Genomic DNA, 53,873 nt, shown 5'->3' with positions numbered 1-53,873 from the left:
GGCTTGCCGATTATTGCTATGTTAAAACCTTTGTTAAAGGTGTAGGACTTTTTGAGGTGTCGCCTACTTTATACCTTACCGTATTTGTTACAAAAGAATATATCTATGACCGCAAAGACGATAAAAAAATTGGCATGACTGACCGAATGAATTTATTTGCTTACTCTTTAGGCGAAAATAAAGGCAATATCCCTGCTTTTTATGACAATATTATAAAAGCAACTTTAAGCCGAATTAGGCGAACAAAAATTACTTATGTTGAAAATGACATTGGCTTTACTGTTAGAGGCAGAATAGGTCGAGAATTTACAAAAATCAAATATAAGCCGTCTGATGTAATTTATGTTGCAACGGCTGCAAAAATTAAAAAACTATGTCCGACCGCTGCGGAAAGAATTGTTAAAAAGCCTGCGTATGCTTACGAAGTCATGGGTCATTGGCGAAAACTTGATGATAATTCCGTAGGCAAAGATAGACAAGGCTTGCGTGGAGTGGCTGGCTATACTTGGGTTATACCTCATAAACGAGGCGAGGGCGAATTATTTAAGAAATCAAGAATAATAAAAGGGGACAAAAATGAAAGTTGATATTATTTTTTATGATAGAAAAACACAAAAAGAAACAGGCAAAAAAGAATTTGGCATATTATCGGCTTTCTTTTATGCTCGTTATATTCTGAAAGATAAAAAAATAATTGAAAAATTATATTCTTTCATAAAATATAGAATATCTTTATGGATAAATGGTTATTCTGTTTCAGAGGGACATTGTACGGTTTGGACTAATGATAGAAGAAAGGGCTAAAATGCGAGTATTGGTGGCTTGCGAGGAAAGTCAATGGGGCAATTACAATATAGAATAGGAGCGAAACATGGCACAACCAAAGAAAATAATAAGAGATATTTTAATAACATATTCAGACGGCTCTCAAGAGTTATTTCAGAGCCACAAAGAACCGATGATAGTTATTGCGGAAAACCGCTTTAATGGATTATCGCAATTTTATGAAAAATATTATAAAATGGTTATGGCGATTAAAGATGATAAAAATATAAATGCTTTGTGTGAATTGCAACAAGGAAATTAAGCAAATGAAAAAAATACTAATTTTTGGGCGTTCGCCTTTTATAAATAAAATTGATTTTAATAAAATTGATTATAGGCAGTATGATGTTTTATGTATAAATAATCTTGTTCCTCAATGTAAGACAGTTAATTATATGGTATCAGTTGATGAGCCTGTAAAGTTTTTAGAAACAAAAAATTGTGAATGGGTTAGTATAAATACCGGTTGGGAATTTAAAAACGAGGGTTATATTATTAAAGAGAAATGTTTATGTTGGCGACATTTTTCTTCAAGTGCTGCCGTATCTTTTGCTATACTACGAGGCTACAAAGAAATCTTGCTTGCCGGAATTGATTTAATTGGAGGTACAATTTTTAAACATTATGACGGTAGCATGACTTCTAAAATAATGAGTTTTCAAATCTGCAACGAGGAGAGAGAATTTATCAAAGAAATCTGCCAAAAAAATTCAGTTGAAATTTTTACGCTTAATAAAGAAAATGACTGGTTACAATTTAAAGATATAGGAGTGATAAAACATGGTAGTAAGGAAAATTAAAGATATGGACGAAAATCAGGAGCAGGCGTTAATTGTTTCTTGGTGCTTACAAAATGATTTAATTCCGGTTGCAGTCCCTAACGGATTTAATCTTGGGGGCAGTATTCAAGTTATGCGAATGTATGGGCTACCTACCAGTCAAATTAAAACACAAAATGCTATTCAAATGAGGCTGCTTAAAAAAGAGGGGTTACATGTCGGTTTTCCTGATATGATGATTTTTGGCAGAAGAAATGCCTACGGAAACGGCGATGTGTTGTTTCTTGAAAACAAAGTTAAGAACAACAAACCGAGCAAATATCAAATAGCATGCCATGAGTGGTTGCGTTCTCTTGGTTATACTGTTGAAGTAAGTACGGACGCAAAAGACGCTATTCAGAAAATTAGAAATTATTTTGATGAAGTTGTAAGACAAATTGAAAACGAAGAATATATCAAAGAACGCAAGAAAATTGCAGAACAGGACAAGGAAAATGCAAAGCGAAAAGGCGATGTTAGACAAAATACTTGCAATAAATGATGAATTAAATATGATGTATAGACATCTTGCAAAATATAGTTTGATTTATCAAAAGCGTTTACATAGCCTGTCAGACTGCTGGACTTTTAAGAGCGATAAAGTTAAGGCTAAAATAGATAAATTAAAGTGGCATATCTACGGCTATGAATGCTTTTACAAACAATTAGTATGGTGTCTTGCTGGAGGGCTTTATGAAAAAAGGACAAAAGAAACCTGAACTGTATCAAGGTTGCTTACGGAAAATGAAATATAAAACATATCATGCCGCAGAAATTGGGGCAAAAGAAAAGGGCGAAAAGTATAATTGTGAATATAAAATTTATTGGTGTAAATATTGTAATTGCTTTCATTTAGCAACAATAAAAGAAAAATAAAAAATTTTTCAAAAGAGTGCAATAATTATCAAAATTTATGATATAATAAAATTATACAGAAAAAGATTATAAAAATAGTTAGTACAAAATTTAAAAAGGAGCGAAATCATGGGCAACTTAACAAACTGGTTTATACCGGAAAAAACATCAAAAGCAGTGTGGGAGGGTGTATATCCTGTCGTAATTACTGCTGCAAAATTATTTCAAAAGGAAAAAGAAACTGACGACAACAAAACGGTAATGCGTGATGTTGTAGAATTGACATTTAAAACTTTAAGTAAAGTAAAATTTCCTGATAATACAGAGGATAATATTATTGTATCTCAACAATATTATTTTGATGTTCAAATGCACCAAAACGCCCTTAACGGACTTGCAAGAGCGTTTGGCATTGAAAAAATGGACGATACCTCTGACTTTGAGGGCAAAGTAGGTATTATTGGTATTACAAATAGAGATTTCCAAGCAAATGACGGAACTCAAAAAACCGTTCCTCAATTTGGCTGGGGTTTATTCTCTTATGCTCCAATGTCTGATAAATTTCAAATTGAATACATTGCAAGCACAATACAAGGTAAACCTACTGATGACCAATACAAAGAGTGGTTTAAAGAAAAATTGGCTCAATATCGCCAGCCAAAATAGTAATAACAAGCGTGTATTAGTAAATCGGAGGACTTTAACAATGGTTAAAGAATTGGAAGAACGTCAAACCGAACAAAATATAGATTTAGGTTTTAACTCATTTTGCGAGAAAACCAAAATTAAGAACATAAACGATTTTATGAAAGTAGGCTATATTTCTACTCAATACAACGCTTTAATGAGTAGGGGGGGGCTTTTACCTGATAATGTGGCTCTCTCTATTGTGGCTCAATTCCTTGCTGATTACAAGGCAGCCGGACACATGGACATACTCAACAGACAAGACGATTTCGTATTTAATTAACAACGAGCAGCAGCAGGGGTATTTCGCTTGCCCCGAAACCCCTGTGTTAGTCTGCAAGGTCAAAATAGAAAAGGTCAAAATGATAAAGATTTCAGATTTAAGACGAATAAAAAGATTATGCTTTGATAAAATTGCCGCAAATGGTACGGCTCGCAGAGATTTGGCAGTACAAATAAAACCGTTAAACGATGAACTTTATACGGTCATAATGTCAAACGGCGTTGATTACGCAAGGCTTGTGGCTGATTTTATACAACCAGCAGAAACGGAAGAAATAAATATTGCTTGGACTGAATTTGCGAGAATTTGTGATTTTTTTGACAAAACAATAACAATTACAAATAAAAACGGAATGTATGAAATTAAAGAGGGCAAGACAAAATTCAAATGTGCAATATCAAGGTCAGAGGCAAATAATAATTGCCACTTTAAGTTTGATTTTGATAGTGCAATTAAAATTTCAATGGACGACTGCTTTGTTTTAATTGACCGAAAAATGCAAATGAATAAATTTGCTCTTGGCGAAAACATGCTAATGTCAACGGACGGTAATTTTGCCACAATAAACTATTTGAAACAAGATTTTGGTACAGATATTCGTTTATTTACCGAGAAATTTCCGAGTGGAATGTGGTATTTTAATCCAAAACAAAGAATTATTGTAAGTGAAGATAAAAAAGTCGCTTGTAGTTTTAGCCAAGCAACAGGAGGATTTCCTTTTGAGGCGGTCAAAAAACTTGTAAAACAACCTCTTTCTAATTGGGTTGAAGTGGACGCAAAACAATTAAAAGAAGTCGCAGACAAATGTTCAAAAATTGATGATAAAATAATTTTACAATTTGCAGAAAATGAGGTTATCGTATCTGCTAATAATAGAGAACAAGCCCTTGATTTTGCCGTACCTATTCCGGCAGAATATAACCATAAATCTACAAGGCTTGATATAAGGTTTTTAGATAAATATTTAACTGAATTTTATCGTTGTATAGATGAAAGCGGAAAATTGAAAATATTTTTTGACGATAATCAAAGTACATACATGACAAGGTGTGAAAGCAAAAACTTGAGCATATTTGGAATGAGTTTAATGCCTCCGCACTTAATGAATAAAGGAGCGTAATAATGTCAGAATGTGAAGAACTTAATACATTAAAGGAAAAATTAGGCGAATTAAAAGAAACTGTTGCGGAAATGACCGATACAATAAGCAGCATACTTGCTGTTGCAACTGAAATCGAGGAGCGTATTAACGACCTTGAAAGTGATAAAAAAGACGCAGAAGAAAAGGCTCAAACATTAGAAGATAACCAAAACGAGCAGAATGATGTCAGAGAAGTTGTTAAGGAACTTGTCGAAAAGGCAGAAAACTGGGATTATGGATTAAAAGGCTGGCGTACTCTTGAAACTAAACAAGATTTAATCAATTATCTTAAAAAGGAAGTTTTGGAGGCTTAAATTGGTTGAACAAGTTATCAAATGTGGGGACGCTTTGACGCTATTAAAAGAATATCCTGACGAGTATTTTGACTGCATAATTACCGACCCTCCGTATAAATTAGGGACAAGCAGCGTCAAGGTAAACGCTGACGGCACTATAAACGATAAAAAGCGTAATCGCTGGGTTAAGAAAAATGCAGACGAGGATAATCAAGCATTAGTAAAGACAGGGCAGATGATACAAAACATTCCAAAATTTGAGGAATGGTTGCCGGAAGTCTATCGTGTGCTTAAAAAGGGTTGCCATGCCTACATTATGATAAACGGCAGAAATTTTGCAGAATTGCAAATTAAGGCTGAAAAAGTTGGTTTTAAATTCCAAAACGACCTTACTTGGTTAAAACAAAATTCTACGCCAAACAAGTTTTATATGAAATCTACCGAAAGAATTTTAATGCTACGCAAAGGGAAAGAGCGTTATATAAACGACATGGGGGCGAGTGATGTTTTCTATGTTAAAAATCCTGTCGGCAAGAAAATTCATATAACCGAAAAGCCAGCAGAACTTTTTAGGCAGATGATAGTACAAAGCACAAATATTGGCGATAAGGTGCTTGACTGCTTTGGCGGTGGCGGTGCAATAGTTGTGGCTTGCAAAGAAACATCAAGAGAGGGACACATGATAGAGTTACTGCCAAAAAATTGCGAAATTGCTCGCAAAAGATTATTAGAAACCGAAATAGATTACGTTCAAGGAGGCTTATTTTGTCAAGAATAAAACTTAAAAAATCTGAATACCCAAGTAAAATTGGCTGTTTGATAACAAATTGCCTGACAATGTGCGATAAGGCAAGGTATCAAGGCGGATATAAAAATTGTGCAAATTTAACTTGGAAAACTGAAAATATGGAAAAATACGACATAGAATTAGATAGATATGGAAATATAAAATCCGTTTATGAGATAAAAGAATAATGGCAATACAATTAAGAGATTATCAACAAGACGCAGGCAAACGCATTACGCAAGCAATTATGGAGGGGAAACATCGCATATTGTTTAATATGGCTACCGGAGCAGGCAAAACAGTATCTATGAGCGATTTTGCAAAAAGAGTAGCAGAGAGAGGTTTTAAGACTTTAATTATAGTTGATAGAACTGAATTGTTAGGACAAACGATACGCTTTGCAGATAAGGACTTTCCTTTTGGCTATCTAACGGCTGATAGTTTTCGCCCCCAAGATATAACCGTTGCTATGTTGCAAACTTTAAGAGCAAGACTTAAATCGGAGTTGTATCAAGAATGGCTATCAGAATTTGATTTTATATTTTTTGACGAAATACATCAATACTATAATGGAACTGCCTTTGAGCGTATTTGCGATTTTAAAAAGGATAGTTGTGTAGTTATAGGTGTAACGGCAACCCCATGGGATAATAAAGGTTATTTATTAAGTGGTTTTGAAGAATTTATAAATGGAGCAGATATTATAACTCTTATTGAAAAGGGTTATCTTGTTAAGCCGGAACATTATACCATTGACCTTTTTGACTTTTCAAAAGTGCGTGTAACAAGTACAGGCGATTACGATACAGGGGCAATAGATGACATAGTTGTTGATACGGATAAAGTTGATAAAGTTCTTGAGGGCTGGCTAACCCATGCTAAACATAAAAAGACTATCGTATTTTGTTCTACTGTTGCCTCTGCGGAACATTACGCAAAATTTTTCAGGTTAAATGGCGTTAAGGCTGCCCATGTTTCTGCTCAAAATAGCGATACTGAAAGAGCAAATATTTTGGCAAAATTTAAAACAGGGGAAATTGAGTGTCTTTTTAATGTCGGTTTATTGGTAGCAGGGTTTGATGAACCAAGTATTGAATGTGTTATGTTCTTAAATCCGACAAAAATTTTACGCAGATATATTCAATGTGCTGGGCGTGGTTTGAGGCTCTGCCCTGAAATTGGCAAGACAAAATGTATTTTTCTTGATTTTGTCGGTAATTCGTTCCGACATCTTGAAGTGGACGCAATAAGGTCATATATAAATCCACCTGAAAAAGAGGTTGTTTGCGATGAAATTGAGTGTCCTGTTTGCGGTTTTGTCTTTCCGGTATCAGAGGGTGAGTGTCCCGAATGTGGTTTTAAGTTAGATTTTAATATTGACGGCGAGGGTGGCGGCAGACCGCCAAAGCCTAAAAAGGAATTTGAAAAACTGATTAAATTAAAATCTATGCAAAAAGAATTGCATGACACAATATATGAATTTGCAGGATTACCATGCCTTGTCCGAATTGAAGATACAGGCGAAAAAACTACAAAAGGTACACCAATTAGAAAATGGTGTTATGGTGTAAGAGAGGACGGCTCATTCGTATTCAAAGGCGACCCTGATTTTACACATGAAAAATACCCATACCCAATGATTAGAACGGCAAAAAAGACAAACTGCTGGTATGTTTTTCATACGATTTGTATTAAGTTTGACCCAAAACAAGGGGCTTTGAGGTATTATGGTCGTAAATTGCGTAAGGCTAAAAAGTTTTTAGAACAAATCAAAAACCCTAATAATAGAGCGTTTGTGGATTTATACAAAATTATGGATAACTAATTTTTAAAAGAGTGCAATAATTATCAAAATTTATGATATAATATTAGTATAAACAAAAATAAGGAGCGTTAAAATGTCAGAAGATGAAAACAAATTACTGCCGCAAGTACCTGTTTTAAGCGAATATGAGGTCGTTAAAACTGAACTTGAGGCAAAAATTAAGAAACTTAACTCAATTACTGAATTGACCGAAGAAAATAAGAAAGAGGTTAAGACAGGAATTGCAGAAATTAACAAGGTTAAAGAGCGTATTAGTCGCTATCGTATTGACGAAACTAATAGGTTTTTGGAGTATATTCAGCCTTATGTTGATAAGTGTAAAGAACTTGAAAAATTGTGCGATACAGGGCTTGCGGACATTAAGCAAAAAGTTAAGGATTTGGAAAATGCCGAAAAGGCTCTTAAAAAGGAAACTGTATCAAAAGCGTTTGAGTTGTTTATGGCAACAAAAGATTATTCAAATTTTCTTAAATTTGAAATGTTTTTTGACGAAAAAATGTGTAATAAAAGTGTATCTCTTAATGTTATTCAAAATCAACTTGAAACTTGGTATAGTCAACGCAAGTCAGATATTGATTTTATTAAAAAGCAAACCGATGACTGCGATAAAGTTACATCAATTTACTTAAAGAATGGTTTAAATTTAACGCAGGCTATTGAAACATATCAAAGCCAAATCAAAAGTGAGGCTGAAATTGCCGCTATTATGGCAAGCGATGTGGCTGCTGCGACTGAAACCTTTGAGAAGAAAATTGATATTGTTGTTACAATTAAGCAACTGCCAAAATCAAAAGGGGCTGCATTAGAGCAATTTTTGAACTCTCTTGGCGTTGAATTTACTGTTGAGGTGGTTAAGTAATGAAAAAATCAGAAATCTTAAAAAATTATTCTAACAAAACAGGCATAAGTTACAAACATCAAGATTTGTTTGTGGGTGATGTCTATGAGGGCGAATTAGGGGTAAGAGGTATTGTTATCTCAAAAATCCTTGAGGACGGTAGCACAAAATATTATTTTAAGAAAACAAATAATTGCGAGCATGCCTTGCCCGAATGTCGTGCCGGAATGAACAATGGAACTTTTATAGCCAATGTTGTGCAAGACGAGGAACTTATGAAAACCTTTATTGACGCTGGCATTATTATTGATGATGATAACGAAACTGAAAATAAGGAAACTGAAACTATGGCAAAAGAAGAAACTAAAGCGGCAGAGCAACCAAAAGAAGTGCCTACTCTTCCTGTTGCTCCTGCTAAAGAAGAAAAGCCCAAAAAAGCAACCAAAAAGGCTGAAACAAAATCAGAAGTAAAGGAAGAACCTAAAACGGCTGAAACCAAACCTAAAAATATTCTTGAGAAAATCAGTGCCGTTCGTGCTGCTTGGACGAAAGAAGATATTGACAAACAGGGTAAAGGTCGTGCTGGTGGCGGTGCAAAATATGATTATTACAAACCGCAACAGATTATTGATTTCTGCTTAAAGCATGAACTTGAAAATCGTTTGTATTCAAGATTTACAGTTATGGAAGATAGATGTTATTATGAAGTAATCAATATGGATAATATACAAGAAAGTGAAATTGTATCTTGTCCATTTGATGTACCACGCAAAATGGCTGCCAGCGAGGCACAACAAGTTGGTGCTGCTATGACATATTACAATAGACGCTTGGCTATGATGATGTATAAAATAGAGGACAATAGTAGGGAAAGCGTGGAAGTTATGGAGGACGCAGATTATACAAATACTGCTCCGACAATTCCAGCCCCTCCGACTATTCCTGTACCACCGACACCAAGCGTTGAAACGCAGTTACCACCGACACCACCGACAAACATTCAAGCAGAGGTCAATAGCAAGCCTGTGAGCGAGCCAAAAGTTCAAGATGATAAAACTGTACCGCCAGCGTCAGAAAATGCGAAATCTGACATCGTGGCTGGGGAAACTGAACAAAAAGGCGATGTAATGCCGCCGCCTCCTCCGGTAGTTGAACAACCAAAAACTGCAAGTGTACCTCCTACACCACCGACTGCAACACCTCCAGTGCAACCTACACCACCTGTTGCAGAGCAACCAAAAGCAGAAGTTAAAAAGGGCAGCATACAGGACTTGTATTAGTATGATTAAGGTTGAATTTAGTACAAAAGAAGAATGGCTTGAGGCAAGAAAAAGTTGCCTAACAGGCACAACGGTTGGGGAGCATATTGGCATTGTTAGCCCTTATGCTCCGAAAACCCCTCAAGAAATGGAAAAAAGCCCTGCGGTTATTTTTGGCAAGAATTGCGAAACATCAATTTTAACGATATTTAAGAACTTGCCTGAAATTGCAAAACAAACACTTGTAGAACCTACTATAATGCACACATTATGGTATTCTGATTATGACCCAAGAATTGCCGGAAGTTTTGACGCTCTTGCTTGGGAAAAAGGAATGGAGGGTTTTTGTGAATGTAAATCAACTGGAGCAGGACTTTATGACCTTAAAAATAGGGTAATACCTGATACAACTTGGTTGCAAATTTTGCACTATTTTACAATAAATCCAAATTTTCAATTTTGTTATTTGGTTGTTTGCGACTATCCTCAATTTGGTAATCGCAGCGTAAAAATAGACTGGTTGCGTATTTCTCGTCAAGAGGTGCAAGATAGGATAACAAATTTACAAGGTTGGCATGCTTATTTATTAGCAAAAGGAGTGAGATAATGGGAACTGAAAAAGGCGTAAAACTTGATAACGGAAAAATTAGGCTGGGCTTGGTGCTTGGCGGTTTTGCAAAAGGTTTAAAAGAGGTCGGTTGTATCGGCACTTTTGGAGCAAACAAATATTGTGATAACGGCTGGCAGACTGTTGATAATGGGGTAAAACGATATACTGACGCTCTTTTTAGACATCTTTTTGCTTGGCTTGAGGGCGATGAAATTGACGCCGAAAGCGGTTATAGACACTTGGCACATGCTGCTTGGAATTGTCTTGCCCTTTTAACCTTGACACACATGCCCAAATTTTTATTGCCAAAATCTCAATGGGGTTGTGATGACATAAGTAAATTTGAACAAAGCAAAGATATGATTTGGAAAGAGTTACAAGAGCGAAATAACAGGGCTATAAGCAGTCTTGGGAAAGATAAATAAAAATCATGGCAAAAACAATAGTCGGCATAATTTATAAGGCTGAAAATATACATACAGGCGAATGCTATATAGGGCAAACGAAAAAAGATTTAGCAAGACGGATTTACGACCATGAATATGAGGCTTTTAACCGGAAAGCAACTGACAAATTCCATTCTGCTTTAAGAGAATGGGGGCGTAAGGCTTTTAATTGGTCAATAATTGACGAATGCAATAACTACACAAAGTTATCAAAATTAGAAAAGAAATATATTAAGCGGTATGACGCTATTGATAATGGTTACAATACACAAATTCGCTTTGACGCTAATGCAATAAATCGTATAAATGAAACAAACTATGTCAATAATTTTCTCAAGAGAGTGCAATAATTATCAAAACTTGTGATATAATAAAATAGTAAGGACGGAAAAATGGAAAAGCAATACATAGATGTTACAAACATTGAGGAAAATCCAAAACTTTTTCTCAAAATATATAAAGCGAGTTATTGCGTAAATCGTAAGTATAAAGACAATTATCAAGGTTACGATACTGTAAAAAGACTTACTCCACAACAACTTGCTAATCAAGCATTAAAAGACGCCAAAAAGGGAGCAGCCTATGCACAATTTTTGGTTAAACCCGAAAATGCAATTTTATTAGTTTGTCGCAAAGAGGGCTTAACACGTAGGCAATTAGCGGAACTAATAGGCGTTAGAGTATCAAGGCTTGAAAACTGTTTGAGCAGGGATACTGTTTCAAAAGGTATAAAAGCATTATTGCAAGAAAGATTTAACTACGTATAAAGGGACAAAAAATGGAAATTGATTTTGAAACCGACCCGATAACCGAGCAAGAAGTTATATCATTATTAGGAAAGAATTACAAAGTACAAGGCGATGAATTAGTTTGGGCTTGCCCTGCTTGTAGAGGCATGGGAGGCGATAGAGCCGCAGACAACCTTAAATTTAACCGCTCAAAACATATTTTGAAATGCTTTGCTTGCGATTATGGTCAAGAAATAACGAGCATAATTGCTCGCAGGCGATTTGAGGCACAACAGGGAAATGGCGAGGATTTCTCTGCTCAAACATCGCCTATATATACACCGCCACCACCAAGCATGCCAAGACAGGAAAAACCAAAAGAAAAAGAAATACCTCAAGACAAATTAGACGAGTATTACTGGGACTGCGGTGTAATGTTATTCAGACACAAGGATATTCTGCGAAAAATGTTTGAAAAACATAGTATCATGCCTAAAACCGCTCTTGAGTGCAATATAGGTTATGACGAGAAAAAGGACATGCTTGTTTTTCCAAGCAGAGCGATAGGCAAAGACCCTACACAAAGTATGTTTCCTTATTGCGAGGCAAACGGAGCGGAATACAGAGAATATACAGGCGAAAAGAGAATAAGACGCATAAGTGGCTATGATAGCCGTATTTGCCTTGTTACCGGAAACAATTTTGCTATGCGTGGAATTATTTGCGAGGGTTATAAAGACGCTTATAATCTTTATCAACTTATGAAAATTACCCAGCCTGAAATAATTAGCCATACTGCTATTTTTACAGTGCAAAACGGCACAAATAGTATAAATACCGACTGTTGCTTGCAAAAAGTAAACTGGCGTAGATTTGAAAGCATAGGACTTTGCATGGACAACGATAAGGCAGGGGACGAGGCAACTGAATTAGCATTAGGTTTGTTTGACTGCATGGAAGATTTGCGACCGCAGTTAATAGCAGGGTATAATGACATTCAGAAACGATTTGAAAAAGAATTTGCCCCTCAAGTTGATATTGAAAAGGCATTACAAGCGTCTTGGATAGATGAAATGGCAGCAAGCGAATTATGCTGCGAAATGCAAGTACCGTTTTAAGAAAAAGGATTTAACAAATGAAAAAATCAGACACACGAAAAGTTAAATTATGTCCTAATTGCGGAAGTATTTTAATGTGGTCGTTCGCCATTAGAGGTTGCGAATATGTATGTGTTCCTTGTGGCGAGGGTTTTCCCCTGTTTAACGATTTCGAGGATAAAATTATTTCGCAAGATGAATACAACGCATTGAGAGAAAAATACAAAGACGATTTAGGTAAAATAGGTTTACAAACCGCAAAAGCAGGCGGTGGCAAGTGTAATACTTGCGGAACTGCCTTTAATTGCGAAAATTGCAAAAGGCTTGAAAAACATAAATTACAATATTTTGGAAAGGGTACGGTTAGAAATGTTGACGGTCGCATTAGTTAAGATTTTAGAAACAATTTTTGATTTAATAGCAGTATTTTGTATAGTTACGCTTTTTTCAGACTATTTACGCTGGAAACGCAAAAGAGAAATTATTATGGTAGATATGGCTGCTTTATTTGATATTGTGCCAATTCTAAAAAGAGGCATGATGTGGGTAGAAAATAACCCAAATAATAATTTGAATGATTATTTACAAGCCCACCTATCAGAATGTTTGCCATTTCCGACTGATTTATTAAAGGCTATCAGGTATCAAAATGCCGGATATACGCTTGTTTTTTATACTGAAATGCCAAATTGCACTCGCCCACAACTTGCAAAACTTTTGAATAATTGGCACTTAAGAGGCGATTTATGTCTTAATTTCAATGACGATTTTGGCGACCCAGCACAATTCAGAGAACTTTGTATTTATGAATTACAAAAACATAGTAAAAAAGGGTCAAAAGTTAAAGGTATTATCGACACTTATCGCAGAGTAAATACAAATGCTGATAAATATTATGCACAAAAGGGAATTAAAGTATGTTAATATGTATAAGGAGCAAACATAATGCAAGAACAGACACCCATAAAACTGACGCCGGAACAAGAAAAAGCCTACAAGGCAAGAATGAAGTACATTGAAAAGCACTCGGTTAAAAATCCGAATAACCCAAAGTACGAAATGGTTATTTTGGAAAAAGACGGCTCGCTAACATTGACAGGCGGCAGCGAAAAGACAGGTATTGCGATTATAAATCGTGATACTATAAAACACCAAGACATGCCGTATTGGCGAGTTATTAAGGCTAATTTTGATTTTTATAAAAAGAAAAACCGAAAATACTACAATTTAATCGTAGAGTTTTTGCAAGAACGCAAAAAATGGGACGATATTCAGATGTGCTTTAAGTGTCTTAATCATTTTGGCGAAGTATTGGAAAAGCAGGATATTGATAGGCTATTGTTCAAACTAAACCGCAAAAATCTTGATACTTATAATGCACTTATGCAAAATGTTGAACAAATCTTAAAATCAGCAGAATTGTTTGGCTTTGCTGTTGTCAAAAATGAGGACGGCAGCGAAACATCGGCAGAGCAACGGTTAAAAATTATTGCTGACAAAGTTAGAGAGGCGAGGGCTTTGATTACACAACAATATGAGGTAAACAAAAATGAGCAAAGCGACCGAAATCTTTAAACTACAAAGAGCCGTTTTTGGCGATGATTTGTGTTTAATTTACAACAAAAATCGTACTGTCATGGGTCAATATCCTACAACAAAAGACGACTTGAAAATTTTGCAGGGCGAATATAAAACATACTTTTGGGGTAAGCACAACAATAATACAGGCAAGACGGAATTTATTAAGCATTGCACACAAGATGAAATAGATAAAATTGAGTGGTAATATGGGACGACCAATTCAAAATATTTATAAGTGTAACAATTACACTAAAAACTATAACTTAAATAAAACTTGCAAAAATTGCAAAAGATGTGTAATATATTATGACGAGTATCGTTATGACTATGAAGAAACCTTACTGCAAAAAGAGAAACGAAATATTGCCGATAGGTAAAAATATGCCGGAAGATTATTGCGTTGACTGCGAATATTTTGACAACGGCGACTGCTTTGCTGCTGATTTACCTACAAAATATGTGGGGGACATTATTCATATTGTCAAGCCGACTGCTAAAATTTTAAAATTTGAAAAAAGAGAGAAAAAGGATAGTTGAACATTTACCTTATTGGATTATTAAATTGATTAAAACTCCCCAGCGAAATTAAAAAGTTTGGGGACTTTTTATGTCTTTAGGTATATTTTATCATTAGACTATATAACCCCTCTTAAAACGCCTCCTAATAGCCTTAAAATGAAAGTGCCACCAAAGGCAGCACTCCGAGCGTTTTTTCAAAATGAAAAAGATTTAACGACTTAATTATACATCAAGCATGTAAAATAAGTCAATTATAATAAGTCAGAAACCGTCTGTAATATAGATTTTATGTACTTATCGCCATTAAAACCTTTTCGTCTTATACCTTTAAATTGAGTTAGGTAATCAGCCATAGCCTTTAAGTTAATAAAATCTCTTAAGGGTTTATTGCCTCTTGCATTGTTTTTACGCTTACTTGCTAAAACAAGGTTTGATAGGTCGGTCGTGCCTCCTTGCTCTCTGCAAAGCAAATGTTCAAGACTGCAATTATCTTTAGTGAGCCTGTCGCCATAAAAACCCCTTTTAACTTGCGGTAATTTACCCTTTTTATATAAGGTTTTAAGTACGGAATTGTAGCCACCAAAAGTAGGTTGTGGCTTAATAGGCTCTGTTCTCATAGGCGTTTCCTCTCTTATGTAATCAAAATATCTTTAAACAACCTGTCTATATCGGGCATAGGTTTGACGGCTTTTGCAACCCAGCCAATATTCAAATATACAGCACTACCCATTGTATTTGCCATAAAGTTGTTTACTCCGGTTGCTTTCAACATTTCCTTAAATAGTCGGTTGTTTTCAGAAAAACTGACATCTATCGTTTCGATATATTCTTGTGGAATATCATCACAAACATAAACCGAAACATCGGTATTTCCGTTATATCTGCCAGCCTTTTTAAGTGTTTCAAGAAATCGGCATTCTCTCTCGGTCGCTTTTTCATTCAGATAAAGCAAGCCTCTCTCAATTAAGTCTTGCTCGGTTAAATTAGATATAAGTAGTTTGTGAGTGGCACAACCTATATCATGAATGTGGCTGGCTCTGACATCAACAAAAGTATTATTTATAAAAGTAATATTGTCGGTAAAGGTATAACGAGGTGCAAATATTACGCCTGCATGTGTTGCAAAAACCTCATTATCCTCAAGAATGAACTTGTTACCGTCCCCTATTTGTTGCAAACGGCTTTTATAGGTTAAGGGTTTAATCACATTTAACACTTGCTAAAGCCTCCATAAATAAAGTATCAATTTTGTTACGAATGTATCCGTCAAAAATAAATACAAGCCATTTTGGCAGGCGTTCTCTTATGTAATCATACGCTTTCTCTTTCATTCCAATAATGCTCGTTTTCTTGCCTCTGATTAGTTTAATCAGGAGTGTTTTAACTTGTGCCTTTAATTTTGCTGATAAAATCATTTCTTTGCCCTCTCTTGCTTTCGCATTTGTATTTTTAACTCGCCTCCGCATTTTTGGCAAGTTGTACCAAAACTATTAAATTTTTCGCCCTCTTTTTGTGGTTTTTGAATTTCACCGCATTTTTTACAAACAAAATCAAACATGTTCTACAAAACTCTCTCTTTCATTAAACAGGCAGAAAAATCCTTTTGAATTTTTGCCCCATTGAGTAGTACACTTGGTTTCAATAGCCCAAATGGTAACTATATCACCCTTTTTATACTGTCCGACAATTTTTGCGTCCATTCCTGCATGTTCTCTAATATTTAAAGCAGAGGCGATAACTCTAACCTTTGCAGGCAGGTTATCGCCGACATTTTGTAGTTGAAGTTCAGCAGGTACAAAAAGTAAAGGAATAATATTATCAGGATTATTTCTATATAGAGCCAATTTATCAGAGCGAATAAAATCAGAGCAAAGGTGTCCGTTGCCGTCTGCGACTTCAATATGTCCGTAAGGGTGGGTAGGTTGTTTATTCCAAATCACAAGCGACCCAGCAGGCAAATTTGTAGTATCTTTAGACTGTTTAAGAAAACGCCATAAATTAGACATTTTAACTTTTGAAATCCATGTCCAAGCATTGCCACGATATTGCTTTGCAACTTGTTCCCCCATGACCATAGAGAGAGCGTCCCCAACGGCTAATGCACATTTACCTTGCGATTTTGTGCCTCCCATTTTGCTTGCCACCTTGTAGGCAGCCTCCCCGAATGCTTTGCCAAATTCTTTCATTATTTGCTCCCTATATTATTATCAAAGTCTTTTTTGTATTTTCTAAAGTCTTTGAAATCTTTTTTATCAAAACTATCCATATATTTTGCAGCAATATCAAGAGCCTTGTTAGCCGCTTTTATTGCTTTTGATGAATTTTTGCACGACTTATTGACTGTCGTTTCCGACTGTCTTTCAATGGCAGTATTTTGTGTTTCTGCAAATTGTGCAAGCATATCGCACAATGACTTAATCGCTGCTGCTATCGTCCCCAACATCGTCATCGCCTCCTATATGGCTATGTCTATTAAGTAATTTTTCCACATTATCTAAAAACCATTCTGCAAGCAAATCAAACAGACGAGAACCAAGATAACCGGAAGTAATACCAACTGCGATTAAAAATTCGCTGCTATCCGTTTTTTGCAGAACAATAAAACATACAATTATTGCAACTAAAACAGAGGTAACGACCATGCTTGTATAGGATTTAAGGTTGTATTTACTGCTATGCGTATTAAGATATTTGGCAGTTCCACCGAGTAAACCTAAAAAGCCGAATATTAAAAAGTGTATTAAGTCCTCTATCTTAAAGTTCATAGTAATTGTCCCTCTCTTTACTTTTGCATTTTGTGTAAATATGGCGAACAACCATGCAATTTACAAAAATATAAGGAATTAAAAATACAAAGAAAAATACCAAGTGAGCCATAGTACGCCATTGATTTGAGTGATATAAATAGATATTCATAAGATAGCAAATAGCCAGCCAAAAAGGCGTCCATTTATATACTTCAAGTGCTTTTCTATGTATTTTCATATATTACGCTCCTGTTCTTCTTGCCCCTTGGCAATTTTATACTCGGTGTATAATTTTTCTTGAACTTTACCAAGATAACCAACAAGAGCCTTAAAAGCCTCTTTATCCATACTAACTATTTTTTCAGGATTTTCAGTAGCGTCCCAAATAGCAATAGGATAGATAAGTTCAGGGAACATTTCGCCCTTTTGTAGAAAATCAATATATACACCGTCCTCGCCTTGAGCGTTTTTAACCCAAAGGGGCTTGTATTTATTGCCGTTTTCAGGGTAGATAACAGGCTTATCGAGAGCGGCTTTATAGTTCAAATATGCGTCAGAATTATAATTTTCCCCCGATATTTCTTGTCCGATTAAGAATATGTTGTATTCATCATCGGTCAAAAATGCCTCGTCATAACTATATTTAATGTTTTTTATTTCTTCATTTTGAGGGTCAACGACTTCCTCACTTTTAAAACTTTTTCTAATATACCAACCATTAAGTGCTTTTTCCACTCTTTCAGGTTTATCGTTAATCTTTTCTGCTCTTTTGAATGTTATCGCCATTTTGTTCCCCTTTTTCTTTAATCTTATCACTATTTTGCTTTTTCTGCAAATTTAACGATTTGGAATGTTTGCTAATTACCGATTTGCAGGCTTTTATGCTGATTTTCTTTGCAATATATTTTTCTCTGATTAGCCATGTATTTGAGTGTTTGAAATAACCCATATACGAAAGGACTTGGCATGCGTCATACCAAGTCAATTTTTCTTTTTTCTCTAATTTTGAGGCTTTTCGTGTTGCTTTATACATAATAGGTTTTCTCAATATTGTTTTATCTCGGTAGAACTTAAAGCCTATAAAATCAAGAGGTCTGCCCTTGCGTTTGCCGTTTTTGTCTATATAATCAAATCTGAATATTTGCCAATTACCTTTTATATCCAAGTCTAATGTTTTTAAAAACTCTCTAATTTTCTCAAGACAACACTTTAACTCTTTTTTATTCTTGCCAAACATAATCATATCGTCCATATATCGAACATAACAACGAATGTGCAAGTCCTCTTTTATAAAGTGGTCAAGGTCTTGTAAATACCAATTTGCAAACCATTGAGAAGTATAATATCCTATTGGCAAACCTATATCAACATCTTGTCCCTCAAAAGATACGATGTTAGACTGCAAAATTGTGTTTAAGAGCCACAACATACGCTCGTCTTTGATTTTATTAGCAAATTTTTGTTTCAGAATATTTATGTTTATACTTTGGAAAAAATGATGAATGTCTAATTTTAAGACATATTTTATATTTGATTTATTCCATTTACAATTTTTAGGTGGATTTGAAATGTTGTTTTTCCTTATATATTTTTCTATATATTTTTGCCCCAGCGTAGCCCCTCTGTCCGGTATAGAGCCACAAGAATATTCGTACATACCCTTGTAGAATATTGGCTGCATAACTTGAATAACTGCATGATGAATAACTTGTTCATAACAAAAGTCAGGGCGTATAATAAGCCTTTTCTTTTGCGTTATTCCGTCATTTATAACTTCTGCTCTATGTTTACGAGGTTTCCAAGTTTGTTCAAGTAATTGTTTTGTAATCTTTTTAATATGTTTATCGGGGTTAAGAAATACATCATATACATCGTCCCTATCCCTTTTTCGCAGTGAGGAGCGAGTTATGGCTTTTGCAAGATTTCCGTATTCAATGACTTTTTCAAATTGATGTTTATAAGTCCTCACATTGCCCTCTGTTTTTCTTGTAGCCTCGCAGATTTTCGTTGCCTACTAACCCACGCCTTTGTCAGCCTAATTTTTACCAAGTGGTAAGGAATATGGAATACATTTGAAAGTTATATATAACGAAACGATATATATACGATTTTATATGTTCATAAGGATATTTCTACAAGATAGGGACGACCCGATGTTCCAGTTCGCATTCGAGGGGGCATTGTTCAAATTCGTAGCGAAAGCCCCGACTATCAAGCCATTGTTGCAATTACTGCCGACATGAGCCGCTGCCGTACTCCAAATCCCTGAAATCTTATAAAGTTGTCAAGATACGAACAAAAATATAGTATCACATGTCCGTATCTTTTGCAACTTTTATATCTGAAACGCTTGTGTGGTGCGGTTTTCGTTTCAGGGGGACTTGTCCCCCTGCTCCCCCTATTGTAAAGGTGGTTTACAAGAAAGGGACGACCCGAGGCTCCAGTACGCATCCGAGGGGGCATCGTCCAAAGTCGTAGCGAAAGCCCCGACCAGCAAGCCATTGCGGCAAGCACCGCCGACAAGAGCCGCTGCCGTTATGCCGTTATTAAACCACATACCGTCTGTGTAGTATGTTGAAGATGAGCCGTTCATTTGTGTAGGGAAAAATCCGTAAGGAGCGACAAGCGACCCCGCCGAAATGTAGCCTCCACTTGTACCTGACGGTGTTAAACCAAGAGAAATATAGCCACTGCCTGACATATTGTATTCATCAACAGTTGAACCGTCAGCAGTTCCTCTTGTTAATTTAATCATTTGAACGCCATTGACCATAATCCAGCCAACAATTCTTTTCCATAAATTACCATAAAAGTTTTCAATACCGAATACTTTAACTGTTTCAGAGGCAGTTGTACCATAGAATAATCCGTTAGCGTTTCTTGCTCCTGATGACTTTAAGTGGCTTGCTTGTGAGCCACCTGTATAGTGTCCGTTTCCGAATATTGTTTGAGTATCAGTTGATTTTCCGATTAAAACAAGCAAATCTCTAACAAGCAGATAGTCTGCAAGCGTTCCGTTAGTCCAGTAAGTACCGTTTGCACTCGCCCAAAGAATTTCGTTTGTCATCGTGCTGTTATTGTAAGGGGCACGACCTGACAAAGAGCGTAATTGGTTAGATACATTACTTGCGTCATAAGCAGACATAAACATTTCAGGAATTAGGTCGCCGTCTTTGTTAATGTGCGTATAACATTTCCAAGCGTCATTAATTTGCCTATTAGCAAACCAATAATAGTCCTTGTAGCCGTCAGTTTCATAATAACGCCAAACTTGGGGAAATCCAACCATAACATTACCAGCATAAGATGTATTTGTTATGTCTGACGCAGTTCCGTCTTTCTTTTGTGCGTAATTATCAGGATTTAACTCATAGTCAACAGTTCCGTCATATTTTAACATTACTGGACGAGGCATGAAAAACGCATTTTCCCAGTCGTCATATATAAAGCGAGAAAGAGTGTAATTCATATATGCAGACTTAAAGTTTTCGTTATGACCTACATAATGTACTCTTGTCGCAGGGTTGCTGTCAGCCGTATCAATGTAATAACCATAAATTGTCGTTCCAAAAAGGTTTCTTGGGTCAAGGTTTACAACCCCATTTACTGATACAGGGAAAGCCCTGTAATAATATTCAACAGTTGTACTTGGAACATTATCAACCAAAGCAGTATTGTTATATGCGTCTTTTGTTGTATTCTCTGCAACTACAACACCGTCCTCTGTACTTTGTGGATATGCTCCTGCTTTTCTGACAATAATCGTTTTAGCCCAAGTACACAAAATATGGTTGTCAATTATTGTGTCTGCTGGGTCTTGCCAGTTTAATGAATAATTAGAGCCGTCAGAACTTCTTTCAACTCTTAAATTGTAACAAGCAGATGTAGGAATGCCCTCGTTGCCACTTCCGGTGGTGCCACCACCACCGCCGCTACTTGAGCCTCCTCCTGCCGTTTGACTAATTCTGCCATAATCTATCACGCTAAAGTCCTCCCCTGTATAATTTAAAGTAAATCGGGCTATTGTGCAATATCTTTCAAATTGATTTGCAATAGCCAGCATTGAACTATCCAAAGCAGGGTCAGCCGCAGCCGCACTTGCTAAATCATCATATTGCGTGTCGCCTGTAACATACAAATAGTTTGTTGTGTATGGAGTTGTGCCAGCAGTAGGCAAACCAACGAGCCATACGTTCATAAATTTTCCGCTTTCAAGAGCCGTCAATGTGTAATCATTGTTATACATTGGAGCGTTTGTCGCAGCATTTACAGGCACGATTTCAGCCTGACCGCCCTCACAAGCGAGGACATTTTCTGCGGTTGCTCTTGCTTGCATATATATTGACCCTGTACTTGTTGTAGCAAGGGTTTGAGAAAAGTTTGCCAAACCTATTTTTGCTTGGTTTATAACTGGGTATCTTTGTTGCGGTGTATCTGTAACAACATTTGAAATCTGACCACCGCTTAATACGACCATTCCTGTCGTAGCGTTCAAATATTCAATAACGCTTTCAGATGTGCCACCAAGTCCCCAAGTTTGAATTGCAAATTTATTACCGTCAGCCAAAATAACAATTTCGCAAATATGATGAACAAAATCACTTTGCACTGTCGGATAGCCTGTTGACCACTCTAACGCTTGCGTCTGCGTATTATAATATAAATAATGTTTTCCAACATCGGTAGGCATATCATCTGCAATAAAATTTGATAAAGCAGGCACTAAAACGCCTCCGAGATAAAACACGCCCCCTACGCCCATGACTGTACCAGCCGACCAGTCAATAGTTATTGTAGGAGCAGTCGCCCAACCTGTATCAGTATTAAAAGCCCCAGCCGTTACCGATAATCTGCCGTTACTATCAAGTGTAATAAGGTTGTTTTCATCTGTACTTACAATTCCTTTGATAAGGTTTTGTAATGTAATTCTTGCACCGTCCCCTTGAGCAATATTGTTAATGCCTAACAAATATTGACTTAACTGCATTTCCGTCAATTCGTGGAAAGAGTTGATAGGAGTTGTCTGCGTAATGTTTCCTATTGGTGTGTTCATTGACATTGTAAAGTCCTCCCCTTATGTTGTATAATACATCTTTTTAGTATAATCTGCAAGTAATTTTGCTGGTAAAGTCCTCGCCTTGTACTTCTTCTATGTTACTGATAACCATACTTAAAATTTCAGTAACCCCAGCCATAAACAAATCGCCTGTATAGTAAATTTCAGCACCGTCAATATCATAAAATCCATGACCTCTCAAATTTGATGTATTCGTATCAATAGGTGTTTTGAAAAGAATTTTTGAAACGGTTGCCGTATTTGGGACTAATTCATAAGTGTTTACATTAAAACCCTCACCCGATATATCAACCGAGCGTATTGTAGCCGTCATGCCCTCTGATACTGGAAAAGGTAGCGATGACTTAAATCCGATTATTTGCGAGCGGTCAGCATTATATAAAAGTTCCTCAATAGAACCGGAACAGCCCTCATTTAATCGTGTATAGTCTGCAACAAGCACCCTATCAAGTATTTCCAAGTCTAAAACTTCTCTTGCAATATTAAAAGTTGCTGTTGTGTTCTTTTCGTTCTCTATCTCTAATTCATACGCAATTCTGCGTTTAACATTATCGGCATTTTTAATATATTGCAGTTCTCTCTTTTCAGGTTTATAATATTGGTCGTCTTTACCCTCCTCCGGCTGCCAATGGCATGCTCCGTCATACCAATAACCTGTTATTTCGTCCTCTGACCAAGTTTCTTCGTTAATAAAAGAACAACGCAAAGCCATAAGACGATTTAAGCGACCTCTTTTGCGAACAATGCTCAAATCCCAACTGTTTTCAGCATTGATTAGAGTTTTAATAGGTCGTCCGTCCTCATTTGTATCAACTCTTAAAACCGCCTTGCCCCATTTGTTAGGTATGAAATATAGTTGATTATTGCTTGCAATTTCATTGATAACGGTTTCATATTTTATCTCGCCTGTAACTATCCCATCGCATTTACACCCATGAGCCTCACACCATTCTCTTGCTTTTTTAAATGAAACAAGGTCAATTTGGTCAGGCGACATAGGGTCAGGGTTGCTTGCTTGGTCGGTAAGCAGATAATATATAATGTCAACAGGATTTCTGCTTTGCTCAAGCCCTCCTGTCTTTAAGTTTGTGATATATGGAAAAACAATAGCCCCTAATTCGTCCACTTCTCCGTCTAATTGTGTTGTAGCATTAAAAGTACATGCAATTTGAGAAACATAAGGCAAAATACTACTATCTACAACCGGAATACCCGATTTAAGCCTCCAAACGATTTCAGAAATATAAATAGAGCCAACCCAGTAATCATCTTTTGTAAATACAATAGGCATTACTTTTACTTGATATTGTCCTGCCGTTGCAAATTGAATACCTACGCACTCGTAGAAATTATCATCAGCATTATTTATATCGTCAGGAGTTTTAAAAGTAAAGTTATTGCCATTTCTTGTAATACGACTGCTTAAATTGCCTATATTTCCGTCAATATCTCTTGTATAAATCCTTGCAATATTACTTTCATTCATTCCATGCCATTGTGTTTCATCTTTGCGTTTCCATTGAACTTCCGCACTAATTGAAACACGAACACGCTTGCCCGAACTTGAATTTATAGAGTATAAACCTTGAGGGAAATTAAAATGTATATCGCAATATTGTGTTTCAGTAGGCGACTGGGATATAATTTCGTTTCTATCGCCATTATAACTGTTTACACCTTGATTTACATTTGCCTCAAAAGTATCTTCGCCAATAGTAACCGTTTCATCAATTAAATAACAATTCAAATTACCCTCTGCTGAATTGCCTCTTGTGTTACCGTTTGGAGTTGTAGTTGTATAACGATATTCAGATATATTGTAAGAACCTAAACTAATTGTAACTGTTTTTGTGGCATTATAACTACCTGTCGCACTATCATAAACTAAATCGTTTCTTGTAATTGTTACAGAGGTTGAAAGCGTTACATCTAAATCGTTTGACACAAAAGTTGCTGTTAAATCCATTTGTTTGTTTGTCCAAGAATTATACGCAACTCCTGTAAAATTATAATTTTGAGTTATGGTTAAAGATGTACCGGAACATTGGTCATTATAATAGGCTATTGCAGACTGAAAAACTGCTTGCGACTGGTCAAAAGATAATTCTTTATTAAAACTTTCAGTAACAGCGTTATCCCAGCCTATAAATGAGTTAATTCCGTTAGCCTGCTGCAAACTGTAAGAGGACGGACGATAATTTGACAAAAGAATATCGCCAAGCCTAAAATCAGAGTATCGAGCATTTGAATATCCTGCAACACTATAAACCCTGTATCTATTACCACCGTAGCCGCTCTTAACAAGAGGTATGCAGAATTGAGAATAATTAAAAACTTGTAAAGAACGCCCAAAAGCAATAGGCACAACTTCCTCTTGTAATTCGTTTTTAGCCCCTGATAATGAGGGCGAACTATTTGACTGATATGTAGGTTTATCCGTTCCGTTTGAACTGCCTTTTGGTTTTGCTCCAAACTTTCCGGCAATAGCAGAAACGCCCATAATCAAACCACCGATAGCCAATGCAGCAGCAACCCCAACAATAACCCCTGCGACTGCCGTTGATACAGATAAAGCGGCTGCAACTGCTCCGACTATACTTGTAATCAACGCAGTAATGGCTTGGGGTTTCTCTCTAATTTCAATAAAAGCATTTCTCGGAATTATTGTATATGGTTTTATTCTTTTACCGTTTACCAAAAGAGTTTTATAATAGCCGTCATCGCCAACAGGCTCATTTTTGAATACCATAAAAGCAGGCAGCCAAGCCCAGTATTTTAATTCGCTGAAATACTGCCCTAATTGTCTATGACAAACCGTTGCCGGAGCAAAAATTTTAATTTTTAACTTATTTTTCCATTCTATAAATGACATAATTTTTCCCCACATCTGCAATATCGCTTACTTGTACGCCTGTTTTTGGTAAGTGTATAAAACTTTCATTATTTATCATAACTCCTGCATGCTGATTTGCAAAGAGCGAAAAGACTATAATGTCGCCCTCTTGTGCCTCGCCAGCAGGAATTTTTTTGTGTTTGATGTTTGATGTTAATTCATACTTAAATTCTGCCTGTATTTCGTCCGCAGGATATTCAGGCAAATCAATATTATATAAATCTTTATAAATATCTCTTACAAAATCCCAACAAACATATTCGCCCTCTTTGTAGCGTTTTGTTGTCATATATTTAATTAAACTTTGCTCGTCCATTTTACCCTCCTTAACGATGATTTAAGTTGACGAAAAGGGACGGGTTTTTGCCCCTAAAACGCCCTGCATTTATCGTGTAACAATTTTTCATAACAAGAGAGGCTGTTACAGTTTCCATAGTTTCAGTTTGGTCGGTGTCCCAAATATACTCGCCCAAATTTACCCAACTACTTGAACCGTCATAATCAGCAAGAATGAGCCAGCACTGTATGATAATATCTTCAAAACTATTGTCAGCCGCCCTTAAAATATTTGAACTAATCAAATTGACATTCGTAACGCCAAACCCTGAATTATCAGTTTCGCTTTGGGACGGCAAATTAAACGAAAAAGGGCATGGTTGATAGATAATTTTGTTTCCGTTTTCGTCCGTCCTTGTGTGTTCAACGACATCATTACAAATACTATAACGCCCATTTGCAAAACTACTATGCTTAATATCAGCCGCCAAGCAAAGAACCTTATCAAGAGTTTTTGTAGCACTTATCATTGGTAAAATCGGCATTAGTACATCACCTCATCATTCTCGTAAACTAAAGCACCATTACCCTCTGTAACAATTCTTTCAGGTGTATTTTCAGTAATAAATCTCTTAATTGGAATTGCATTAGAGAACGCATAAATCTTAAGTTGAACATATACCGCCTTAACGCTATTACCAGCAGGCTCAACAGTAGGCTGTTCAAGTATGTAGCAACGCATAAATCCGTTAAGTTTAACATCATAAATCCAACAAGGCAAAGCCCTGTTGTTTGTGGCTCTTGCATACCAAAACCACCATGTTTCTTCCGTATCAACATAGATTTTTGCTGAAATTATACGACCTCCGGCAGAAAATCTTGAGTGAGTTATAGGAATACCAGCGTCAGGGTCAACACTTACAACCGTTTCTTGTCTTGTAACTTGATAACCGTCATGTAAAAGTCGCCAAGGCATGATATATAAACCGTCTGTCGTTGATTTAACAAACAATTTTTCTTGAGTATCAAAAATTACATTATTGTCTTTTCCCATTTTAACCTATCTGCCTCCCCTGCTTTTGCAAGCGACTTTGTGCTGCCACCATACCTTTGTTTGAACGGCTGCTTGCAAGCATTGAATTTAACTCTGCAATTTTAATTTCCGTACTATTATCAGGGCGTCTTTTAACTTCTACGGCGGCATTTGTATAATTGTTGATAGTAACTTGTGGAGCAACCGCACCAATACCTACATCGCCATTCGCCATGCGTTTTGCAGGGGCGATAACTTCTGTGCCAGCCTCACCAGCCAACCCAACATTACCGCCCTGCATAGGGAACATTGTAGGCGAGGACACAATGCCACCTTTCGCATGGGGTACAACATTTGTGGATTTTGAAAGCGAACTTACACCTGACAATTTATTGCCAAGTCCTGACATCGCTCCTCCTATCATTTGACCACCACCAGCCATAGCAGCCCCAGCGGCTATTCCTGCTCCTGTCATTACTGTTCCGGCGGCTATTCCTGCTCCTGTTAGAGTTGCTGCAAGAGGGGCAAGAAAACCACCTACAAACGGAATTTTTGCAACACTTTCAGCAGCCGTAGCAACTGCAAGAGCCGCCATAGCCGTTGCAGCCGTACTTGCTGACGCTGCTAAACTTGCCATAGCACCAGCCATTGTCGTTAAAGCAGGAGCAGCCGTTGTAAAAGCAGAACTTGCTATCGTCATAACGGCAGCCATAGCACCCAACCCAGCCGCCGCAATAGGGGCAGCCGTAGCCATGCTTGCGATACTTCCTGCTGCTGAAACGGCTGGACTTGCAACATTAGCAACACCCATACCAGCGTCAATAGCAGATGACGCCATTCCCCCAAGTCCTGTAATTGTACTTGATATTGCTGGATTTGTGGCATTCAACAAAGCATCTGAAAGCCCTGTTGCCTGCCCTGTTAAAGTGGATAATATGCTACCTGTGTCTGCGTCCCCTGTAATTGAGGCTGCTGCTCCTGTTAGAGAGCCACTTGACTGTCCCCAACCAAACTTTTGCTTAACATTTGCCCATGCTTTTTGAATACCACCAAAAGCACCATTTAATGCTCCTGTGCCTGTATATGTAGGATTATCTTTTGTCCCCTCAAGAGGTGTGCCAGCAAATCCCGACCCAGCACCTAACAAAGCAGATACAAAACGATTTCCACTTCCATTTTTAGCCCAACCAGCCTGCCAGCCAGCAAGAACACTATTGCCAATTTCTTTAATCCAACTCGTAGCAACCGATTTAATTGCAGATAAAGCAGCATTTTTAAATCTGTCCCAAACTGAAAGATTACTGTCAAAATCCAAAAGGCTATCAATTAGGGTATCTGACAATTTACTTGCCTCACGATTTGTAATTTGTAAAATATCCTCTCTCTTTTTTAATACCTCTTGGTATTTAATTTCAGTATTGAGATTTTTCATTGTTTGTTTTGCGTTCTCAATTTCTGCGGCAGTATAAGCCGTAGAGTTTGCCAAACGGTATTGATATGTCTTTGTGGCTGCCTCTGCCTTTTTCTTGGTTAAATCCCAGCCTGTAACCTCCGTCTGCGTTAATAAGGCAACCTGACGATTTACTTCTTCAATTTGTGCCTTTTCTCTTATATATGCGGCACTTACTTGTTTATATCTATCGCTTGCAGTATCGCCAGCCAAAGCCATAAGTCTGATTTCTTCTTCATGGGCTTTCATGCTTTTTTGTAAAGCCTCAAAGGCGTCATCAGCCTTTTTAGTTCTCGATGATGATTTTCCTTTTCCCTTACCTTTTCCTTTGCTATCGCCCCCTGCGTGTAAGCCTGCAACTGAACTTTGAGAATACATCAGTTGACTTGCTAATTTTGCCTCCTCCTGACCGAGAATAGCAACAGTATCTTTATAGCGTTGCATAGCCTTGTCTTGACGGTCAAAATCAACTTGTTTAATTAAATCAACCATACCGGAAAGTCCGCTATTGATATAATTATGAGTAGCCTTACCAACATTCCAAGCACTATCTGCAAAGCCGTTCATGCTTTTTGAGGCGTTATCAAGGGCAACTGCCATTTCTTTTGCACCAATTTTACTCGCAACCCATGCACCTTTTTCCGCAACCTCTGCAAAAGCCTTTGTAGCAAGTGAAACAAGCCTTGTAACTGCTTGACCTACGGCAACAACAACGTGTACGATACCAGCACCAATGCCCTGCAAAACAAGCACAACGCCTAAACCAACTTGTTTACATCTTGCTCCAAAAATAAGCCATTTATTACTCAATTCATCAACATACAACTGTTGTGCTTTCATCATTTCAGACTGTATCGCCATTTTAGCGATATTTTTAGCCTGTTCATCTGTAACATTCTTAATGGAAATACCATGTTCTTGAATATATTGCAAAACTTCCGGATATTGAGAGCGTAACATTTCAAGATTTCTATTATAAGCCTCTTGTTGTGCTGACGAACGATTTTGAATTTCTGCTAATTGAGTAAATTCAGAGATAAGCCCTGTTACATTGTTTGTAACATCACGCTGCTGAACGGCAGCCTCCTCAAAAGACTTATTTGCCTGACTTACTGAATTTGCACAATATAAAGCAGCCGCACCGACCGCAAGCAAGGTCGCCCCAACAGGATTTGCAACCAAAGCCCAAAGTGCTTTACCAGCAGCAATAGCATTGGCTTTCATAGCAGTTAAAGCCGTATTTACAACACCAAATTTTGTTACAAAAATAACAGAGGCAGTCGCAGCAGTGAGCATGGCTGCTTGCATAGCAGTAACCGCAGCGGCACTTTCCCCAAGCCCTCCTGTAACTCTATTAGCAAGTCCTAATACATTTGTCCAAATCTTAATAAAAGGCACAAAAGCATTATTCATTGCTTGTCCGACATTGGCTTGCAATAAGAATGTTTGTGTCTGCATACGATTTAAGTGTGCATTATACTGGTCAACGGCAATTCCGATTTGTTTACCCAAACTATCTTTGACCATAGCAGCGAAATTAGGTAAGAAGTCTTTTGACATTACCTCGCCTTTTTTCATCAAGTCCATAAGTTCCCCAGCGGTTATGCCCATGCTTTGAGCAGCCAATTCAAACGCCCCCGGAAGTGCGTTACCTAATTGTCTTTTAAGTTCTTCCGCTTGAACTGTGCCTTTGTTTGCCATTTGTTCTAACGCAACAAATACATTTTCCATTTGAGCAGAGGACAGGTGTAATGATACCATAGCCGTTGACAAATCCTCAAATATTTGTCTTGACTGGGCTATTGTGCCTCCTGACCGAGTAAATGAAGTCATGAATTTTGCATAAGGCTCATAAGTTGACTGTAAATTCAAACCAAGTCTGCCTGCCATGTCTGCGGTAAATGCCATTTCGTCAGCACCTTGCCTCAAACCTCTCGCACCAGCAGCCATAGTATTTTTTATGCCGTCCATAGCAACCCCAGCCTTTGACATGTCGCCTATCATATTGCCAAGAGAGGCTATAACTCTCTGAATACCGTCAGCAGCCAAATTACCAAACAGGGAAGAAAGAGCAATGCTTTCGTTGCCTGTGTCCTCCATTTGCCCTGTCAGTTGCTTAAATTTATCATCTACGGCAGCAACTTCGCCTTGTAGCCTTTTATATTTTTCGCCCATTCTGCCAAGTGTAACATCATTTAAGTTTCCGGCAGCAATAGCCTCTTTAAGACGATTACCATACTGTTGCAATTCCTCATTCATGCGACTATATGAGCCACTTGCAGACATTTTCATTTTATTATTTACATCTTGGACGGCTGCGGATAACCTTTGATATTCTGATATAGCAGCATTAAGGTTTGTTCCTTTTTCGCCTGTTGTATAAAGATTTTTTAAAGCCAATTCAGCAGCAGCCAATTCAGCCTTTAGTTGATTATAAGGGGCTTGGGCTTTTTCAGCCGCAGTAGCCATTTTTTGAGCCGCCGCAGCGTTTCTCATGTGTTGCATTTCTAACTTTGCAGCCTGCAAAGCAGTTCTGTTCATTTCCGTAGCCAATTTTTGCTCGCCCATAGCAGCGGCATTGTTTGCTTTATTTACATCTTGAACTGCTTTAGAATAATTAGAAATTGCCCCCGATAATGAGTTAAACTCTCTTGTTAGGGCTGATATTTCTTTGTTTCCCCAGCCTGTATTTTCCAGCAAGTCAGTAACCTCTTGCGTCTTATCTGCAAGAGTTGTCAATATCTTAACGGCTCTTTCGCCTCCTATGGTTTGAATATCTATGCGTAAAGCGTCATCAGACATTAAGACATTACCTCCTTAAATCGCTTTTTTAAATCTTCTTGGGTTTCTTTCATGGCAGCACGCACATATCCAACAGGCTTTGTAGCCTTGATATGTACTTCGTCTGCATAAACATCTTCGCCATTTACCCCTTTAAAATGTAATTTTTCAGCGTTTTTAGGACGGATAGTTATATCGCCAAAACCATATTCAAGTCTTTTAGCGGCTGGGTGGTCAACAAAAACAGCATGCTCATTTTTGTCATGATAAACAACATTATCATCTTGAAAACTATTGCGAAATTCATAGGGGTATTTTGGGTCGTTATTAAACTTTTGTCGTGCTTGAGAACGTATATTTCTAACGAGAATATCCCCAGCCTCGTCTTGAATTTGCTTAACTCGGTCGGAAATTCCCCTTATCTTAAGTATTAAATTTTCGTTAGAAACATTTGCCACCGTTGTACTCCTGCATAAGTTGTAATACCAAATATCGTGTTGCGTATATGTAGCCACTTGTCAAGGTTTCATCGTCTGCCGAGATTTTTCTAAAGCCGGAAATATGCATGTAAGCGTCATCTAACAGTTGATAAAACTCCTCGTCTAAATTGGCGAGGAGTTGACCTTTTTTACCGATAGCGATAGGATTTTTCTTATCGCCTACGAACATTGGCGTTTTTGCCTCGACCTCGCTTAATTGTTTGTGTCGGGTGTAGCCTTTTGCGTGGAGTTCCCAGCCGATTTTGACTTTTTTACTAAAGCCTCTTTGGCTTTTTCATTTTCCGTATGTTTTTTATGCCATTGTACTAATACATCAGTAATATCAATAGGTACGCCATACTCAAGTAACTCTGCAAGAGTGTTGCATTGAATTTGTGTACCGTCCTCTAATTCAACATCAACAGGTTTATCAAAACCAAGACAAGTATTAGAGAATGTCATTAAATTATCTTTATTTGTATTACCCTCGGCACTACGAAAATAATCCATACTGCGAGGCAACCTGAATGTTGCCCCAACAGTAGAATTATCCTCAAATTTGATTTTTGCCTTGTATGTAACTTGATTATATGCTCTTATTGCCATAATTCCCTCGCTCCTTTATTATTGCAATAGTGTACTAACAATTAGGCAGCAATTCTGTTTTCTTTAACGAACTGCGGCTCAAATTCGCCTGTTGTTACTGACAAAGATACATCAGCAGTTTTTGCAGAGTTTGTACCACCGCTAAAGCCACCTGATGAAATTTGTGCTGGAGTGTAAAGTGTTAAATCTTTTACATCATTTCCAGCGATACCCTCTGTCAATACAATAGCGACATTTACATCTGCTCCTACGGCACTTCTTTCATAAGAGCCGTCTGCCTGTTGTGAAAGCAAGGTAATTAAATTACCCATAACAACATCAGTAGCAGTTTCTTCGCCTGTTGATGTTTCTACAACAAGTGTGCCTGAAAGTTCAACAGTCAAGCGACCTGCTCTATAAGTCGTGGTTTTGTCGCAAATTGCAGTAACGTCAATTTGTTCTTTGTCAAAAGTTCCGTCAATGTTTTGAAAACCGCAGAATTTTGTCATTGTTAATGGTTTAACCTTGTCGCCACTACCAAGAGTAATAGCAGTGTGAGCCAAAAAGATGTCGCCAACGGCTAATCCGTTTGGAATAGTGCTATCAGATGTAGCAAGGGCGGTAACAAGATAGCGTGTGCCAGCAGTTAAAGAGCCTGTTGCAACTTCGCTGCCAATTTCAAAAAAGTAAATTCCGGTGTCCTCGTTAATAACTCGTTTTACAGTCATAAGTTCCCCCTTTTATTGTTTTTTAAGATATTACACTTTTCTTTATCATCATCATAAACCAATATTTTATTTTTTGCAACAATTATAAGTGTTCATATTTAAAGATGAACTCTGTAAAACCCTGCCCTGTTTCATTTGTAAAAGTTGCTGCATTTTTTGTACGTTGTCTAACGGCATTTGTAATACGATATTCTGACAAATTTTGCAAAGATTTAATCATATTATTTAATTCCTGCAAAATTTCATCTATTGCCATATCATTTGTCGCATATACACTAAACTGAATATCTGAAACACCAGCAGTATTATAGCCCTCGTCATTTTGGCAAAGAGTTTGAGCGTTTATATCGTTGCCACTGTCAAGAACATGCAAAACGCAATAAGGAGTTTTTTGGTTTGCAGGAGCAACGCCAAAAAATATATTACCTTTTAAGAGGCTACCAGCACCCTCATTAAGCCCTGTTGAATTTTCTTTTAAGGTTTGCCATAAGTCTATATTAAAAGTCCTCATATTAAGCCCCCTCGCTCGGCTTTTTGAATATTACATTACCGTCCTCGTCCGTAGGAAATTGAACATTCTCGTTAATAAATTCTATACGATATTCGTTATGGTCAACTTTGCCACACCTTTTAATCATGCCTATATTTTGATTTATAGGAATGATAGAAAAGAACGAAAACGCCTTGCCGTCAACATTTCTCAAAACCATTTTATCATCAAATTTAACTGACGTAGGAGCAAATAATATTCCTGACATTCTTAAAGTTTCTTTATCATAAATGTCAAGTAATTTTGAATAATATTGCCCCATAGGATATTGAATTAAGCCCCTAAACTTCTTTTTGAAAATATAGTCGGCATGCCTATTCTCATAATCATCAACGGCTGGCTTTTTCCATACGCTTAATATCTTATAATTGTCCTTTAATAACATCAGGATATTCCCCATTTCCGATTTTGACTAATTCTTGACCGTCCTCCAAATCAGGATTAGCAATAAACTCTGCCATAAGTCTAATAACAGGACGATACTTTTCAGGCACTACCATTCTTTCAATAACGGCAGGCTCTTTGCGTGGCGTATGGAATGGACTTGTTTCAAGTTCAAAAACGCCGTTGTTTTTATCTCTCACTATTGAAAGCCCTTTATAAGTATCAGAGTTCCAAGCAATAACATCACCTATTGTCGCTTGAAAGCCTTTAAGGTTTCCAATTTTATTCGCCCCAGCAAGCCCAAAATGACCCATAACAGCATTTTGACCCTTATTGCAGTCAGGGCAACGATTATAAGGAGTTCTAAAATAAGCGTTGTTAATTTCAACCGACACATCTTCTATCGCCTTTACAAGTTGTTCCGGTGTGTATTTTTTTTTCTCTCTGATAGCCGTATCTTCTGCCACAAATTTTGGCTCTGCTCCAATTTCAGCCTCAAACTTTTTACCTCTTTTTTTAGTTTGTTTTTCCTCTGACATAATCAGCCTCCCTATGTTGAAATATGTTGAAAATATTTTACTGCGTCCTCAAGGTGTGTAGGATATGAACCTAATCCATAATAATTATGAGGCTCAAAGTTAGTATAGGTATAATTACCCAAACGCTCTTGTCGTTTTTCCTTATCCTCTCTTAAGAACAAATCATAAGCAAGCATGGCAAATACATTATCCAAGAATTGAGGGGGGAAATCAACGAAAAGCAGCCCGATAGTTTCTGCATTTCCGCTAACTCGCAGATTAAGCCCCTTGTTGTCAATTTTAACAGTATTGTTGCTTACTTCTAAAACCTGTGTTAGATATTCGTTTGTGCAAGTTTTAACGATAATATAATCGTCTGCTTGAACATCTATATCATCATTTATGCCTGTAATGTTAATTTCTTCTTTTGTGTTCTCGCCATAAGCCAAAATAACATCTTCGTAAATATGTGAGTAAAGGCATTTTGCAAAAGGATTATGAATTGCATTACAAACTGACATAATGAATGGAAATAAACTATATAATATTGTTTTGTCGATATTTTCATCAATTTGTTGCCATTGTTCATCAACAAACTCCCAACTTGTACCGTCAGTTGTTAATAACGCAGTTGTCCCCTCAATATCAGTAATAGGCTCTTGAGTGGTTTCGCCGCTTTCCTCGTCAGTAACTTCATTATAAAGGCTCTCGACAACCAAATCATATTTATTAGACAATAGTTTTATCTTTGCTAAAGCGTTCATTGTTTATTCCTTTTTCTTAAAAAGCCCTGCCTCATTTGCAGGCAAGGCTTTTTAATTGTGTAGTGTACTTTTAATGTAAAGGTTATTTCTTTTCTTGAATAAGTTTAATAATATCAGCCTTATTAAAAGCCTCATATTCCTCGTCAGTATATTCTAAGCCGACCTCTTTTGCTTTTTCTACCAATTCAGCCTTATTCATTTTATCTAAAGGTTTTTCGTCAGGTTTCTTTTCTTCTGAATTGCCTTTAACAATTTCACATATACCTTTAATATGTTTGTAGAATAAAGGGTCAATGTTAATTATTTCGCCCTTTTTCCCAAATTTTTGTCCCTCTGTTTCAGAGAGATAATAATTATCTCGTTTTAGTTTAACTTGCATTGTAAAGTTCCTCGCTTTGTTGTTAAAATTGTATCACAAAAAGTCAAACAGGGCATAGGGGTTTAGCCTATGCCTTTGAGTTTGACGGTAAAGTTAATAAATCAACTGTTCTTGTCAAGCCAGTCGGTAGCGTAATGCTTGCGATATAAGGCTTTGTTAAAACGATTTCAAGATAAGCAGTTTTAGTTCCGGCTTTAGTTCTTGCCTTAATGTATTGCTTGTTCAACGCAACAGGGTTTGAACCGTCAGAACTTTCAGAAACATTTACAGTAGTTCCGCTAACAATAGCGTCTGCCTCTGCTTTTGTACCAGCGTAGTTTTCAGCACCGCTTGCTCCGTTTGCTAATACGGAAAACAAAGTTTGGTAGCCAACAGTAGCGATATTAGTTGCAGCAGCAGCCTTTTCAAGTTTGTCAATAAGTGTATAGCACATAATATTTGCTCCTTTATTTCCTTTTAAGTAGTAACCGTTTTTATTTGAGGATTTTGGGGCTATTAAAAGCCCCTATCCCCCCAAATCAATTTTTCTTATGCAGCAGTACCGATTAAGAGTTTAACGTATTTGAACTGTGTCAAAACTGCGTCATATCTTTCAGTAAGCAACATATCTCTGTTCTTTAAGTGGTCATGTATCATAAAACGACCAACAGGGCGTTTATAACCAGCCACCGCAGACGGAGGCAAAATTGCTGCTTTTACATTTGCTGCAACTGCTGCCGGAAGTGTAAAGCCGTCATCAAAAATTACAGGAACATTTAACAACGGTACAACTGCGTCAACGTGGAAAGGTTGTGTACCTAACCCTTTTTGAACAAAGCCAAGTTCAAATTTATAACGATAATTACTGTCTTGTTCAGTAATAACATTCGCCCAAGTTGTTCTGTCAATGAACAATACACCTTTACATCTATTTGCTATACATAAATTCATAATATCGGTCATTGTTACAGTTCCACTTGTAGCAACATGAACTTCGCCAACTTTACCATAAGTATTACCTCTTTCATAATTGATAATACCTTTGATTTTTTCAGCAGAATTTCCAACCCAAAGGTCTTTTGCTACGCCTCTACGACAACCTCTAACAAGTTTACCGTTGACATAAGTTTCAATTCTGAAAGCAGTATCTTCAATTTCATCGTATGTAATTCTTGCTGGAGCGTCATAATCTTTTAAGTTTAAGTTCGCAGAAACAAAGCAACCGTCATCAATAGAGTAGCCAATTCTTTCTAATGTTTCCTTAACTGCGGCAACATTTTCGTCCGGCTCAACTGTGTCAACGATAACTTTTTTAGTTCTGCTCATAGCAGGCTCAAAGTTGATAGCGTTAAATAAACCCTCGTCATATTCAACAAAGTCCTCTCTAACATTAGGGTCAACTTCCGGTATAATCAAAGCACCGCCTCTGCTATCGTCAAAACCAGCAAAGCCAGCGATAGTAGCGTCAAGTTTGATTTCTTTTCCGTTGATAGCGTCCCTTACTTGTTTGTTCAATTCAACAAGGTAATCTCTGTATTGCTGGAGGGTAACTTTTTCAGCACCGTCCCTAATACAAGAATTTAAGCGTTGTAATTGTACTTTTTCAATTTCAGTAGCGTCATCAACTTTAGATTTAGCATTATTAGCGTTTTGCAATTCAACTAATTCTTGCTTAACTTTGTCAATAGACTGTGAAATTGTTTCTTCAAGTTCAGTTTTTAAACCGTCCTTGATTTCAACACCTTTTGCCTCAAGTTTAGTTTCAACGGCAGAAACAAGACTTTTCTGCATATCTTCTAACTTGATTTCCTCCGTTTTTACAGGAGGTTGATTAGACGGTGTTCCCTCTAATTGTACTTTAAATTTGTCAGCATGTTTTCTCATTACTGTTCCCCCTTTATTGCTTTAATAACATTTTCTAATGCTGTATGCACATCTGCGTTAGAAATTTCAGTTTTGATAACTGTTTCCTCCGTCTTATCCCCCTGTGCTTGAGGTTTTTTTGTATTTGCAAACTCTAAAAGAGTTGCATTTTCATTGGCTGGAATATCAGTTAAAGATACTTCGTACCAGTCAAATTCTGTTACATGAAATACATCATCAATCCACTCGCCGTCAAGCGACCAGCCGCCTATTGAAAGTCCAACATAAATACCCTGTTCATAAACAGCAAGTAGTCTTTCGTTGCCTGATTTTGGTATTTCTAAAACAACTAATACTTTCTCGCTAATTTCTTCGCAAGAAACAACCTTACCAACAGGTAAGCCATGTTTTTCATAAACGGCAACATTTTTGCCTGCGGCTTTATTTGCAGCCCAAGCGTCCAATAACGCTTTATTTTCCACAATAAACCCAGCAGAGTTTTTATCAGGAGTGCTTGCAATAGCCATAATGTATGTATATTTTTCCTCATCACGCTCAAAGTCAAATTCAAGTTTAACCTCGTTTTCATTGACCTTTTGCAGTTTTAGAAAAATACGTTTTCCGTCTATCTTTCCTGTCATTAGTTTTCCCTCTTTGATTTAATAATATACGATTATTATTTTTTTTGCAACAATTTGTATTTTTATTCGTTATTTTCGCTTGTAAATTCCGTTGTATTATTGCCATTCATGCCGCTTTGAGTAACTTTAACACTTTGAACAGTTAATTCATCGTCCCTATAATCGCCAAGAGGAGCGTAGTTATACATTCCCCTGCGTTCTTTTACTGTAAATATACCCAAAGTAGGCAAATCTTTCATCATAGACAAAAATCTTGGTCGCAATGCAGGGATATTCTGCTCAAGATAAAACACCTCAAGGTCGTCAAACCCGACATTTTTATATTTATAAACATCAAATAAATGGTTAAAAATACCTTGAAATAAAGGGCAAATAGTCATATCAAACAACATGAGCATGCCTTTTTCATAGTCTTTACTTTGAACAGTTTTACCCAACACCCAATTTACACCAAGTCTGCGATATATTGCGTCCTCTGCGGCTTTTAACACCTCCGAAAACTCCATATCTTTATTATTTTGTGAGAATTGTTTTACATCTTTTTCAGCAGAACCGTCAATAATTATGGCACTTCCGGCATTTCCAGCCCCAGCATGCTTAACCCTTATTTCTTGCCTTAATTGTTCCCTATGTTTTGGATTTAATAAAGATTTAATCAGGAATATAAGTGAGGGTCTTGCCCCATTTTGCAATAAACTTTTATTATGATAGCAACCAAACCAATACATCAGGGTTTCAATGCCTGTGCCAAGCAAAATAGACGCTGGCAAATATGAACATTGAGGGTCAGCATTCCAATAAGGTGCTAAAATATAATTTCTATCATCTTCTTTTTGATAATAAGTTCCATTAAAAATATAATTTCCGTCAAAAGAACCTGAATTATTGACCAAATAAGAGCCAATACGATTATTTGCGACATCTGCTGTTGCAGATACCAACTCTGCGTCCAAAATTTTAATAGAAACAGGCTTTATGCCTTTAAAAATAAAGGCATAATATACAATACCATGCAAAATATAGTCTTTTGAGGATTTTTCAAGAAATTTTTTACGATTTACTCCGGCAGACGGATTTTTAAACAGTTGATTTAACTCTTTTAAGCGTGTATCGTTTGTGCGTTCTGCCACTTGATTTTTAGTTTTATCCCAAAAAACAGGCTCTATCATTTGAATATTGTTAGCAATGAGGTCAACACTTGTGCCCACGCAAGAAATTTGCCTGTATGCAGCGTCCCACTCGGACGGTTGTAATACAGGTTTACGCATATTTGTTGAAAAATCATGATACGGAGTTCCGACAACCTTGCCGTCTTGAATAAGGACATCGCCTCCCTCACAAAAGCCGTCATCTTCTTTTATTTTTTTAATGTAGCCCATGCGGCTCATTATTTTATCGGTTAAGGACATCTAAAATTCCCCCTTTTATTTTAGATGATAGCCTAAATTTTAAAAATTTTCAACAATTAGTATGCCCTGTTATCAGGGAGCGACCCTGACTATCGTTGCGTAGGGCTTACGCAGACTTAACAAGCCTCATTTTCCCCGAACTTATTAAAGGTGCGACCTTTGTATCGTGCAAAGTTCTTGCTTTTTCCGGACAAAGTTTTTGATGTCAACATCAACGCAAGAGAATTTGAGCCGAATGTGTTAAGCGAGTATGAGGACAAACGCTTTGAGGATAGCCTGACTTTCATTTATAAATGACTTTCAGTAGCCATAGCCTTGTTTGCCACTAATACAAATCATTATATCCAATTTGGCATGCTTTGTCAATTAAATCGGCTGGAGGCTTGCCATATTTTACAAATAAACCTTTTATAACTTGCCTCAAAACAGGGGTATTATAACCCTTTTGTGTTGTTTTACAGTATCGGTAATAAATACAGTTTTGGCATGTATGTTGCAAATAACACTCAACCGACAGCAAAGTCCACCCTTTGCCAATGTTTACCTTACGCCATTCCCAAGTTTTATTGCCTCTGTTCTTATTTTTTTTATTTTTTCTACCCATTCTAACTAACTCTAACGGCTAAAGAGCCAAATTTACCTTTTAATAACAAACATGCCAAATTATCAGGAGCGTCATCGTGTTTTACACCTTTTTTATAGCCCCAAACTTCTTTTAAGTATTCTTCGTCAGTTTCTTCAACAAACTGTACTGCTGGTAGCAATTCTTGCCCCTCCTCACGCCAATAAGGACGGATAGTGCTAACGATTTTTGTATGCTTATTCATACTTTCATGGTAACTATCAACCACAAAGCCTAATTCTCTAAACTTGTCGCCCATAAGCCCCTTATCAGTATTAGTTTCCATAAATATTTTTGAAACACCGCACTCAAACAAAACTTCTGCAACTTCCATATAATTTTTATCTAAAGCCGTTTTATACATACGACCATATACAACGACCTCGTTTGTTTCCCAATTACAAGCCCCTATACCAACGGCAGTACGGTCATCACCCGAATATGCTGCGTCAATGGCTGCAAAAACCTCCCAAGCGTTCTGATAAAAGGTTTTTGAATAATTGCCAACATTTTTAATTTTAGGAAACGGTTTTTCAGCGTCAGAAACAAGAGATAGCATATAGTTTGCTTGGAATAATGCGTCATCATTCAATACACGCTTTTTCCACTCAATATCCTCTTTAGTCATCAAACCTGTTTGATAGCAATTATATACAAATAAACCACGCAACATATTTAACTGTCGGATTTCTTTTTTAATCGCTTTAACTTCTTTTGGCGACAAATTTCTTAAGTCTATTTCTTCAAGTTCCTTTTGCCTATCGGATTTCTCTTTTAAGCCTCGCTCCATAAGGGCAAAAGCGTCCTCCTCATGCCAAGGCGTACCAATGTTAAGTATGCGAGTATCTGAAAAGCCTTTATTATTTGATAGAATGTTCATTAATTCCTGATACTTTGCAATAGTGCTGCGTCTTTCAGCCTCACTCTCTCTGTCGTCAGTAGTAACAATATCGTCCGTTATAATCAAGGCAGCGTGTTTACCTGTCAGTGGCGAGCCAAGCCCTAAACCTCTTAATTGAAATTCCCCTGAAAGACTTGTATTTAAGTTAGTATCAATGCTTAACGCAGTATCAGTAGTTTTTTTAAAGCCGCCTTTTTTGACAATATCGGGGTGTAAAATGTTAATAAATGTCTGAAACAAAGGCGTGTCGAGAATTTTACTAACACCATTTACAAGTTCTTTTACAGCGTCCTCCGATTTACGCAATAAAATTATGGTTAAAAGAGGATTTAATATAAGCAGAATGGCTATGCAGAGCCTCAAACAAGTTGACTTAAAACTATCCCTGTGTGCTTGGTGGACGGTAACACGAAATCCTTGAGGATTTAACACCCATGTTTTAATCCATTCGCTATGAATAGGCTCTAACAAGTCATAACCTGTCCCCAGCATACGACCAACCATGTGTGCCTCGTTTGTAAGCAGATGAACAACCTCCTCTTTTGTCCAGCGTTTCTCTTGTTCCTCTTTTCGTTTGCGGTCATACTCAATTTTTGCCTGACGAACAATATCCAATGCGGTCGGTTGTTGTTCTTCCTCTTGGGTAGGCGTAGATATTTGCTCTTGTAAAAACGCCGGAAAATGCTCTCTTGCCTCATTACGCACAATATCCATTCCATTATGAGTAAGCCAAAATTCCCCACCTTTTACTTTGCTATCTTTACCTTGACGGTGCAAAATATAAATACCACGCTGCTTAAATATAGGCGTACCCAACAAAACAGTCCTTGCAAGATTTTCAGGAAAGACTTTTATAGAACTAACAAAATCAAAATATTCAGGGTCAATAGCCGAACAATAGCCTCTGTTGCTATTGAGAAACAACATAAACTTGATATAATTATTGTATTCAGTATTATTTATCGGAGTTCTCGGCATTTTCTACCTCAATATAGTCAATATCAATAACACCCTCTTTTTGTTCTTCAATAAGGCGTTGTTTTTCTCTTGCCATAAGTTCTTTAACCTCATTATAAGAGGCATTAAGGTTGACATTTACTTGTGTAATCGTTGTTTCCGTCTTATCAGCCCATTTGCCTTTTGAACGGTTTTTAAGAGTAAATTTTATAGCGTCAATATTTGGAGGTAATTTTGCCTCAAGAGTATGTACGCAGCCGTCTTTGTCTATCTGCTCTTTTGTAACAGTAGCCCCCTCAATAAGTTCTTTTAAGCCCTGCTCCGCTTTCTCTTGCCATTCTTCATCTGATAGCGTCATATTGCCCCTCCTCATAGTTCGCCCACACTAATACTGTATCAGAAATTTGCTTAAATTGGTAGTTCCACTTTCTTTGCAGCACTGGTAATATAGCCTGCGGCGGCATTTGAGGCGTGTCAGGGTCGCAAACTAAAGACACTTCATAAGGGTATTTTGGATTTTTACTACCGAATAAATATAATTCACTTACTATTCTGACAATTTGTTTATATATAGAATTTTTAGTAAGTAAATTTGCAATATTTGAAAAATAAGGTAAAATCAGCCTAAAGCGGTCTTTTTGGAATATAAGGCATTTTACATGCATTGAACACTCTGCTACCGGAAAAATCCTGTCATAATATTCAGCCCACACCTCATATCCAAGTTTTGCAAATATTCTTTTAACATCATACAAAGCCCAAAATTTGCGATTATAAGTAAAGCGAGCCAACTGTTTGTAATATTTCTCGTCCTTGTCAAACGAGCATGCCTGCAATTTATACTCATAAAATTTGCTGCCCTCACAATGCGAAGTCAATTTTAATTTTCCCAAAAAGCAGAGGGTATTAAAGAGGTGTGAGTTGAGTTCCACCTCTTTATGCCCTATCAGTTCCCATACGCCACCATTCTTAATAATGTTATTACATCGTAACAAATCTATGTTTGCCTGTAAATCGCCTGCATTGGCTATTTTTATTTTTCTATACGCCATTGAAAATCTACTCCCATAAATCCACCTAACAACAATTTACCAGCCAAAAACTCCTCTTTAGCCGTCTTAAAGTATAATCCTTTAATGCCATGCGGATATTGTTTTTCATATTCTTTGACAATTTTTCTATAACTTGTCTTTTTGCCAAATACATCAATAGGCTGGTCAAAGTCAAATTTATATTTGCGAGCCAATATCATAAGGTCATTTTTAAGGTTGTCAGCATTGTCATAGGTAAAGTTTATCTCGTCAGGAGTTTCAACATCGGGGTCATCAGACACAAGATAAATAGTATCGCCTTTAACCGTATCTATTTTATCAATAAAGGAATTTTGCAAGTCCTTAATCTCTTTAGCCTTAACCTCGTCCAATTCTCGCCCAAGCCTCAAGGCATAATCAACAAATTTCTTTTCAGGGTCAGCAGGCTCGTCCTCGCTCATAATCATGCGATACTGAATGCCAAGTTGCTGCATTTCCAACATTGCAGGCGTAAGTTGACTATAACGCTTTTTAAATTCAGGGTGTATTCCGTTCATTTCAGTACAAGGTGTAGAGAAAATCCAAGAGCCTTTTGCTCCTGCCACCTCTGCCACCTCACTTGGGTCAACTTTTCCGTCAAATATCATTTTAAGAGCCAACATCGGCTCAAAATTAGTTAAATCATTTACAGGCTTATTGCAGTCTTTAACAAAGTAAAAATCCGTCCTATCAACATTCTCGTCAAAAGGTTCGCTATATTTATCTATCGCCTCACGTTCCAACTGCTCTGCCAGTTCCCAACGCTCGTCATTAGTATAAACAGGATATACTTTTGTTGATTTTGTTTCCTCGTTATCAGGGACAGGCGGCTTTGAGTTGTAAGGGTCGCCATTTGCAACCGCAGGCTGCGGTTGTGTAGGTGCAACTTGCTGAATAATTACAGGCTGCGGTTTAACCTTAATTTTTGGTGTAGCCTCTTTCAAACTCTCGAAAGACTGACCAAAGACATACTGACTAAAAAACTCGTCCATTTTAGCCTTTTCCTCTTTGGTTAGCCTTAATCCATATTGCTTAACCTCACTCAAGGCAGCAGGGTCAAGTCCGTTCAAATCAGGGTTTCGCTCCCCTGTTTCAAAGAAATAAGCAAGGCACAGATAGTCCCTATGGCTCATCTTTTTGCGGTATGTAATTTTTTTTACCGAATTTGTCATTTTTAATTTTCCCTTTCAAATTTTATTCGTTGTACTTTTTTACACTTTTTTGCATTTTGTGTAATTATTATAACACGATAATTATGTTTTTGTCAAAAGCGTGCAAAAATTTATATAAAATGAATGGTCAAAATTGTAAAATTTAATGATTTGAAATATGATAATTATAAAATATTTAACTTTGAAATGTGATAATTATATTTTTAGTGTGTGGTTGTGTTGTGGTTGTTGCAAAAAGTGATAATGCAAAATGTTTGAAATTTGAAAAATTTTTCTGGGGGTACTATCGGGGGTTTGAGGCTTGATTTTGCAGGTTTTCAGGGGGTAGGGGGGGGTCTATGCCTTACGGCTCAAGGCTTTCCAGCCTCGTTACTTTTGCCCTCTTGAGCTTTTATCCGTCCGGTTACTTGCTTTTATTGGTTGTATCGTTTCGATATATACCGATAATAAATATTATGTAAGAAGTCCTTTGTTTTGCTTGCTTGCTTATGTTTATATGTCTGAACTTTTACCCCCTCTTAAATGGCTTGCTAACCGCCTGAAATTTAATTTTTAAGCAGGGTAAACAATAGCCGGATTTTATGCGGTTGATTTTTGCCCCCTTGCCCTGATTTATTGCCCCTCTTGAGCCGTCCGGCTTGCCGTTGCTTTTATGCTTGTATGCCTGAAAGCCTTACGGCTATTGATTTTCAAGCCTTTTTGCCCTGACTTTAGCCCCTTAAATGCCTTTATAGTCTTACTTTTAACCTTTTTTGATACTTTTATATAATACCGAGTAATTTTTATTATTATTATTATTAAGAGAGAGAAAAATATATTTTTTATACCTTAAAAAGTCCCAAAAGTCCCTCAAAGTATTACTACATAAGGCTTTTAAGCCTATCAAATTCCCAAAAAGTCTATCAAAATCAATAGGCATAAGCATTTAAGACATATTAACAAGGTATTAAGGCAATAAAGACAAGGCAAAAGAACAAAACAAAAGCAGGAAAGCAAGGAAAGACAAGGAAAAGAGAAACGAAACAACAAAGAGCCGGAAATATTAAAAACTCATACAAATATATGATTTTTATAAAACTTAATAATTTTAATCAAAATTATACAAGCCCAAACCCTTATATATTAAGGGCTTTTAATTTAATGTAAAGTTTTGTAAATGTTATATATTAAAAATAACATTTAAGGGTTGAAATTTTATTTTATTAGTTTATAATGATAATAGATATATCAATTTATTTGATATAAAAAGAGCGTACAAAATGAATAAATAAAGGACGGTAAACCATGACACTAAACGAATTTAAAAACAAAGTTCAAAATATGTCCAAGCAGGATTTTAAAACTTTTTCAAATTTAATGTATAGAACTTTTAATTTTATTTTGGCAGTTGAGGACATGGACATGGCAGAGATAAACAAATTGCAGGCACTACCAAAAGAACATAATATAAACACCTCAAGCATGGAACTAATGAACGAATTTAAAAGACTTTTTAATTTAGATATTGAATAAAAGCAAAGGAGCGTACAAAATGGAAAACTTAACACAAAATTTTGATGTAGAGCAATTTTTAAACGAGCATGAATTATATGTAAGAGCATGGCAAGTTGATAAAAATATTTTTAATAAATTTGATAAAGATATTATTATTGAGATTATTAAAAATAACTATTCCTTTATAAATGAACATGGATTAACTGTTTTAGATGTTCAAATGTATATTGATATCCAAAACAGATTTAATGCAAGAACACAAAGCACTAAAAAACCTAATCCGGCAGACGTTTTAGAAGTATGGAGCAATAATAATAAAATATTTTATCAAAATGCACATATTGAAAAATGCAGTTATAATGATACAGGCTGGACATGGTGTGAACATGCAAGCAGTCATTATATAGATATTGATTGTTTCAGCACATCAGGCGGAGCATGGCATGATTTAGATATTAAAAATATAAAATATATCGGCACTGCTTTTAAAACAATATGGACATGGGGACATACCGGAGCAAGAGGGAACGGAGGCATGTATATAAAAGTAAAAGTAAATAAATTTAAACTTGTGCTTGATAGAAAATATATTGCTCTTGTCGTTTCAAGAATTTTCAATTCTGATTATAAATACATGGTTAAAAATTGGGACAAAGCAAGCCCATGTTTTTATAGCACGCAGTCATGCTTTAAAACTATGAGCGAATTAAAACAATATTTAAAACAAAGACATTTAAAAATCGGTAAAAAATTATCATGTAACAATTTTTATCATGAGATTATTGGGGATTTTGACATGGTACAACACATGAGCAAAAAAGAATATGACGCCATAAGAGGCAATATAAAAGAATTTGCCTTAATGAGCAATGGGGAATTAACAGGGGCTTTTTACAAAAATAAACAAGTTCATTTTTGTAACCCAAATGTAAAAGATAGAAAAATTTTTAAATAGGAGGCTTAACATGATATTAACATTATTTTCTATTGATGATGAAAAATTTTATTTTATGACAGGCACGCAAAAACCGGAAAACATAGCCCGATACATAAGAAAAGGCAAAATAAAACCATTAAACAAAGAACAAAAAGCCGACTATATAAAAAATATGGCAATTAAAAACAAGGGCTTAATAGTTCAGGAAATTATCACAAAAACAGTTTAAAAAATAAAAATATAGGAGCGTTTTAAAAAATGATAAATGAAAAAATAAAAAATTATGGTTTATATTCTTATGGAGCAGTTGAAACGGAGGAACAATTAAAAAAAGCCGTTGCACTTGCAGTTATGGAAGTATGCACTTCTGATTATGAATTTTATAATAAAATAGCAAATAAAAATCTATATATTGATGATTTTATAGAGGCATGCATGCCATGCTTGCAATTAGACATAAGCGAAAAATCAAATGTATATACATTTTTGAATTGTGCAAAAGATTTTTATAATTTGCCGGACTTAAAAAGCGTTTTATATAAAATTTATAAAGAGTTAGCCGAATACATAGAGGAGGACGGCACAAAATTATTTTACACCGTTTCAGATGTTTTCGATATTATTGAAACTCATGAAAATTTGCTTGTATTACCTGAAAAATGGCTATCTAATCAAATTTATAAAAAAATAACCGAATTTTTAAAAAGTTTTAATTGCATAAGAACAAAATATAAAAAATGCACTGCTTTTAAAAATCAAGGGGACTTTACGAACGAACAAATATTACAAATAGGCAAAAATTTAAAAGGTGTAACCCTATCAGAAAAATTTGATTTTTACCCTACACCGGACGAATTGAGCGAAAAAATAAGAGAATTAGCAGAAATAAAAAAAGATGATTTTATTCTTGAACCGTCCGCAGGCATGGGAAGTCTTGTAAAAGGTTTAAATAAAAATAATATTGTATGCGTTGAATTAAGCCCGATTTTAGCAGAAATATTAAAAAATAGCGGTTATGATACAAAAAATATTGATTTTATGGAATATCAAGCAAAAAGACAATTTGATAAAATTTTAATGAACCCTCCATTTTCTAAAAACATGGACGCTAAACACATAACACACGCTTTTAATATGTTAAAAAACGGCGGTGTATTAGTTGCAGTGCATACCCCTACAATTAAAACCGCAGAAAATAAAGCATGTAAAGACTTTCAAAAAATATTTAATCAATATGCAGTAAGCAGCGAAACTTTTTCAGGAGCGTTCAAAAATAGCGGAAAAGGCACAAATATAAATGTATGTATAACAAAATTTATAAAAGAGTAACAAAATAAAAAGTAAAGGACGGTAAAAAATGAAAAAATTTGACGACAGGATTAAAAAAATTCTACATGACAATTTTGGTATAAATTGGCATAAACCCGAAGATATTAACATAATATCAGGGCAAGGGAAATTTACTATTGACAACCTTATAAAAACACATCAGTTAAGCGAAAATAATTTAAACTTATTGCTTGTTTCTTATCCTTACTATGGGGACAAAGAAAACTATACAACAAAAATAGTTCAGATTAACCCTGATTTAAAAAATATTGACCTATTAAGCACTTATAAATTTTGGTTTAGTTATTTAGGAAAATTTAACACAAAAAAAGATTTTGAGGCATGCCGAAAAGATGAAAATATTTTTTACTGGATTATTGAAATAAAACCGGAGGCAATAATCAATAAAAAAAATATAAATATTGAGCATGAAATTATGTATAATAATAAAAATATGCTTGAACGCTTTATTGTTGAGAGTGAGGCATATATAAAATATGCTTTAAATTACAGTGCTATTGATGTAAGTAAGGACGGTAAAAAATATTCTCTTAATATTACTACTATGTATGGCAGAATTAAAATAAATAAATATGACACTGAAAACGGCTTAAAATATTATGTTTTGCAAGATGTTTTGGATAAATCCGGCTATCCGGTTTATCAGTATAGAGAACGCTTAAAAAGTATCTTGAGAAATAATAAATTAAATAATGTTAAAAATGCCGTTAAAAATGGCACATTTACTGAAAGAAACAACCATTTATTAAAACTTATCATGGATACAAAAAAAATATATCTTGCAAAATTAGAACAAGCCGACACATCGGAGGCAGTTTTACAACTTGAAAGCCGTTTTTGTTTCGCTAATAGGCTTAAAAAATACGAACAGTTTATTGAATACCAAAAAAATGCCCTCAACGATGAACTAAGCGTTTATAATAAATTTACATCTATTGATGAAGTTATAAACGAATATTGCGAAATAAAAAATAAAATTTTAGAAGATAAGGAGGCTCTATCATGCTTATAACTTACCAAAACTATAAAGGCGGTATAAATAATTTATGCGTAGTTAGTGAAGATTTTAGAGGCAATACCTTTAGTGGAATTATCGGAAAATCTACAATAGACGAACAACACGCAATTAAAAATTTTAAAAGAAATTATCGTAAACATAAAGGGGTAAAATACCCATACGCAGATTAAAATTAATACTTGCTTTATATCAATATTTTTGATATAATTTAATAGGAGCATGACAAAATGATAAAAAAAACAACCGAGCAACAATTAAAAACTTTAGAAAAAAAATATAAAAAACTTGCAGAAAAACACCGTACTTATTTAATGCAAGAGTATGTTAAGAAAAAACAAAGAGAAAAAACCTTTTCAACTCTCAAACAAATTATTTTTAAACTATGTAAAAAAATTCTTGAAATTACATCAGATGAAAATTTACTTGAAACAACCGAGCAAATACAAAAAATAGTGAATAGTACAAAAATATAGGAGCATTTTAAAATGTCAAAAAAATTACAAGATTATGTAAAAAGATTAAAAAAATTTTTAGAGGAAAATTATATTACACACCCTCTCAAAATGTATAATTATTCATCAAAAACAGTTGAAACCGAAGAAAACTATTTTGTTATTGAAACTAAAAACGCAGGGCTTGTAATGATACACCCTGATTTATGGACTTGTGATAAACCGTACAAATACGATTTATTTACTCAAAAATACTGTTATGAATGGGATAACGAAAAAGAAAAAACTTTTAAATTCAGAACCGTATATGACGGCAAATTTAAGAAAAATAATATCTATGCTAAACCTTGTATTGATGATATTGAGTTTTTCATATCAAGCGAATATAGAACTACAATACCGCCAAAAGGTTTTATGTGTCCTGCTGAAAAAGTAACAAAAGAAGAATATTATTTATTAAAATCTGTTGCTGATTTTATGGCAGAAAAATTAAAAAACAAATTTGATAAAATGCAGGATATAGGCACGCATACTCAAGGGTTATTTGAATATGGTTTTTACAAAAATAATGATTATATTGCCGGAGTTGAAATTTTATCAGGCAATAAATTGGCAATACTTTTATCAAATCAAATAGTAAAAGAGCGTACACGTTTTTTTGTTTCTTCTCTTGAGGAGGCAAAAACAAAAATAAATCAGTTAATTAAATAGGAGGTAAAAATGCAGTATAGAATTGACTTTTATTCAGACGGAGAATTGACAGAGCAGGAACAAGAAAAAATCATCGCTTTACTTGATTTTTTAGAATTACAAAACATTATTATCTCTAATGAAAAAGACAACCCTGAAATATTTATGTAGTAAAAAAAAATAAAAAAATGAAAGGATTTAACAACATGACAAAACTTATTATTGAATTGCCCTCTTGGGAAGTAAACAAAAACGATTTAGCAGAAATTGCGAACAAAATGCAGGCAATAGAATTATCTTTTAACGATTTAATAAATGATATTCCTGAACTTAAAAAATTTGATAATTTTGAAGATTATACTATCGAGGCAAATTTATCTGACCAGTATGATGAATTTTTTATTGCAGGAAAAATAAATGACGAAGAAAAAAATATTTTTCTTGAAGTTGTTACAAGAGAGGTGGCTATATCAAACGATAAGGAACTTTTATCAATGTCCGGTAGTGGATATACCAAAAGCGAAATTGAAAACAATTACGAAGTCGGAGGGGCTTTATCGGGCTACAAAAAATTAGGTAATACAAATTATTTTTATAGAGAAATGTAGAAAAAAAATAAAAAAAAGAAATGGAGTGTAGAAAATGAAAAATAAAAAAATTACTTTAAAATCTCAATTAAAAAGACTTTTTGTTATTATACTTTTTATTAGTATTATAACTCAAATAAATATAGCGATTACAGGGGCTATTCAACATCAAACTAAAGAAAATCAGATTAAAAAAGAATTGATGTTATGCCCTCCTGACTGCTGCACTATTGCGGAGGATTTGAGCGAATACGACTTACCTAATCCCCCACAACTTGAAATTTTAGACATTGATGTAAAACCAATAAAATAAATTTGACTTATATTATTTTTAATGATATAAAAGAGGTAGATTTAACAAAAAAAGGGGCAAGCACATGGCAAGAAAATCAAAAATAACAGGAAAAATTATTGACCGAGTAAATGAGTTAATAAATAACGGAATTTATAAAAAAGATATTCCGGCATACATTGAGAGAGAATTTAACGAAAAAATATCACGTAGAACGGTATTTAAAATTTGTGAAACTCTACATATTCCTGAACGAGAAGAAAAAAAATCAAAAATAATAAATATAGCAAATTTAATATCGTTACGACTGCTTTATTTTTGTGATGATTTGGAACTTTTAACAAAAATGTTTGCTGGCGAATGTTGTTATCAAGAAATAGAAAAAATAATTATTCCCGAAAAAGTATTGTCAATTATTCCGGAGCAAAAAATAAAAAAAATTGTTCATCTTTCCGAGCGAGCAGGGCTTAAACTTGATGTGGAATATAGGCAGAGAGCAGTTTTATAAGAGCGTGCAATTATTATCAAAAATTGTGATATAATAGGTTTAATATGGCAGAGTTACAAGTAATAGATGAAATAGTTGAAGAATTGCACAAAATTAGAGGGGTAGATTTACCGAAAATCTGCTTAAAAATGATAGTTTTGTCATACATGATGTATTGTGCAAATACTTTTGATTTTAAATATAAAAATGAGGACGGTCAAGAAATCCGCTTAAATTCAGGTTGTATAATTCTTTGTCAAAAAGGTAGCGGAAAATCACGAACTTTAAGAGCCTTGAAACAAATTTTTGTATGCGTAGATGAAGAACGTATTGCACGCTATAACAGGGCTTTGTCTTTACATAGTAAATTTTTAGCAAAAAGCGAAATTCCGCTTACCGATAGTCAAAAAAAAGAAGTTGAGTTAGCCTATCAAGAGTTAGGTAGAGAACCAATTACAACCTTTGACGACCCGATAACATCAAAAGGACTTTGTGAAACTTACGCACAAATAAAAAAATATTATACTAACAATTTATTATTTACTGTGGACGAGGCAGGCGACCGCTTATTCAGGGACGCTTTTTCTGCAAATCCGTCCATATCTGCAAAAGAGTTTGTCGCTGCAATAAACCAATTATTTGACGGATATTGTGGCATGGGAAAATCCAAAACATCAAGAGCGGAGGGAATTACCTCTCAATACAATGTAGGGGCAAACTTTATATTTGTTTCAACGGCAGAGTTTTTAAAAGACTGGCAAGTGCAACAACGCTATCAAAGTTCTTTTGAGGGTGGTATTGCAAGGCGATTATTGTATGTAAACTGTCCTCCAATAGACAAATTACATACGAATAGAAAACGCTATCACCCGAATTTTGACCGCTTTATTCCTCTTGCAAAAGAAGTATTTACTCAACACCGAAATCAACATGGAATACCAGCAAGCGAGGCTCTTTGGGGTATTTTAGAACAACAAGGGGCTGGGTGTAATATTACTATTGATGATGAATTTCTACTCCTGCTGTTTTGTACCGTCTTGGCGGTATGGACGAATGATTTGGAAATTCAACCTTACCATTGGCAATATATGGTAAATACCTATAAAGAAATGAAAGCCCTATCGCTTGATGTCATAAAAGACAATACCTCAAGTTATGAAAAAATTTGCGTATTCATGCGTGAATATGCAGAGCAAAAGAGCAAGAGCAAGGGTAAAGTGCCTTTAATTGAAATAAAAGATTATTGTGTGCGAGAACGAATGATAAGTGAGGCACGCTTTAAAAAATGGTTTAATGAAATTTGCGAGGAATTTGTAAAAACTAATTCCGGCAAATATATCATAGAAAAAAATCAAATGTACGCATGGCTGACTGAAAATTTTGCATACAACGGCTAATCAAAAAAAAAAAAAAATAAAAAGGAAAACAGATAATGTCAAAAGCAGATTTTGAATATATGTTGAATAAAAAAATTGAGGCTGGCACGCTTTATTATACAACTTTTAATGGCAATTTTGTTTGTAATCGCTGTAATAATCGTGGGGCTTGGACTGATACTTGCCGGAAGTTTAATAAAAAAATAAAAAAAATAAATCAAGCAAATGGCGGTTTTCATCATGAACCTTGTCAAGAATGTTTGAACTATAAATTACAACAACAAGATGTAAATTACATAAGGTCGTGTTATAACCGAAAGCGAGGTATAAAATGAAATCTTCTAAAAATAAAACTGAAATAGACGATATTCAACCTTTTATAAATGTACTAAAAGACGCTCAAAAACAACTTGAAAAGATAGGAATATACCTTGATTTTAGTATTTATACAAACGGATTATATGAATATCAAGACTACGAAAAATATAAAAATTACACAAAAGAACAATTACAAGAAGTAATCCAAAAGAAAAACGCAACAATATCAACTCTCAATGGAAAAGTTTGGTATTATAAGCATGACGCAAGATACTACCAAAACCGATTTAAAAAAGAAAAGGAAAAAATAAATGCTTACAGGAAATGAAAAAATAAAAGATTTGAATGACAATGATATTTTGAATTGGCTTTGTAATGGGCTGGGAGCAAAATGTACAAAAGGGTATTTTGAACATGCTAATAATCATTTAGGCAAATACCGCATATTGCATATAGAATTTGAAAAACCTTTTACAACGCATAGAATATCTTTTTGCAATGACCTTGCAAATAATAAAACATTAAAAGAAATCAAAAGCGTTATTCTTTGGTCAAGAGAGGAGGAAACATGCAGACGCTAAAATTTACAATAGAAAATTTACTTGAGGAGCGGTCGGGAATAATGTCAAGTACGGAATTTTTTAAATATCCGTCTGCCGAAATCCCCCAAACAAACGAATTTGCACTCAAATATAAAGATTATATGTTAGACTGTTGCAAAAATGCAAATATGTTTTTTGTACCAGCCCTTGATGTAAAAGAGGCAGAAAATTTTAACGAAAAAACTTGTCCACCATTTACAAATTGCTGGTTTGATTTTATGCCGGAAATTGAAGATACCGAAAGTGAGATACATCAACATTTAAGAGAACAGTTGGGGCTTGCCGATTATTGCTATGTTAAAACCTTTGTTAAAGGTGTAGGACTTTTTGAGGTGTCGCCTACTTTATACCTTACCGTATTTGTTACAAAAGAATATATCTATGACCGCAAAGACGATAAAAAAATTGGCATGACTG

Annotated in this window: 74 protein-coding genes; 43 read left to right on the top strand and 31 right to left on the bottom strand. The window is 35.7% G+C overall.

The features are described from left to right. The 25 genes from ACJMMI_RS10745 to ACJMMI_RS10625 form a co-directional block, all read left to right on the top strand. On the top strand, window positions 1-587 hold a 587-nt coding region (locus tag ACJMMI_RS10745; protein WP_405355582.1), incomplete at its 5' end, for a hypothetical protein. Beyond that, on the top strand, window positions 577-804 hold the full coding sequence (locus ACJMMI_RS10740) for a hypothetical protein (protein ID WP_405355581.1): 228 nt from the start codon (window positions 577-579) through the stop codon (window positions 802-804). The genes ACJMMI_RS10745 and ACJMMI_RS10740, both read left to right, overlap by 11 nt. Before the next feature lie 67 nt (window positions 805-871). After that, window positions 872-1,087, top strand: coding sequence for a hypothetical protein (locus ACJMMI_RS10735; protein WP_405355580.1), 216 nt, complete (start codon window positions 872-874; stop codon window positions 1,085-1,087). A gap of 4 nt (window positions 1,088-1,091) precedes the next feature. After that, a complete protein-coding gene (locus ACJMMI_RS10730; protein WP_405355579.1) occupies window positions 1,092-1,625 on the top strand; it encodes a hypothetical protein in 534 nt (177 codons plus the stop codon). Then, window positions 1,606-2,145 carry a hypothetical protein gene (locus tag ACJMMI_RS10725; protein WP_405355577.1) on the top strand — a complete coding sequence of 180 codons (540 nt, stop codon included), beginning with the start codon at window positions 1,606-1,608 and terminating at the stop codon, window positions 2,143-2,145. The genes ACJMMI_RS10730 and ACJMMI_RS10725 overlap by 20 nt, the downstream gene beginning before the upstream one ends. A 191-nt stretch (window positions 2,146-2,336) precedes the next feature. Next, a complete protein-coding gene (locus ACJMMI_RS10720; protein ID WP_405355576.1) occupies window positions 2,337-2,519 on the top strand; it encodes a hypothetical protein in 183 nt (60 codons plus the stop codon). Between the two features lie 108 nt (window positions 2,520-2,627). Next, window positions 2,628-3,164 carry a hypothetical protein gene (locus ACJMMI_RS10715; protein WP_405355575.1) on the top strand — a complete coding sequence of 179 codons (537 nt, stop codon included), beginning with the start codon at window positions 2,628-2,630 and terminating at the stop codon, window positions 3,162-3,164. 40 nt (window positions 3,165-3,204) lie between these two features. Beyond that, window positions 3,205-3,468 carry a hypothetical protein gene (locus ACJMMI_RS10710; RefSeq protein WP_405355572.1) on the top strand — a complete coding sequence of 88 codons (264 nt, stop codon included), beginning with the start codon at window positions 3,205-3,207 and terminating at the stop codon, window positions 3,466-3,468. A gap of 79 nt (window positions 3,469-3,547) precedes the next feature. Then, window positions 3,548-4,588: a hypothetical protein gene (locus ACJMMI_RS10705; RefSeq protein WP_405355570.1), complete on the top strand. Its 1,041-nt coding sequence runs from the start codon at window positions 3,548-3,550 to the stop codon at window positions 4,586-4,588. A 2-nt stretch (window positions 4,589-4,590) separates the two neighbouring features. Next, window positions 4,591-4,923, top strand: a complete 333-nt coding sequence (locus ACJMMI_RS10700; protein ID WP_405355567.1) for a hypothetical protein — start codon at window positions 4,591-4,593, stop codon at window positions 4,921-4,923. 1 nt (window position 4,924) lies between these two features. Continuing rightward, entirely contained in the window at window positions 4,925-5,683 is a 759-nt protein-coding gene (locus ACJMMI_RS10695) for a DNA-methyltransferase (protein ID WP_405355565.1), read from the top strand. Beyond that, window positions 5,671-5,880 (top strand): hypothetical protein, encoded by a 210-nt coding sequence (locus ACJMMI_RS10690; protein ID WP_405355563.1) that lies wholly within the window; start codon window positions 5,671-5,673, stop codon window positions 5,878-5,880. The genes ACJMMI_RS10695 and ACJMMI_RS10690 overlap by 13 nt, the downstream gene beginning before the upstream one ends. Then, a complete protein-coding gene (locus ACJMMI_RS10685) occupies window positions 5,880-7,517 on the top strand; it encodes a DEAD/DEAH box helicase (protein ID WP_405355562.1) in 1,638 nt (545 codons plus the stop codon). Before ACJMMI_RS10690 ends, ACJMMI_RS10685 begins: the two co-directional genes overlap by 1 nt. Window positions 7,518-7,590: 73 nt before the next feature. Next, a complete protein-coding gene (locus ACJMMI_RS10680; protein ID WP_405355561.1) occupies window positions 7,591-8,376 on the top strand; it encodes a DUF1351 domain-containing protein in 786 nt (261 codons plus the stop codon). Next, the gene (locus ACJMMI_RS10675) at window positions 8,376-9,635 is read left to right on the top strand and encodes a hypothetical protein (RefSeq protein ID WP_405355560.1); all 1,260 of its coding nucleotides are present in this window, start codon (window positions 8,376-8,378) and stop codon (window positions 9,633-9,635) included. Before ACJMMI_RS10680 ends, ACJMMI_RS10675 begins: the two co-directional genes overlap by 1 nt. Before the next feature lies 1 nt (window position 9,636). Further along, complete coding sequence (locus tag ACJMMI_RS10670) at window positions 9,637-10,221, top strand: hypothetical protein (RefSeq protein WP_405355558.1); 585 nt, start codon at window positions 9,637-9,639, stop codon at window positions 10,219-10,221. Further along, window positions 10,221-10,649, top strand: coding sequence for a dATP/dGTP diphosphohydrolase domain-containing protein (locus ACJMMI_RS10665; RefSeq protein WP_405355557.1), 429 nt, complete (start codon window positions 10,221-10,223; stop codon window positions 10,647-10,649). The genes ACJMMI_RS10670 and ACJMMI_RS10665 overlap by 1 nt, the downstream gene beginning before the upstream one ends. A 5-nt stretch (window positions 10,650-10,654) precedes the next feature. Next, a complete protein-coding gene (locus ACJMMI_RS10660; protein ID WP_405355556.1) occupies window positions 10,655-11,020 on the top strand; it encodes a GIY-YIG nuclease family protein in 366 nt (121 codons plus the stop codon). A gap of 42 nt (window positions 11,021-11,062) precedes the next feature. Further along, a complete protein-coding gene (locus ACJMMI_RS10655; protein ID WP_405355555.1) occupies window positions 11,063-11,437 on the top strand; it encodes a hypothetical protein in 375 nt (124 codons plus the stop codon). Between the two features lie 11 nt (window positions 11,438-11,448). Beyond that, window positions 11,449-12,516: a toprim domain-containing protein gene (locus ACJMMI_RS10650; RefSeq protein WP_405355553.1), complete on the top strand. Its 1,068-nt coding sequence runs from the start codon at window positions 11,449-11,451 to the stop codon at window positions 12,514-12,516. A 17-nt stretch (window positions 12,517-12,533) separates the two neighbouring features. Next, entirely contained in the window at window positions 12,534-12,887 is a 354-nt protein-coding gene (locus ACJMMI_RS10645; RefSeq protein WP_405355551.1) for a hypothetical protein, read from the top strand. Further along, entirely contained in the window at window positions 12,865-13,419 is a 555-nt protein-coding gene (locus tag ACJMMI_RS10640; protein WP_405355550.1) for a hypothetical protein, read from the top strand. The genes ACJMMI_RS10645 and ACJMMI_RS10640 overlap by 23 nt, the downstream gene beginning before the upstream one ends. A gap of 21 nt (window positions 13,420-13,440) precedes the next feature. Beyond that, window positions 13,441-14,070: a hypothetical protein gene (locus tag ACJMMI_RS10635; RefSeq protein ID WP_405355547.1), complete on the top strand. Its 630-nt coding sequence runs from the start codon at window positions 13,441-13,443 to the stop codon at window positions 14,068-14,070. After that, entirely contained in the window at window positions 14,045-14,281 is a 237-nt protein-coding gene (locus tag ACJMMI_RS10630; protein WP_405355545.1) for a hypothetical protein, read from the top strand. The genes ACJMMI_RS10635 and ACJMMI_RS10630 overlap by 26 nt, the downstream gene beginning before the upstream one ends. Before the next feature lie 101 nt (window positions 14,282-14,382). Continuing rightward, the gene (locus ACJMMI_RS10625; RefSeq protein ID WP_405355543.1) at window positions 14,383-14,613 is read left to right on the top strand and encodes a hypothetical protein; all 231 of its coding nucleotides are present in this window, start codon (window positions 14,383-14,385) and stop codon (window positions 14,611-14,613) included. Between the two features lie 233 nt (window positions 14,614-14,846). Here ACJMMI_RS10625 and ACJMMI_RS10620 read toward each other — a convergent pair whose 3' ends face one another. From ACJMMI_RS10620 to ACJMMI_RS10490, 27 genes are all read right to left on the bottom strand, one after another. Beyond that, window positions 14,847-15,212, bottom strand: coding sequence for a hypothetical protein (locus ACJMMI_RS10620; protein WP_405355541.1), 366 nt, complete (start codon window positions 15,210-15,212; stop codon window positions 14,847-14,849). A 14-nt stretch (window positions 15,213-15,226) separates the two neighbouring features. Further along, complete coding sequence (locus tag ACJMMI_RS10615) at window positions 15,227-15,802, bottom strand: hypothetical protein (protein ID WP_405355539.1); 576 nt, start codon at window positions 15,800-15,802, stop codon at window positions 15,227-15,229. Then, on the bottom strand, window positions 15,795-16,010 hold the full coding sequence (locus tag ACJMMI_RS10610) for a hypothetical protein (protein ID WP_405355537.1): 216 nt from the start codon (window positions 16,008-16,010) through the stop codon (window positions 15,795-15,797). Before ACJMMI_RS10610 ends, ACJMMI_RS10615 begins: the two co-directional genes overlap by 8 nt. A 135-nt stretch (window positions 16,011-16,145) precedes the next feature. Then, the gene (locus ACJMMI_RS10605; RefSeq protein WP_405355535.1) at window positions 16,146-16,781 is read right to left on the bottom strand and encodes a hypothetical protein; all 636 of its coding nucleotides are present in this window, start codon (window positions 16,779-16,781) and stop codon (window positions 16,146-16,148) included. Continuing rightward, on the bottom strand, window positions 16,781-17,038 hold the full coding sequence (locus tag ACJMMI_RS10600) for a hypothetical protein (RefSeq protein ID WP_405355533.1): 258 nt from the start codon (window positions 17,036-17,038) through the stop codon (window positions 16,781-16,783). The genes ACJMMI_RS10605 and ACJMMI_RS10600 overlap by 1 nt, the downstream gene beginning before the upstream one ends. Further along, entirely contained in the window at window positions 17,010-17,360 is a 351-nt protein-coding gene (locus ACJMMI_RS10595) for a phage holin family protein (protein WP_405355532.1), read from the bottom strand. Before ACJMMI_RS10595 ends, ACJMMI_RS10600 begins: the two co-directional genes overlap by 29 nt. Before the next feature lie 216 nt (window positions 17,361-17,576). Next, the gene (locus ACJMMI_RS10590; protein ID WP_405355530.1) at window positions 17,577-18,128 is read right to left on the bottom strand and encodes a hypothetical protein; all 552 of its coding nucleotides are present in this window, start codon (window positions 18,126-18,128) and stop codon (window positions 17,577-17,579) included. Continuing rightward, on the bottom strand, window positions 18,094-19,311 hold the full coding sequence (locus tag ACJMMI_RS10585) for an RNA-directed DNA polymerase (protein ID WP_405355529.1): 1,218 nt from the start codon (window positions 19,309-19,311) through the stop codon (window positions 18,094-18,096). The genes ACJMMI_RS10590 and ACJMMI_RS10585 overlap by 35 nt, the downstream gene beginning before the upstream one ends. A 429-nt stretch (window positions 19,312-19,740) precedes the next feature. After that, window positions 19,741-22,401 (bottom strand): hypothetical protein, encoded by a 2,661-nt coding sequence (locus ACJMMI_RS10580; RefSeq protein ID WP_405355527.1) that lies wholly within the window; start codon window positions 22,399-22,401, stop codon window positions 19,741-19,743. 37 nt (window positions 22,402-22,438) lie between these two features. Beyond that, window positions 22,439-25,291, bottom strand: coding sequence for a hypothetical protein (locus ACJMMI_RS10575; protein ID WP_405355525.1), 2,853 nt, complete (start codon window positions 25,289-25,291; stop codon window positions 22,439-22,441). After that, window positions 25,266-25,628: an NlpC/P60 family protein gene (locus ACJMMI_RS10570; RefSeq protein ID WP_405355524.1), complete on the bottom strand. Its 363-nt coding sequence runs from the start codon at window positions 25,626-25,628 to the stop codon at window positions 25,266-25,268. The genes ACJMMI_RS10575 and ACJMMI_RS10570 overlap by 26 nt, the downstream gene beginning before the upstream one ends. A 10-nt stretch (window positions 25,629-25,638) precedes the next feature. Beyond that, complete coding sequence (locus ACJMMI_RS10565) at window positions 25,639-26,133, bottom strand: DUF1833 family protein (protein WP_405355523.1); 495 nt, start codon at window positions 26,131-26,133, stop codon at window positions 25,639-25,641. Continuing rightward, window positions 26,133-26,642, bottom strand: a complete 510-nt coding sequence (locus ACJMMI_RS10560) for a hypothetical protein (RefSeq protein WP_405355521.1) — start codon at window positions 26,640-26,642, stop codon at window positions 26,133-26,135. Before ACJMMI_RS10560 ends, ACJMMI_RS10565 begins: the two co-directional genes overlap by 1 nt. Before the next feature lies 1 nt (window position 26,643). Next, entirely contained in the window at window positions 26,644-30,873 is a 4,230-nt protein-coding gene (locus tag ACJMMI_RS10555; protein WP_405355519.1) for a tape measure protein, read from the bottom strand. Beyond that, window positions 30,873-31,310 (bottom strand): hypothetical protein, encoded by a 438-nt coding sequence (locus tag ACJMMI_RS10550; RefSeq protein WP_405355517.1) that lies wholly within the window; start codon window positions 31,308-31,310, stop codon window positions 30,873-30,875. Before ACJMMI_RS10550 ends, ACJMMI_RS10555 begins: the two co-directional genes overlap by 1 nt. Then, window positions 31,294-31,521 carry a hypothetical protein gene (locus ACJMMI_RS10545; RefSeq protein WP_405355515.1) on the bottom strand — a complete coding sequence of 76 codons (228 nt, stop codon included), beginning with the start codon at window positions 31,519-31,521 and terminating at the stop codon, window positions 31,294-31,296. Before ACJMMI_RS10545 ends, ACJMMI_RS10550 begins: the two co-directional genes overlap by 17 nt. A gap of 23 nt (window positions 31,522-31,544) precedes the next feature. After that, the gene (locus tag ACJMMI_RS10540; RefSeq protein WP_405355513.1) at window positions 31,545-31,937 is read right to left on the bottom strand and encodes a hypothetical protein; all 393 of its coding nucleotides are present in this window, start codon (window positions 31,935-31,937) and stop codon (window positions 31,545-31,547) included. 41 nt (window positions 31,938-31,978) lie between these two features. Continuing rightward, window positions 31,979-32,644, bottom strand: coding sequence for a hypothetical protein (locus ACJMMI_RS10535; RefSeq protein ID WP_405355512.1), 666 nt, complete (start codon window positions 32,642-32,644; stop codon window positions 31,979-31,981). Between the two features lie 82 nt (window positions 32,645-32,726). Continuing rightward, window positions 32,727-33,155 carry a hypothetical protein gene (locus ACJMMI_RS10530; protein ID WP_405355511.1) on the bottom strand — a complete coding sequence of 143 codons (429 nt, stop codon included), beginning with the start codon at window positions 33,153-33,155 and terminating at the stop codon, window positions 32,727-32,729. Window position 33,156: 1 nt separating this feature from the next. Further along, complete coding sequence (locus ACJMMI_RS10525) at window positions 33,157-33,579, bottom strand: hypothetical protein (RefSeq protein ID WP_405355509.1); 423 nt, start codon at window positions 33,577-33,579, stop codon at window positions 33,157-33,159. Further along, the gene (locus tag ACJMMI_RS10520; protein ID WP_405355508.1) at window positions 33,557-34,117 is read right to left on the bottom strand and encodes a hypothetical protein; all 561 of its coding nucleotides are present in this window, start codon (window positions 34,115-34,117) and stop codon (window positions 33,557-33,559) included. The genes ACJMMI_RS10525 and ACJMMI_RS10520 overlap by 23 nt, the downstream gene beginning before the upstream one ends. An 11-nt stretch (window positions 34,118-34,128) precedes the next feature. Next, window positions 34,129-34,860, bottom strand: coding sequence for a hypothetical protein (locus ACJMMI_RS10515; RefSeq protein WP_405355506.1), 732 nt, complete (start codon window positions 34,858-34,860; stop codon window positions 34,129-34,131). Between the two features lie 82 nt (window positions 34,861-34,942). Then, window positions 34,943-35,239, bottom strand: coding sequence for a hypothetical protein (locus ACJMMI_RS10510; RefSeq protein ID WP_405355505.1), 297 nt, complete (start codon window positions 35,237-35,239; stop codon window positions 34,943-34,945). 67 nt (window positions 35,240-35,306) lie between these two features. Further along, window positions 35,307-35,672, bottom strand: coding sequence for a hypothetical protein (locus tag ACJMMI_RS10505; RefSeq protein WP_405355504.1), 366 nt, complete (start codon window positions 35,670-35,672; stop codon window positions 35,307-35,309). 95 nt (window positions 35,673-35,767) lie between these two features. Beyond that, window positions 35,768-37,102 carry a phage major capsid protein gene (locus ACJMMI_RS10500; protein ID WP_405355503.1) on the bottom strand — a complete coding sequence of 445 codons (1,335 nt, stop codon included), beginning with the start codon at window positions 37,100-37,102 and terminating at the stop codon, window positions 35,768-35,770. Next, a complete protein-coding gene (locus ACJMMI_RS10495) occupies window positions 37,102-37,722 on the bottom strand; it encodes a hypothetical protein (protein WP_405355502.1) in 621 nt (206 codons plus the stop codon). Before ACJMMI_RS10495 ends, ACJMMI_RS10500 begins: the two co-directional genes overlap by 1 nt. 62 nt (window positions 37,723-37,784) lie before the next feature. Continuing rightward, entirely contained in the window at window positions 37,785-39,131 is a 1,347-nt protein-coding gene (locus ACJMMI_RS10490; RefSeq protein ID WP_405355501.1) for a phage portal protein, read from the bottom strand. Between the two features lie 159 nt (window positions 39,132-39,290). On the opposite strand from ACJMMI_RS10490, the gene ACJMMI_RS10485 reads away from it, so the two are divergent. After that, window positions 39,291-39,428: a hypothetical protein gene (locus tag ACJMMI_RS10485; RefSeq protein ID WP_405355500.1), complete on the top strand. Its 138-nt coding sequence runs from the start codon at window positions 39,291-39,293 to the stop codon at window positions 39,426-39,428. A 308-nt stretch (window positions 39,429-39,736) separates the two neighbouring features. Here ACJMMI_RS10485 and ACJMMI_RS10480 read toward each other — a convergent pair whose 3' ends face one another. Genes ACJMMI_RS10480 through ACJMMI_RS10465 form a run of 4 tightly spaced genes read right to left on the bottom strand, consistent with a single transcriptional unit; the run spans window position 39,737 to window position 43,853 of the window. Further along, window positions 39,737-41,632, bottom strand: a complete 1,896-nt coding sequence (locus ACJMMI_RS10480; RefSeq protein ID WP_405355499.1) for a hypothetical protein — start codon at window positions 41,630-41,632, stop codon at window positions 39,737-39,739. Further along, complete coding sequence (locus ACJMMI_RS10475) at window positions 41,610-41,969, bottom strand: hypothetical protein (protein WP_405355498.1); 360 nt, start codon at window positions 41,967-41,969, stop codon at window positions 41,610-41,612. The genes ACJMMI_RS10480 and ACJMMI_RS10475 overlap by 23 nt, the downstream gene beginning before the upstream one ends. Further along, entirely contained in the window at window positions 41,953-42,663 is a 711-nt protein-coding gene (locus ACJMMI_RS10470) for a hypothetical protein (protein WP_405355497.1), read from the bottom strand. Before ACJMMI_RS10470 ends, ACJMMI_RS10475 begins: the two co-directional genes overlap by 17 nt. After that, window positions 42,645-43,853 carry a hypothetical protein gene (locus ACJMMI_RS10465; protein WP_405355496.1) on the bottom strand — a complete coding sequence of 403 codons (1,209 nt, stop codon included), beginning with the start codon at window positions 43,851-43,853 and terminating at the stop codon, window positions 42,645-42,647. The genes ACJMMI_RS10470 and ACJMMI_RS10465 overlap by 19 nt, the downstream gene beginning before the upstream one ends. Before the next feature lie 1,284 nt (window positions 43,854-45,137). On the opposite strand from ACJMMI_RS10465, the gene ACJMMI_RS10460 reads away from it, so the two are divergent. From ACJMMI_RS10460 to ACJMMI_RS10380, 17 genes are all read left to right on the top strand, one after another. Beyond that, complete coding sequence (locus tag ACJMMI_RS10460) at window positions 45,138-45,365, top strand: hypothetical protein (RefSeq protein WP_405355495.1); 228 nt, start codon at window positions 45,138-45,140, stop codon at window positions 45,363-45,365. A 19-nt stretch (window positions 45,366-45,384) separates the two neighbouring features. After that, window positions 45,385-46,302, top strand: coding sequence for a DUF4121 family protein (locus ACJMMI_RS10455; RefSeq protein WP_405355493.1), 918 nt, complete (start codon window positions 45,385-45,387; stop codon window positions 46,300-46,302). 10 nt (window positions 46,303-46,312) lie between these two features. Then, window positions 46,313-46,513: a hypothetical protein gene (locus ACJMMI_RS10450; RefSeq protein ID WP_405355492.1), complete on the top strand. Its 201-nt coding sequence runs from the start codon at window positions 46,313-46,315 to the stop codon at window positions 46,511-46,513. 29 nt (window positions 46,514-46,542) lie between these two features. After that, on the top strand, window positions 46,543-47,613 hold the full coding sequence (locus ACJMMI_RS10445; protein ID WP_405355490.1) for a methyltransferase: 1,071 nt from the start codon (window positions 46,543-46,545) through the stop codon (window positions 47,611-47,613). A 28-nt stretch (window positions 47,614-47,641) separates the two neighbouring features. Further along, the gene (locus tag ACJMMI_RS10440; protein WP_405355489.1) at window positions 47,642-48,646 is read left to right on the top strand and encodes a hypothetical protein; all 1,005 of its coding nucleotides are present in this window, start codon (window positions 47,642-47,644) and stop codon (window positions 48,644-48,646) included. After that, window positions 48,637-48,822: a hypothetical protein gene (locus tag ACJMMI_RS10435; protein ID WP_405355488.1), complete on the top strand. Its 186-nt coding sequence runs from the start codon at window positions 48,637-48,639 to the stop codon at window positions 48,820-48,822. The genes ACJMMI_RS10440 and ACJMMI_RS10435 overlap by 10 nt, the downstream gene beginning before the upstream one ends. A 57-nt stretch (window positions 48,823-48,879) precedes the next feature. Continuing rightward, a complete protein-coding gene (locus tag ACJMMI_RS10430) occupies window positions 48,880-49,125 on the top strand; it encodes a hypothetical protein (protein WP_405355486.1) in 246 nt (81 codons plus the stop codon). Between the two features lie 12 nt (window positions 49,126-49,137). Then, window positions 49,138-49,815 (top strand): hypothetical protein, encoded by a 678-nt coding sequence (locus ACJMMI_RS10425; protein WP_405355484.1) that lies wholly within the window; start codon window positions 49,138-49,140, stop codon window positions 49,813-49,815. 9 nt (window positions 49,816-49,824) lie between these two features. Continuing rightward, the gene (locus ACJMMI_RS10420) at window positions 49,825-49,965 is read left to right on the top strand and encodes a hypothetical protein (RefSeq protein ID WP_405355483.1); all 141 of its coding nucleotides are present in this window, start codon (window positions 49,825-49,827) and stop codon (window positions 49,963-49,965) included. Between the two features lie 35 nt (window positions 49,966-50,000). Further along, window positions 50,001-50,402 carry a hypothetical protein gene (locus tag ACJMMI_RS10415; RefSeq protein WP_405355482.1) on the top strand — a complete coding sequence of 134 codons (402 nt, stop codon included), beginning with the start codon at window positions 50,001-50,003 and terminating at the stop codon, window positions 50,400-50,402. A 34-nt stretch (window positions 50,403-50,436) separates the two neighbouring features. Then, a complete protein-coding gene (locus tag ACJMMI_RS10410) occupies window positions 50,437-50,694 on the top strand; it encodes a hypothetical protein (RefSeq protein WP_405355480.1) in 258 nt (85 codons plus the stop codon). A 64-nt stretch (window positions 50,695-50,758) separates the two neighbouring features. Then, window positions 50,759-51,181 (top strand): hypothetical protein, encoded by a 423-nt coding sequence (locus tag ACJMMI_RS10405; RefSeq protein WP_405355479.1) that lies wholly within the window; start codon window positions 50,759-50,761, stop codon window positions 51,179-51,181. A gap of 44 nt (window positions 51,182-51,225) precedes the next feature. Continuing rightward, the gene (locus tag ACJMMI_RS10400; protein ID WP_405355477.1) at window positions 51,226-52,557 is read left to right on the top strand and encodes a hypothetical protein; all 1,332 of its coding nucleotides are present in this window, start codon (window positions 51,226-51,228) and stop codon (window positions 52,555-52,557) included. A 35-nt stretch (window positions 52,558-52,592) separates the two neighbouring features. Then, window positions 52,593-52,871: a hypothetical protein gene (locus tag ACJMMI_RS10395; protein WP_405355476.1), complete on the top strand. Its 279-nt coding sequence runs from the start codon at window positions 52,593-52,595 to the stop codon at window positions 52,869-52,871. Beyond that, complete coding sequence (locus ACJMMI_RS10390; RefSeq protein WP_405355475.1) at window positions 52,868-53,182, top strand: hypothetical protein; 315 nt, start codon at window positions 52,868-52,870, stop codon at window positions 53,180-53,182. Before ACJMMI_RS10395 ends, ACJMMI_RS10390 begins: the two co-directional genes overlap by 4 nt. After that, the gene (locus tag ACJMMI_RS10385; RefSeq protein WP_405355474.1) at window positions 53,166-53,435 is read left to right on the top strand and encodes a hypothetical protein; all 270 of its coding nucleotides are present in this window, start codon (window positions 53,166-53,168) and stop codon (window positions 53,433-53,435) included. The genes ACJMMI_RS10390 and ACJMMI_RS10385 overlap by 17 nt, the downstream gene beginning before the upstream one ends. Beyond that, window positions 53,423-53,873: hypothetical protein (locus ACJMMI_RS10380; RefSeq protein WP_405355473.1), on the top strand; the 451-nt coding region annotated here is incomplete at its 3' end. The genes ACJMMI_RS10385 and ACJMMI_RS10380, both read left to right, overlap by 13 nt.

This window comes from Ruminococcus sp., assembly GCF_045129435.1.
Lineage (GTDB): Bacteria > Bacillota > Clostridia > Oscillospirales > Acutalibacteraceae > Ruminococcoides.
This window is presented reverse-complemented; position numbering and strand designations above follow the sequence as displayed.

Coding starts and splice junctions, on each gene's coding strand:
- ACJMMI_RS10560 (WP_405355521.1), bottom strand. CDS start 26,642: ATGGGAAAAGACAATAATGTAATTTTTGATACTCAAGAAAAATTGTTT.
- ACJMMI_RS10720 (WP_405355576.1), top strand. CDS start 2,337: ATGAAAAAAGGACAAAAGAAACCTGAACTGTATCAAGGTTGCTTACGG.
- ACJMMI_RS10510 (WP_405355505.1), bottom strand. CDS start 35,239: ATGCAAGTTAAACTAAAACGAGATAATTATTATCTCTCTGAAACAGAG.
- ACJMMI_RS10660 (WP_405355556.1), top strand. CDS start 10,655: ATGGCAAAAACAATAGTCGGCATAATTTATAAGGCTGAAAATATACAT.
- ACJMMI_RS10540 (WP_405355513.1), bottom strand. CDS start 31,937: ATGGCAATAAGAGCATATAATCAAGTTACATACAAGGCAAAAATCAAA.
- ACJMMI_RS10395 (WP_405355476.1), top strand. CDS start 52,593: ATGTCAAAAGCAGATTTTGAATATATGTTGAATAAAAAAATTGAGGCT.
- ACJMMI_RS10430 (WP_405355486.1), top strand. CDS start 48,880: ATGATAAAAAAAACAACCGAGCAACAATTAAAAACTTTAGAAAAAAAA.
- ACJMMI_RS10635 (WP_405355547.1), top strand. CDS start 13,441: ATGCAAGAACAGACACCCATAAAACTGACGCCGGAACAAGAAAAAGCC.
- ACJMMI_RS10420 (WP_405355483.1), top strand. CDS start 49,825: ATGCAGTATAGAATTGACTTTTATTCAGACGGAGAATTGACAGAGCAG.
- ACJMMI_RS10480 (WP_405355499.1), bottom strand. CDS start 41,632: ATGCCGAGAACTCCGATAAATAATACTGAATACAATAATTATATCAAG.
- ACJMMI_RS10475 (WP_405355498.1), bottom strand. CDS start 41,969: ATGACGCTATCAGATGAAGAATGGCAAGAGAAAGCGGAGCAGGGCTTA.
- ACJMMI_RS10565 (WP_405355523.1), bottom strand. CDS start 26,133: ATGCCGATTTTACCAATGATAAGTGCTACAAAAACTCTTGATAAGGTT.
- ACJMMI_RS10525 (WP_405355509.1), bottom strand. CDS start 33,579: ATGTTATTAAAGGACAATTATAAGATATTAAGCGTATGGAAAAAGCCA.
- ACJMMI_RS10680 (WP_405355561.1), top strand. CDS start 7,591: ATGTCAGAAGATGAAAACAAATTACTGCCGCAAGTACCTGTTTTAAGC.
- ACJMMI_RS10390 (WP_405355475.1), top strand. CDS start 52,868: ATGAAATCTTCTAAAAATAAAACTGAAATAGACGATATTCAACCTTTT.
- ACJMMI_RS10700 (WP_405355567.1), top strand. CDS start 4,591: ATGTCAGAATGTGAAGAACTTAATACATTAAAGGAAAAATTAGGCGAA.
- ACJMMI_RS10740 (WP_405355581.1), top strand. CDS start 577: ATGAAAGTTGATATTATTTTTTATGATAGAAAAACACAAAAAGAAACA.
- ACJMMI_RS10450 (WP_405355492.1), top strand. CDS start 46,313: ATGATATTAACATTATTTTCTATTGATGATGAAAAATTTTATTTTATG.
- ACJMMI_RS10410 (WP_405355480.1), top strand. CDS start 50,437: ATGAAAAATAAAAAAATTACTTTAAAATCTCAATTAAAAAGACTTTTT.
- ACJMMI_RS10495 (WP_405355502.1), bottom strand. CDS start 37,722: ATGACAGGAAAGATAGACGGAAAACGTATTTTTCTAAAACTGCAAAAG.
- ACJMMI_RS10570 (WP_405355524.1), bottom strand. CDS start 25,628: ATGGACGAGCAAAGTTTAATTAAATATATGACAACAAAACGCTACAAA.
- ACJMMI_RS10530 (WP_405355511.1), bottom strand. CDS start 33,155: ATGAGGACTTTTAATATAGACTTATGGCAAACCTTAAAAGAAAATTCA.
- ACJMMI_RS10575 (WP_405355525.1), bottom strand. CDS start 25,291: ATGTCATTTATAGAATGGAAAAATAAGTTAAAAATTAAAATTTTTGCT.
- ACJMMI_RS10520 (WP_405355508.1), bottom strand. CDS start 34,117: ATGTCAGAGGAAAAACAAACTAAAAAAAGAGGTAAAAAGTTTGAGGCT.
- ACJMMI_RS10630 (WP_405355545.1), top strand. CDS start 14,045: ATGAGCAAAGCGACCGAAATCTTTAAACTACAAAGAGCCGTTTTTGGC.
- ACJMMI_RS10590 (WP_405355530.1), bottom strand. CDS start 18,128: ATGGCGATAACATTCAAAAGAGCAGAAAAGATTAACGATAAACCTGAA.
- ACJMMI_RS10460 (WP_405355495.1), top strand. CDS start 45,138: ATGACACTAAACGAATTTAAAAACAAAGTTCAAAATATGTCCAAGCAG.
- ACJMMI_RS10675 (WP_405355560.1), top strand. CDS start 8,376: ATGAAAAAATCAGAAATCTTAAAAAATTATTCTAACAAAACAGGCATA.
- ACJMMI_RS10405 (WP_405355479.1), top strand. CDS start 50,759: ATGGCAAGAAAATCAAAAATAACAGGAAAAATTATTGACCGAGTAAAT.
- ACJMMI_RS10515 (WP_405355506.1), bottom strand. CDS start 34,860: ATGAACGCTTTAGCAAAGATAAAACTATTGTCTAATAAATATGATTTG.
- ACJMMI_RS10535 (WP_405355512.1), bottom strand. CDS start 32,644: ATGACTGTAAAACGAGTTATTAACGAGGACACCGGAATTTACTTTTTT.
- ACJMMI_RS10645 (WP_405355551.1), top strand. CDS start 12,534: ATGAAAAAATCAGACACACGAAAAGTTAAATTATGTCCTAATTGCGGA.
- ACJMMI_RS10580 (WP_405355527.1), bottom strand. CDS start 22,401: ATGTCAATGAACACACCAATAGGAAACATTACGCAGACAACTCCTATC.
- ACJMMI_RS10670 (WP_405355558.1), top strand. CDS start 9,637: ATGATTAAGGTTGAATTTAGTACAAAAGAAGAATGGCTTGAGGCAAGA.
- ACJMMI_RS10385 (WP_405355474.1), top strand. CDS start 53,166: ATGCTTACAGGAAATGAAAAAATAAAAGATTTGAATGACAATGATATT.
- ACJMMI_RS10545 (WP_405355515.1), bottom strand. CDS start 31,521: ATGTTCGTAGGCGATAAGAAAAATCCTATCGCTATCGGTAAAAAAGGT.
- ACJMMI_RS10610 (WP_405355537.1), bottom strand. CDS start 16,010: ATGATTTTATCAGCAAAATTAAAGGCACAAGTTAAAACACTCCTGATT.
- ACJMMI_RS10705 (WP_405355570.1), top strand. CDS start 3,548: ATGATAAAGATTTCAGATTTAAGACGAATAAAAAGATTATGCTTTGAT.
- ACJMMI_RS10470 (WP_405355497.1), bottom strand. CDS start 42,663: ATGGCGTATAGAAAAATAAAAATAGCCAATGCAGGCGATTTACAGGCA.
- ACJMMI_RS10685 (WP_405355562.1), top strand. CDS start 5,880: ATGGCAATACAATTAAGAGATTATCAACAAGACGCAGGCAAACGCATT.
- ACJMMI_RS10620 (WP_405355541.1), bottom strand. CDS start 15,212: ATGAGAACAGAGCCTATTAAGCCACAACCTACTTTTGGTGGCTACAAT.
- ACJMMI_RS10730 (WP_405355579.1), top strand. CDS start 1,092: ATGAAAAAAATACTAATTTTTGGGCGTTCGCCTTTTATAAATAAAATT.
- ACJMMI_RS10465 (WP_405355496.1), bottom strand. CDS start 43,853: ATGACAAATTCGGTAAAAAAAATTACATACCGCAAAAAGATGAGCCAT.
- ACJMMI_RS10655 (WP_405355555.1), top strand. CDS start 11,063: ATGGAAAAGCAATACATAGATGTTACAAACATTGAGGAAAATCCAAAA.
- ACJMMI_RS10400 (WP_405355477.1), top strand. CDS start 51,226: ATGGCAGAGTTACAAGTAATAGATGAAATAGTTGAAGAATTGCACAAA.
- ACJMMI_RS10605 (WP_405355535.1), bottom strand. CDS start 16,781: ATGAAAGAATTTGGCAAAGCATTCGGGGAGGCTGCCTACAAGGTGGCA.
- ACJMMI_RS10415 (WP_405355482.1), top strand. CDS start 50,001: ATGACAAAACTTATTATTGAATTGCCCTCTTGGGAAGTAAACAAAAAC.
- ACJMMI_RS10555 (WP_405355519.1), bottom strand. CDS start 30,873: ATGTCTGATGACGCTTTACGCATAGATATTCAAACCATAGGAGGCGAA.
- ACJMMI_RS10445 (WP_405355490.1), top strand. CDS start 46,543: ATGATAAATGAAAAAATAAAAAATTATGGTTTATATTCTTATGGAGCA.
- ACJMMI_RS10735 (WP_405355580.1), top strand. CDS start 872: ATGGCACAACCAAAGAAAATAATAAGAGATATTTTAATAACATATTCA.
- ACJMMI_RS10435 (WP_405355488.1), top strand. CDS start 48,637: ATGCTTATAACTTACCAAAACTATAAAGGCGGTATAAATAATTTATGC.
- ACJMMI_RS10595 (WP_405355532.1), bottom strand. CDS start 17,360: ATGAACTTTAAGATAGAGGACTTAATACACTTTTTAATATTCGGCTTT.
- ACJMMI_RS10650 (WP_405355553.1), top strand. CDS start 11,449: ATGGAAATTGATTTTGAAACCGACCCGATAACCGAGCAAGAAGTTATA.
- ACJMMI_RS10710 (WP_405355572.1), top strand. CDS start 3,205: ATGGTTAAAGAATTGGAAGAACGTCAAACCGAACAAAATATAGATTTA.
- ACJMMI_RS10715 (WP_405355575.1), top strand. CDS start 2,628: ATGGGCAACTTAACAAACTGGTTTATACCGGAAAAAACATCAAAAGCA.
- ACJMMI_RS10725 (WP_405355577.1), top strand. CDS start 1,606: ATGGTAGTAAGGAAAATTAAAGATATGGACGAAAATCAGGAGCAGGCG.
- ACJMMI_RS10665 (WP_405355557.1), top strand. CDS start 10,221: ATGGGAACTGAAAAAGGCGTAAAACTTGATAACGGAAAAATTAGGCTG.
- ACJMMI_RS10500 (WP_405355503.1), bottom strand. CDS start 37,102: ATGAGAAAACATGCTGACAAATTTAAAGTACAATTAGAGGGAACACCG.
- ACJMMI_RS10440 (WP_405355489.1), top strand. CDS start 47,642: ATGAAAAAATTTGACGACAGGATTAAAAAAATTCTACATGACAATTTT.
- ACJMMI_RS10640 (WP_405355550.1), top strand. CDS start 12,865: ATGTTGACGGTCGCATTAGTTAAGATTTTAGAAACAATTTTTGATTTA.
- ACJMMI_RS10625 (WP_405355543.1), top strand. CDS start 14,383: ATGACGAGTATCGTTATGACTATGAAGAAACCTTACTGCAAAAAGAGA.
- ACJMMI_RS10490 (WP_405355501.1), bottom strand. CDS start 39,131: ATGTCCTTAACCGATAAAATAATGAGCCGCATGGGCTACATTAAAAAA.
- ACJMMI_RS10600 (WP_405355533.1), bottom strand. CDS start 17,038: ATGTTGGGGACGATAGCAGCAGCGATTAAGTCATTGTGCGATATGCTT.
- ACJMMI_RS10425 (WP_405355484.1), top strand. CDS start 49,138: ATGTCAAAAAAATTACAAGATTATGTAAAAAGATTAAAAAAATTTTTA.
- ACJMMI_RS10455 (WP_405355493.1), top strand. CDS start 45,385: ATGGAAAACTTAACACAAAATTTTGATGTAGAGCAATTTTTAAACGAG.
- ACJMMI_RS10505 (WP_405355504.1), bottom strand. CDS start 35,672: ATGTGCTATACACTTATTGACAAACTTGAAAAGGCTGCTGCTGCAACT.